The sequence below is a fragment of the Streptomyces sp. NPDC057854 genome (genome assembly GCF_042797055.1).
In the GTDB taxonomy this organism is placed as follows: Bacteria; Actinomycetota; Actinomycetes; order Streptomycetales; family Streptomycetaceae; genus Streptomyces.
This window is the reverse complement of record NZ_JBHVMF010000020.1, coordinates 112,655-163,375: the sequence shown is the minus strand read 5'-3', so window position 1 is coordinate 163,375 and position 50,721 is coordinate 112,655. Positions and strand designations below refer to the sequence as shown.

General features: G+C 74.4%; 35 protein-coding genes, 6 tRNA genes and 1 riboswitch (1 of these 42 running past the window's edge). Of the genes, 14 read left to right on the top strand and 27 right to left on the bottom strand.

Annotation, left to right across the window (positions count from 1 at the left end; all coding sequences use genetic code 11):
• Positions 1–457: 457 nt before the first annotated feature.
• Positions 458–1,024, bottom strand: coding sequence for a MarR family transcriptional regulator (locus ACFVQZ_RS26775; protein WP_030498711.1), 567 nt, complete (start codon positions 1,022–1,024; stop codon positions 458–460).
• A 155-nt stretch (positions 1,025–1,179) separates the two neighbouring features.
• On the opposite strand from ACFVQZ_RS26775, the gene ACFVQZ_RS26770 reads away from it, so the two are divergent.
• Positions 1,180–2,448 (top strand): MFS transporter, encoded by a 1,269-nt coding sequence (locus tag ACFVQZ_RS26770; RefSeq protein WP_383626745.1) that lies wholly within the window; start codon positions 1,180–1,182, stop codon positions 2,446–2,448.
• Here ACFVQZ_RS26770 and ACFVQZ_RS26765 read toward each other — a convergent pair.
• Positions 2,445–4,118, bottom strand: coding sequence for a SpoIIE family protein phosphatase (locus ACFVQZ_RS26765; protein ID WP_383626742.1), 1,674 nt, complete (start codon positions 4,116–4,118; stop codon positions 2,445–2,447). The two genes, ACFVQZ_RS26770 and ACFVQZ_RS26765, sit on opposite strands and share 4 nt — an antisense overlap.
• Positions 4,119–4,224: 106 nt before the next feature.
• Positions 4,225–5,628 carry an NAD(P)/FAD-dependent oxidoreductase gene (locus tag ACFVQZ_RS26760; protein ID WP_383626739.1) on the bottom strand — a complete coding sequence of 468 codons (1,404 nt, stop codon included), beginning with the start codon at positions 5,626–5,628 and terminating at the stop codon, positions 4,225–4,227.
• Positions 5,629–5,970: 342 nt separating this feature from the next.
• On the opposite strand from ACFVQZ_RS26760, the gene ACFVQZ_RS26755 reads away from it, so the two are divergent.
• Together ACFVQZ_RS26755 and ACFVQZ_RS26750 are read left to right on the top strand one after the other, a co-directional pair.
• Positions 5,971–6,780 carry a TetR/AcrR family transcriptional regulator gene (locus tag ACFVQZ_RS26755; RefSeq protein ID WP_383626736.1) on the top strand — a complete coding sequence of 270 codons (810 nt, stop codon included), beginning with the start codon at positions 5,971–5,973 and terminating at the stop codon, positions 6,778–6,780.
• A gap of 201 nt (positions 6,781–6,981) precedes the next feature.
• Positions 6,982–9,021: a sigma-70 family RNA polymerase sigma factor gene (locus tag ACFVQZ_RS26750; RefSeq protein ID WP_383626733.1), complete on the top strand. Its 2,040-nt coding sequence runs from the start codon at positions 6,982–6,984 to the stop codon at positions 9,019–9,021.
• On the opposite strand, the gene ACFVQZ_RS26745 is transcribed toward ACFVQZ_RS26750, so the two are convergent.
• The 3 genes from ACFVQZ_RS26745 to ACFVQZ_RS26735 form a co-directional block, all read right to left on the bottom strand.
• Entirely contained in the window at positions 9,008–12,328 is a 3,321-nt protein-coding gene (locus tag ACFVQZ_RS26745; protein WP_383626730.1) for an ATP-binding protein, read from the bottom strand. The two genes, ACFVQZ_RS26750 and ACFVQZ_RS26745, sit on opposite strands and share 14 nt — an antisense overlap.
• A gap of 72 nt (positions 12,329–12,400) precedes the next feature.
• Positions 12,401–13,003 (bottom strand): Uma2 family endonuclease, encoded by a 603-nt coding sequence (locus tag ACFVQZ_RS26740; RefSeq protein WP_383626752.1) that lies wholly within the window; start codon positions 13,001–13,003, stop codon positions 12,401–12,403.
• 119 nt (positions 13,004–13,122) lie between these two features.
• Positions 13,123–15,306 carry an asparagine synthase-related protein gene (locus tag ACFVQZ_RS26735; protein WP_383626749.1) on the bottom strand — a complete coding sequence of 728 codons (2,184 nt, stop codon included), beginning with the start codon at positions 15,304–15,306 and terminating at the stop codon, positions 13,123–13,125.
• A 710-nt stretch (positions 15,307–16,016) separates the two neighbouring features.
• On the opposite strand from ACFVQZ_RS26735, the gene ACFVQZ_RS26730 reads away from it, so the two are divergent.
• The 4 genes from ACFVQZ_RS26730 to ACFVQZ_RS26715 all read left to right on the top strand — a co-directional run bounded on the left by ACFVQZ_RS26730 (position 16,017) and on the right by ACFVQZ_RS26715 (position 21,113).
• Positions 16,017–17,453, top strand: a complete 1,437-nt coding sequence (locus ACFVQZ_RS26730) for a hypothetical protein (RefSeq protein ID WP_030498488.1) — start codon at positions 16,017–16,019, stop codon at positions 17,451–17,453.
• Positions 17,454–17,529: 76 nt separating this feature from the next.
• Positions 17,530–18,714, top strand: coding sequence for an L-2-hydroxyglutarate oxidase (lhgO, locus tag ACFVQZ_RS26725; RefSeq protein WP_383626728.1), 1,185 nt, complete (start codon positions 17,530–17,532; stop codon positions 18,712–18,714).
• Between the two features lie 120 nt (positions 18,715–18,834).
• Positions 18,835–19,554, top strand: coding sequence for a tRNA (guanosine(46)-N7)-methyltransferase TrmB (gene trmB / locus ACFVQZ_RS26720; protein WP_051788501.1), 720 nt, complete (start codon positions 18,835–18,837; stop codon positions 19,552–19,554).
• A gap of 146 nt (positions 19,555–19,700) precedes the next feature.
• Entirely contained in the window at positions 19,701–21,113 is a 1,413-nt protein-coding gene (locus tag ACFVQZ_RS26715) for a PrsW family intramembrane metalloprotease (RefSeq protein ID WP_383626724.1), read from the top strand.
• Here the strand turns inward: ACFVQZ_RS26715 and ACFVQZ_RS26710 are convergent.
• The 9 genes from ACFVQZ_RS26710 to ACFVQZ_RS26670 all read right to left on the bottom strand — a co-directional run bounded on the left by ACFVQZ_RS26710 (position 21,110) and on the right by ACFVQZ_RS26670 (position 29,721).
• The gene (locus ACFVQZ_RS26710; protein ID WP_383626721.1) at positions 21,110–22,069 is read right to left on the bottom strand and encodes an aldo/keto reductase; all 960 of its coding nucleotides are present in this window, start codon (positions 22,067–22,069) and stop codon (positions 21,110–21,112) included. The genes ACFVQZ_RS26715 and ACFVQZ_RS26710 overlap by 4 nt on opposite strands.
• A gap of 113 nt (positions 22,070–22,182) precedes the next feature.
• Positions 22,183–23,400 carry a M23 family metallopeptidase gene (locus ACFVQZ_RS26705; protein ID WP_383626718.1) on the bottom strand — a complete coding sequence of 406 codons (1,218 nt, stop codon included), beginning with the start codon at positions 23,398–23,400 and terminating at the stop codon, positions 22,183–22,185.
• Between the two features lie 11 nt (positions 23,401–23,411).
• A riboswitch (cyclic di-AMP (ydaO/yuaA leader) is annotated at positions 23,412–23,561 on the bottom strand.
• Positions 23,562–23,793: 232 nt separating this feature from the next.
• Positions 23,794–25,038 carry a PP2C family protein-serine/threonine phosphatase gene (locus tag ACFVQZ_RS26700; RefSeq protein WP_081959714.1) on the bottom strand — a complete coding sequence of 415 codons (1,245 nt, stop codon included), beginning with the start codon at positions 25,036–25,038 and terminating at the stop codon, positions 23,794–23,796.
• A gap of 214 nt (positions 25,039–25,252) precedes the next feature.
• Positions 25,253–26,518, bottom strand: coding sequence for an MFS transporter (locus ACFVQZ_RS26695; RefSeq protein ID WP_383626714.1), 1,266 nt, complete (start codon positions 26,516–26,518; stop codon positions 25,253–25,255).
• Positions 26,515–27,636 (bottom strand): PLP-dependent cysteine synthase family protein, encoded by a 1,122-nt coding sequence (locus ACFVQZ_RS26690; RefSeq protein ID WP_081959712.1) that lies wholly within the window; start codon positions 27,634–27,636, stop codon positions 26,515–26,517. The genes ACFVQZ_RS26695 and ACFVQZ_RS26690 overlap by 4 nt, the downstream gene beginning before the upstream one ends.
• A 76-nt stretch (positions 27,637–27,712) precedes the next feature.
• Positions 27,713–28,144, bottom strand: a complete 432-nt coding sequence (locus tag ACFVQZ_RS26685) for a hypothetical protein (RefSeq protein WP_383626711.1) — start codon at positions 28,142–28,144, stop codon at positions 27,713–27,715.
• Positions 28,145–28,241: 97 nt separating this feature from the next.
• Positions 28,242–28,982 carry a MerR family transcriptional regulator gene (locus ACFVQZ_RS26680; protein WP_383626708.1) on the bottom strand — a complete coding sequence of 247 codons (741 nt, stop codon included), beginning with the start codon at positions 28,980–28,982 and terminating at the stop codon, positions 28,242–28,244.
• Between the two features lie 119 nt (positions 28,983–29,101).
• A tRNA-Met gene (locus tag ACFVQZ_RS26675) sits at positions 29,102–29,175 on the bottom strand.
• 51 nt (positions 29,176–29,226) lie between these two features.
• Positions 29,227–29,721: a rhodanese-like domain-containing protein gene (locus ACFVQZ_RS26670; RefSeq protein ID WP_321193527.1), complete on the bottom strand. Its 495-nt coding sequence runs from the start codon at positions 29,719–29,721 to the stop codon at positions 29,227–29,229.
• Between the two features lie 258 nt (positions 29,722–29,979).
• On the opposite strand from ACFVQZ_RS26670, the gene ACFVQZ_RS26665 reads away from it, so the two are divergent.
• Complete coding sequence (locus ACFVQZ_RS26665) at positions 29,980–30,978, top strand: sigma-70 family RNA polymerase sigma factor (RefSeq protein WP_383626704.1); 999 nt, start codon at positions 29,980–29,982, stop codon at positions 30,976–30,978.
• A 28-nt stretch (positions 30,979–31,006) separates the two neighbouring features.
• Here the strand turns inward: ACFVQZ_RS26665 and ACFVQZ_RS26660 are convergent, their stop codons facing one another.
• The 7 genes from ACFVQZ_RS26660 to ACFVQZ_RS26630 form a co-directional block, all read right to left on the bottom strand.
• On the bottom strand, positions 31,007–31,675 hold the full coding sequence (locus ACFVQZ_RS26660) for a phosphatase PAP2 family protein (protein ID WP_081959710.1): 669 nt from the start codon (positions 31,673–31,675) through the stop codon (positions 31,007–31,009).
• Positions 31,672–33,102 carry a diacylglycerol/lipid kinase family protein gene (locus tag ACFVQZ_RS26655; protein ID WP_383626701.1) on the bottom strand — a complete coding sequence of 477 codons (1,431 nt, stop codon included), beginning with the start codon at positions 33,100–33,102 and terminating at the stop codon, positions 31,672–31,674. Before ACFVQZ_RS26655 ends, ACFVQZ_RS26660 begins: the two co-directional genes overlap by 4 nt.
• A 149-nt stretch (positions 33,103–33,251) precedes the next feature.
• Positions 33,252–33,324, bottom strand: a tRNA-Lys gene (locus ACFVQZ_RS26650).
• A gap of 103 nt (positions 33,325–33,427) precedes the next feature.
• Complete coding sequence (locus ACFVQZ_RS26645; RefSeq protein WP_383626699.1) at positions 33,428–36,595, bottom strand: FG-GAP-like repeat-containing protein; 3,168 nt, start codon at positions 36,593–36,595, stop codon at positions 33,428–33,430.
• Positions 36,596–36,848: 253 nt separating this feature from the next.
• On the bottom strand, positions 36,849–39,125 hold the full coding sequence (locus ACFVQZ_RS26640) for a DEAD/DEAH box helicase (protein WP_030496495.1): 2,277 nt from the start codon (positions 39,123–39,125) through the stop codon (positions 36,849–36,851).
• 199 nt (positions 39,126–39,324) lie between these two features.
• Complete coding sequence (locus ACFVQZ_RS26635; RefSeq protein ID WP_383626696.1) at positions 39,325–39,981, bottom strand: hypothetical protein; 657 nt, start codon at positions 39,979–39,981, stop codon at positions 39,325–39,327.
• Positions 39,982–40,256: 275 nt separating this feature from the next.
• Positions 40,257–40,607, bottom strand: a complete 351-nt coding sequence (locus ACFVQZ_RS26630) for a metallopeptidase family protein (RefSeq protein WP_030496497.1) — start codon at positions 40,605–40,607, stop codon at positions 40,257–40,259.
• A 104-nt stretch (positions 40,608–40,711) separates the two neighbouring features.
• Between ACFVQZ_RS26630 and ACFVQZ_RS26625 the strand changes: the two genes are divergently transcribed.
• The 3 genes from ACFVQZ_RS26625 to ACFVQZ_RS26615 all read left to right on the top strand — a co-directional run bounded on the left by ACFVQZ_RS26625 (position 40,712) and on the right by ACFVQZ_RS26615 (position 40,997).
• Positions 40,712–40,784, top strand: a tRNA-Glu gene (locus ACFVQZ_RS26625).
• 43 nt (positions 40,785–40,827) lie between these two features.
• A tRNA-Asp gene (locus ACFVQZ_RS26620) sits at positions 40,828–40,901 on the top strand.
• 22 nt (positions 40,902–40,923) lie between these two features.
• Positions 40,924–40,997: transfer RNA gene (locus tag ACFVQZ_RS26615), tRNA-Phe, on the top strand.
• Positions 40,998–41,152: 155 nt separating this feature from the next.
• Here ACFVQZ_RS26615 and ACFVQZ_RS26610 read toward each other — a convergent pair.
• From ACFVQZ_RS26610 to ACFVQZ_RS26600, 3 genes are all read right to left on the bottom strand, one after another.
• The gene (locus ACFVQZ_RS26610) at positions 41,153–41,989 is read right to left on the bottom strand and encodes a cytochrome c biogenesis CcdA family protein (RefSeq protein WP_030496498.1); all 837 of its coding nucleotides are present in this window, start codon (positions 41,987–41,989) and stop codon (positions 41,153–41,155) included.
• On the bottom strand, positions 41,986–42,786 hold the full coding sequence (locus ACFVQZ_RS26605; protein WP_383626693.1) for a DsbA family protein: 801 nt from the start codon (positions 42,784–42,786) through the stop codon (positions 41,986–41,988). The genes ACFVQZ_RS26610 and ACFVQZ_RS26605 overlap by 4 nt, the downstream gene beginning before the upstream one ends.
• 61 nt (positions 42,787–42,847) lie before the next feature.
• The gene (locus ACFVQZ_RS26600) at positions 42,848–43,216 is read right to left on the bottom strand and encodes a hypothetical protein (RefSeq protein ID WP_030496500.1); all 369 of its coding nucleotides are present in this window, start codon (positions 43,214–43,216) and stop codon (positions 42,848–42,850) included.
• A 112-nt stretch (positions 43,217–43,328) separates the two neighbouring features.
• On the opposite strand from ACFVQZ_RS26600, the gene hrpA reads away from it, so the two are divergent.
• Positions 43,329–47,318: an ATP-dependent RNA helicase HrpA gene (gene hrpA / locus ACFVQZ_RS26595; protein ID WP_383626690.1), complete on the top strand. Its 3,990-nt coding sequence runs from the start codon at positions 43,329–43,331 to the stop codon at positions 47,316–47,318.
• Between the two features lie 77 nt (positions 47,319–47,395).
• A tRNA-Asp gene (locus tag ACFVQZ_RS26590) sits at positions 47,396–47,469 on the top strand.
• Between the two features lie 457 nt (positions 47,470–47,926).
• Here the strand turns inward: ACFVQZ_RS26590 and bldC are convergent.
• Complete coding sequence (bldC, locus tag ACFVQZ_RS26585) at positions 47,927–48,133, bottom strand: developmental transcriptional regulator BldC (protein ID WP_003949541.1); 207 nt, start codon at positions 48,131–48,133, stop codon at positions 47,927–47,929.
• Between the two features lie 546 nt (positions 48,134–48,679).
• A complete protein-coding gene (locus ACFVQZ_RS26580; RefSeq protein ID WP_030496502.1) occupies positions 48,680–49,534 on the bottom strand; it encodes a hypothetical protein in 855 nt (284 codons plus the stop codon).
• 140 nt (positions 49,535–49,674) lie between these two features.
• Here ACFVQZ_RS26580 and ACFVQZ_RS26575 point away from each other — a divergent pair, with 140 nt between their 5' ends.
• Positions 49,675–50,721, top strand: the 5' portion of a protein-coding gene (locus tag ACFVQZ_RS26575; RefSeq protein ID WP_383626687.1) for a Leu/Phe/Val dehydrogenase. The gene runs 54 nt beyond the window's last position; only the first 1,047 of its 1,101 coding nucleotides appear in the window; the start codon lies at positions 49,675–49,677; its stop codon lies beyond the right edge, outside the window.

Here is a 50,721-nt window from a genome sequence, read left to right as displayed (position 1 = left end):
GCTGTTGAGTTCTCAAGGTGCGGACGCTTCCTTCGTTCCTGTTTCCAGGCCCTCCGGGCGCTTCCTTCGTTTCCGACTCTATCAGATCTTTCCGACCCTATTTCCTCGGTGCTTTCCGGTCCCTTTCGCTTTCGCTCCGGGCCCTTCCGGCGTTTCCGACTCTATCAGATCCTTTCGGCGTCTGATTCCCAGTCAGCGGGGTTTGTCTTCCGGGCTGTTGGGCCGTTCCGACGTCTCAAACCTTAGCGGATCTTCCGGGCGGCTCATAATCGAGCCGTTCGAATTGAATTTCGGCATGCCGAAATTTATCCCGTGAGGGAGACCGTGCTGGAGAGAGGTGCCGCTCTCGCGGCGGGATGGTTGTCGCAGAACCGTTCCGGCTCCGTGACAACTCGGAGAACACTACGCGTCCCGCAGGGGGGTGTCAACCGCCACCCGGGAGGTCTCGCGCGTCTGTTCAGTCGAGGTCGGTGAGCCTGCCGCCGGCGTCCGGCTGGGTCAGCTCCACCCGGCGCAGGAGGCGGATCAGGGCGTCGCCGAGGGCGCCCCGCTCCTCGCTGCCGAGGTCCTGGAGGAGCTTCTCCTCGAAGTCCGTGGCCATGCGCATCGCCTCCAGCCACTTCGTCCGGCCCTCGTCCGTGAGCTCCACGATCACGCGGACGCGGTTGGTCTCGTCGCGGTCGCGGGTCACCAGGCCCTCGCCGGCCATGCGGTCGATGCGGTGGGTCATCGCGGCCGGGGTGAGGCCGAGGCGCTTGGCCAGCTCCCCCGGGCCCAGGCGGTACGGGGCGCCGGAGAGGACCAGGGTCTTGAGCACCTCCCACTCGGCGTTGCTGATGCCGAGGTCGGCGAGCTGGCGGCCGTACGCCACGTTCATCCGGCGGTTCAGCCGGCCGAGGGCGGAGACCACCTTCTCCACCTGGGGGTCCAGGTCGCGGTACTCGCGCTGGTAGGCGGCGATCTGCTCGTCGAGCGTCGGCTCCTGCGGCTCCGGAGAGGCGGGGCGCTCGGGGGTGTCGGACATGAGGGCGAGTATTCCACGCCCGTCGTTGGCGTTGAAGTCCTTCCATGTGTACTGTTAACCATCGAACTTTAGTGTTGAAGTCTTGAGGGTTCAGGCGTACAGCTCTGAACCCACGACCGAAGTGGGTGAGTGTGACCAAGGCGAGGGGCGCGGCGATGCGCCGGATTCAGGCAGGCAGCGCGCTGAGCGCGTTCGGACTCGGCTTCACCGTGCCGTACCTCTATGTGTACGTGGCGCAGGTGCGGGATCTGGGCGCGACGACCGCGGGTGTGGTGCTGGCCGTCTTCGCCATGGCCGCGCTCGTGGTGCTGCCGTTCAGCGGGCGGGCGATCGACCGGCGCGGCCCGGTGCCGGTGCTGCTCGTCGCCTCGGGTCTGGCCGCGGTCGGCGCCGTGGGGATGGGGCTCGCGTCGAGTGTGCCGGCGGCGGTGGGCGCCGCCGCGCTGCTGGGCGCAGGGACGGCGGTGCTCCAGCCGGCGCTCGCGACGATGATCGTGTGGTGCTCCGAGCCGGCCGCGCGGACGCGCGCCTTCGCCCTCCAGTTCTTCCTGCAGAACCTGGGCCTGGGTGTCGGCGGTCTTATCGGCGGCCAGCTGGTCGACGTGAGCCGGCCCGGCAGCTTCCTGCTGCTGTTCTCCATCGAGGCCGTGATGTTCCTGGTGCTGGCCGCGGTGGTCGGCACCGTGCGGACGGCCGGTTCGCCGGCGCTCCAGGGCGCCCGGCCGGCCGAGGGCGGCAAGGGCGGGGTGCGGGCGCTCCTGGGCCACAAGGCGATGGTGCAGCTGTGCGTCCTCGGCTTCGTCCTCTTCTTCGCCTGCTACGGACAGTTCGAGTCGGGTCTGGCGGCGTACGGCACGGAGGCCGCCGGTATCGCGCCGTCGACGCTGGGTCTGGCGCTGGCCGCGAACACGGCGGTGATCGTGGCGGCGCAGTTCCTGGTGCTCAAGTTCGTGGAGCGCCGCAAGCGGACCCGGGTGATCGCGGCCGTGGGTCTGATCTGGGCGGTGGCCTGGCTGATCGCCGGGTACGCGGGGCTGGGCCACGGCAGCCAGGCGATGGCGACGGCCGCGTTCGTCTCCACGTACGCGCTGTTCGGTCTCGGCGAGGCGATGCTGTCGCCGACGGTGGCGCCGCTGGTGGCCGATCTGGCGCCGGAGTCGAGGGTGGGTTCGTACAACTCGGCCTTCGCGCTGGTGAAGCAGCTGGCGCTGGCGGTCGGTCCGGCGGTGGGCGGGCCGATGGGCGCGTCGCTGCACGGGCCGTACATCGTGACCTTCGTGCTGTTCTCGCTGCTGGTCACGGTGCTGGCGGTGCGGCTGGGCAAGCAGCTCACGCCGGTGCAGAACCAGCCGTCGCTGGCGGCGAAGCCGTCCCGCATCGTGGTGCGGCACCAGCCGGAGAAGGAGACCGCCGCCGCTGCCTAGTCGGGCAGCGCGAACTCGCACCAGACCGCTTTGCCGCCGCCGGGAGTGCGGCGGCTTCCCCAGGACGAGGCGATCGTCGCGATGATGGAGATCCCGCGACCCGCCTCGTCCTCTGTTTCCGCCCTGCGGCGGCGCGGCAGGTGGTCGTCGCCGTCGGTGACCTCGATGATCAGGCGGCGGTCGGTGCGGCGCAGCCGCAGCCGCATGGGCGGGGTGCCGTGCTGGAGGCTGTTGGCGACGAGTTCGCTGGTGGCGAGGACGCCGAGGTCGCGGAGTTCGACGGGGAAGCGCCACGAGGAGAGGACTCCGGAGGCGAAGGCACGCGCGCGGGGGGCCGCCTCGACGCCGCCGAGGAGTTCGAGGGCGGCGTTGTGGAACAGCTCGGCGTCGGCGCCCTCGCGGGCCGGGTGCTGGACGACGAGGACGGCGACGTCGTCGTCGTGTTCGGCGGTGACGCCGAGGGCGCGGAGCAGCCGGTCGCAGACCACCTGGGGGGTGCCGCTGGCGCCGGCGAGGGCGCGGGCGAGGGCTTCGACGCCCTCGTCGATGTCCTCGCGGCGGCGCTCGACGAGTCCGTCGGTGTAGAGGACGGCAGTGGAGCCGGGGGGCAGGGCGATGGAGCCGGAGGAGTGCAGCCAGCCGCCGGTGCCGAGCGGGGGTCCGGTGGCGCCGTCCGCGTGGCGGACGGTGCCGTCCTCGTCGCGGACGAGGATCGGGAGGTGGCCGGCGGAGGCGTAGACGAGGCGGCCCTCGTTGGGGTCGTGGACGGCGTAGACGCAGGTGGCGATCTGGCTGGCGTCGATCTCGGCGGCGAGGCCGTCGAGGAGCTGGAGGACCTCGTGCGGCGGCAGGTCCAGGCGGGCGTAGGCGCGGACGGCGGTGCGGAGCTGGCCCATGACGGCGGCGGCGCGGACGCCGCGGCCCATGACGTCGCCGATGACGAGGGCGGTGCGGCCGGCGCCGAGGGTGATGACGTCGTACCAGTCGCCGCCGACGGCGGCGTCGGCGACGCCGGGCTGGTAGGTGGCGGCGATCCGGAGGTCGTCGGGCTGCTCCAGCTCCTGCGGGAGGAGGGAGCGCTGGAGGGTGACGGCGGTCTCGCGGTGGCGGCGCTCGCTGGCGCGGAGCCGTTCGGCGGCGTCGGCGTGGTCGGTGACGTCGGCGGCGTGCACGAGGACGCCGGCGCCGTCGGGGCGCGGGCTGTCGACGGGCAGGCAGGTGACGGTGTACGAGCCGCCGCTCTCGGTGCGGCGGGACTTCACGGTGCGGGGCTTGCCGCTGCGGCGGACCTGGTCGAGGAGCGGCAGCAGGCCGAGTTCCTCGGCCTCGGGGCAGGTGGCGGCGACGGTGGCGCCGGGGGTGCGGGGGCCGAAGGCGGCGGCGTACGCGTCGTTGACGTACGCGATGCGGTGCTCGGGGCCGTACACGAGGGCGACGAGGCCGGGGAGGCGGCCGAGGAGGTCCCGTACGGAGAAGTCCTCCAGGGCGGGGACGTCGGTGTCGACGGCGTCCGGGGCGGTCCCGGCGTCCTCGGCGTCCGGTGCGTCCGCGGTGGGGTGCTCCTGCCGCGGTCCGTACTCACCGCGGGCGGCGGGCACGGAGCCTTCGGTCCCCCGCGCCGCGCGGCGCTGCGTGCCGGGGAGCCGGGCGCTCCAACGGGTGAAGTTCACGGATCTGTATGCCTCGTGGTGTCGGTGCCGTGCGGAGTCACGCTGTGCAGGTGTGAGCCCACCTATGGTCACACGTCCAGTGTGGACGAGTGCACTGACAGTGATGTCAGGAGGACGTCCCGCCGGTTCCCGTGGGGCCGGGGTCGGCGGGCGGGGGCGGGGGTGGTGCCGCGGCGAGTTCGAATTCGGCCCGGGGGTGTTCGAGGGAGCCGAGGGAGACGATCTCGCGTTTGAAGAGCCCGGAGAGGGTCCATTCGGCGAGGACCCGGGCCTTGCGGTTGGCGGTGGGCATCCGGCTGAGGTGGTAGGCGCGGTGCATCAGCCAGGCCGGGTAGCCCTTGAGCTTGCGTCCGTACACGTGCGCGACGCCCTTGTGGAGGCCGAGCGAGGCGACGGAGCCGGCGTACGCGTGCGCGTACTCCTTGAGCGGGCGGCCGTGGAGGGAGGCGGCGAGGTTCTCGGCGAGGACCTTGGCCTGGCGGACGGCGTGCTGGGCGTTGGGGGCGCAGAGGGTGCCGGGTTCCGGCGCGGTGACGTCGGGGACGGCGGCGGCGTCTCCGGCGGCCCACGCGTGGGGGGCGCCGTCGACGGCGAGGTGGGCGGTGCAGCGGATCCGGCCGCGTTCGTCGCGGGGGAGGTCGGTGGCGGCGAGGACGGGGGCGGGTCTGACGCCGGCGGTCCACACGACGGTGCGGGTGGGCAGCCGGGTGCCGTCGCTGAGGACGGCGACCCGGTCCTCGCAGCTGTCGAGCCGGGTCTCCAGGCGCACGTCGACGTTCCGGCCGCGGAGCTCGCGGATCGCGTACCGGCCCATCTCGTCGCCGACCTCCGGGAGGATCCGTCCGGCGGCCTCGACGAGGACCCATCTCAGGTCCTCCGGCTTGACGTTGTGGTAGTAGCGGGTGGCGTACCGGGCCATGTCCTCCAGTTCGGCGAGCGCCTCCACGCCCGCGTACCCGCCGCCGACGAACACGAAGCTGAGGGCGGCGTCGCGGAGCGCCGGGTCGCGGGTGGAGGAGGCGATGTCGAGCTGCTCCAGGACGTGGTTGCGCAGTCCGATGGCCTCCTCGACGGTCTTGAAGCCGATGCCGTGCTCGGCGAGGCCGGGGACGGGGAGGGTGCGGGAGACCGAGCCGGGGGCGAGGACGAGTTCGTCGTAGGTGAGGGCGACCGGGCCGGCGCCCTCCTCGTCGGTGGCGAGGGTGGTGACGATCGCGGTGCGCTCGGCGTGGTCGAGGGAGGCGACCTCGCCGATGAGGAGGCGGCAGCGGTCCAGGACGCGGCGGAGCGGGACGACGACGTGCCGCGGGGACAGCGAGCCGGCGGCGGCCTCGGGCAGGAACGGCTGGTACGTCATGTACGGGTCGGGCGTGACCACCGTGATCTCGGCGGCGCCGCGTCCGAGCTCCGTCCTGAGCTGCCGCTGGAGGCGCAGCGCGGTGTACATGCCGACGTAGCCACCGCCGACCACGAGAATGCGCGCAGGTTCGGTCACCGTCCCATGAGGCATCGCCGTCCGGGGTTTGTCCACAGGCCCGGCGAATTGTGTGACCGGAGGGGTACGGAGGCGCGGGGTGGCGCGCACGGCGCGCCCGGGCGCAACGGCGCAGGTCACGGCGGACGCGGGGGGTGCGTGGCGGGGCGGGAAACGGGCGTCTTCCGCCGCTTGCTCCGATCGGGGGGCGCACCGTACGGAACTCCCCCTTCTGAATTGACCCGGACTCAACTATGTTCGTAGTTCGTCGGGGTGTCGGTTCCGGCGTGCGCGCGGACCGATCGCGCACACCGGCCGGGAGCCCCGTATCAGGGCGGGGAGTCTCCGGGGGGAGACATCATGAGCGGGGGAACGCTTATGCAGATTCAGGATTCTCGGTGGCAGTCCGTGGTCGGCGCGGAGCGGGACGACCGGGGCGCGGCAGCCGTGCCGCCGGCCGGTTCCGGTCCCGCCGCGGGCACCGTCGCGGGGACCGGCACCGTGGTGACCGGTCCGGTGCCGGGCGGGCGCGCGGCGCCGCTGCGGGTGGACGCGCAGCGCAATCTGGAGCACGTGCTGCGGGCCGCGCGCGAGGTGTTCGGCGAGCTCGGTTACGGGGCGCCGATGGAGGACGTGGCCCGGCGGGCGCGCGTCGGGGTGGGCACCGTGTACCGGCGTTTCCCCAGCAAGGACGTGCTGGTGCGGCGGATAGCCGAGGAGGAGACCGCGCGGCTGACCGAGCAGGCGCGGGCCGCGCTGGGGCAGGAGGAGGAGCCGTGGTCGGCGCTCTCCCGGTTCCTGCGGACCTCGGTCGCGTCGGGTGCCGGGCGGCTGCTGCCGCCGCAGGTGCTGCGGGTCGGTGTGGACGAGACGGCGGCGGACGGGGACGGCGAGGCCCGGGTCCCGAGCCAGCGGGGTCTCGGCGAGCAGGCCGACGTACGCGTGGTGGCGCCCCGGGCGGTGCCGGCGGACGAGCGGGACGACGCGGGGGCTTCTGAGCTCCTGGAGGTCGTCGGCCGGCTGGTCGACCGGGCCCGGGAGGCGGGTCAGCTGCGGGCGGACGTGACCGTGGCGGACGTGCTGCTGGTCATCGCGACGGCGGCGCCGGCGCTGCCGGACGCGGCCCAGCAGGCGGCGGCCTCGGCCCGGCTGCTGGACATCCTCCTGGAGGGCCTGCGCTCGCGGTAGCGGATCGGACTCCCGACGGTCCGCCGGGTCTCGGGGCCGGGCGGGCCAAGGAGCATGACACGCACGTGTGAGCGGTGACGCCGGGGTGCGGGAAGTCGCCCCGGACGAGTGGTATACGGGCGCGACGCTTCGGCGTGCCCGCGTCGTGTGGCAGGCTTGGCCAATATTTCGGGTCTGCGCACGCGTACGGGGGCTTCCGCGATGAGCGGTGACGGTCGGGACGATCCGCTGGGCGCCGGCGGCGCCACGGAGGCCGAGGGCCTGCCCGCCCGGCAGGTGCCGAGCCAGGGCGGCCCCGGCGGCGCCCCCGCCGCACCGCACGACCCGGCGGCCGGGGCGAGCGTGCCGCAGCAGCGCGAGGCGCCCTCGGCGGGCGCCGCCCCCGCCCCCGTACCGGAGGCCGCGGAGGACACGGACGACGGGGACGACGCCGACGACGAGGGGCTGCTGCCGCCGCCCCGGGAGCTGCCGGCGTCGGACGCCGACCTGATCGCCCGCATGCGGGACGGCGACGACTCCGCGTACGAGGAGCTGTTCCGCCGCCACTCCGACGCCGTCCGCCGCTACGCCCGCACCTGCTGCCGGGACGCGCACACCGCCGACGACCTCACCGCCGAGGTGTTCGCCCGCACCCTGCAGGCGGTCCGCGGCGGCGCCGGGCCCGAACAGGCCGTCCGCGCCTATCTGATGACCACCGTCCGGCGGGTCGGCGCGAGCTGGGCCAAGACGCAGCGGCGCGAGCACCTCGTCGAGGACTTCGCCGTCTTCGCCGCCGACGCCGCCCGCTCCTCCGAGGTCTCCGACCAGGACACCCTGGACCTCGGCGCCGAGGTCCGCGCCATGCAGGAGGCCGAGCAGTCGCTGGCCATGCAGGCGTTCCGGTCGCTGCCCGAGCGCTGGCAGGCCGTGCTGTGGCACACCACCGTCGAGGAGGAGTCGCCCAGCGAGGTCGCGCCCCTCTTCGGCCTGACCGCCAACGCCACCGCCGTCCTCGCCAGCCGCGCCCGCGAGGGCCTCAAGCAGGCGTACCTCCAGGCCCACGTCAGCCAGGCGCTCACCGCGGGCGGCGACTGCGCCCGGTACGCCGACCGGCTCGGCGCCTACGCGCGCGGCGGGCTGCGGATGCGGGCCGAGCGCGGCTTGCGCAAGCACCTCGACGAGTGCGCCAAGTGCCGGGTCGCCGCCGGCGAACTCGCCCACGTCAACGCCGGGATCCCGGCGCTGCTCCCGGTCGCCGTCATCGGCTGGTTCGCCGCCGGCTACTCCCTCAAGGCCGCCGGGATCGTCGCCGGCGGCGCCGCGGGTGCGGCCGGCGCGGGCGCCGCTGCCGCCGCCACCGGCGGGAGCACGTCCGGCGCCGCCTCCGGCGGGGCCGCCGCCGAAGGGCTCGGCGCGCCCGCGAAGGCCGGCATCGCCGCCGCGGTGGCCGTGGCCGCCGCGGCCGGGCTCGTCTGGGCGATGGCCGGCGATCCGCAACCGGTCGCCGCGCCGCAGCCGACGCCGCCGGCGGCCACCCCCGTGGTGCCCGAGCCCGCGCCGCCGGCGAAGCCGTCGCCCACGCCGAAGCCGCCGCCGCCCCCGGCGCCCGCGCCGGAGCCCACCACCCCGCCGCCGCCGAAGCCCACGCCCACGCCGAAGCCCACCCCGAAGCCGACGCCTCCGCCGACGGTCAAGCCGTCCCCGAAGCCGACGCCCACGCCGACGCCGACCCCCGCGCCGACGACTCCGAGCCCCACGCCGAGCCCGAAGGCCACCCCCACCACCCCGCCGCCGACGACACCGCCCCCGCCGCCGCCCGCGCCGACCGTCTACCCGGTCGACCGGCTGGAGTACGCGGCCTTCGGCGACGGCACGAAGCCCGAGGTCGTCCTGGAGGACGGGTCCTGGATGTGGTCGCGCCAGTCCATGACCATCAGCGACTCCACGTACGCGTACGGCGTCAGCGTGCACGCCCCGTCCTCGCTGCTGATCCGGCTGAACCGGCAGTGCACCGCGTACGACGCGCTCGTCGGCGTCGACGACCTGAGCGCGCCGCTCGGGCCCGGCGGGGTCCGCTTCTCCGTGTACGGCGACGACGAGCGGCTGTGGCGCTCGCCCGTGGTCCGGCCCGGCGACCCGGCGATCCCCGTGCACCTGGACCTCGCGGGCCGCTCCACGCTCCGGCTGGTGGTGGAGGAGCACACGCCGTTCGGGCGGGCCGCCGTCGCCGACTGGGCGGAGTCCCGGATCAGCTGCTCCTGACCGGCGCCGCGGCCCCGGTGTACGGCTCCACCAGCGCGAGGACGTCCGCCGGACCGAGGCCGGCGCCGGCGGCGCGGGCGGCGGCCAGGGCGTCGTCGCCGAGCGCTTCCGCGCAGGCCGCGGCCAGCGCCTCGGCTTCGCGGCGCTCCGGCACCGAGCGCGGGATGTCCCTCCGCCAGCCGCCGACGGCCGCCGCCACGCGCGCGCAGCGGTCCGCGTCGCCGGCCCGGTCCAGCGCGAAGGCGAGCCCTTCGGCGAGGCCGATCACGATGACGTCCGCGCAGCGGCCGTCGAGCGCGGCCCGCAGCGCGGCGGCGGCGGACGCGACGGCCGCCGGTCCCGCGCCCTCCTGTGCCTCGATCCGGGCCACGAACCCCTCGATGGCGAGGACGAAGTGCGGCGGCGGGGAACCGGCCCGGATGTGGGCGCCGGCCGAGCCGATCCAGGCACGCGCGCGTGCGGGGTCGTTCCGGTCGAGGGCGAGGACGGCCCGCATGACGTCGACGAACGCGAGGGCGTCCCGCAGGCGCAGCCGGTCGGACTCCCGCGCGGCCTCGTCGAGCCCCCGCTCGGCGGCCTCCATGTCGCCGTCCCGGTAGGACAGTTCGGCGAGCCGGGCGATGAGGAACGGGGCCTCGGCGTGCGCACCGACCTCGCGGGCGAGCCGGAGGGCTTCCTCGTACGCCTCCCTGGCCTCGGCCCGGCGGCCCCGCATCATGTGGGCCTCGGCGGCGGCCGAGGCGACCTGGGCGGCCATCCAGCGGTCGCCGACCCGGCGGGTGAGGACGCGGAGTTCGGCCAGGTCCTCGTCGACGCCCTCCATGCCGCCGGGCATGTCCACGATCATGTGGGTGCGGAACATCAGGCTGACGCCGAGCTCCCAGTCGCCGCCGTACCGGCGGCAGGTCTCGACGCCGACGTCGAGCAGCGCGCGGATCGTCGCCGGTTCCTCGGTGAGATACGCGCTGAACGGCCACAGCAGGCCGGGGAAGCGGGCGGACTCGGGGCCGGGGTCGGTGCCGAAGGCGTCCCGGACGCGGTGGATCAGCGCGAGCGTCGCCGGGTTCTCCCGGAGGTCGCCGGTGTACATGTGCTCGTCCTCCATCGCGAGGAAGAGCGACAGCAGCCGCAGCCGCATGCGGGGCCAGTACCGGGGGTCGGCGCGGTCGTCCGGGTCCTCCCCGAGGGCGAGGGCGCGCCGGGTCCAGCCCAGGCCCTCCGGGCGGTAGTTGCGCAGCCACCAGAACCAGCCCATGGCGCGGACCAGCCGGATCGCCCCGGCCTCGTCGGCCGCCGTGAGCGTGCGGTGCAGGGCGGCCCGGATGTTGTCGAGGTCCCGTTCGAGACGGTCGATCCAGGGCAGCTGCTCGCCGGACCGGAGCCGGGGTTCGGCGTCCTCGGCCAGGGCCGTGAAGTGCGCGGTGTGGGCGGCGCCGGCGGCGGCGAGCAGGCCGGGGGTCTCGGCGGCGCGTTCGGCGGCGTACTCGTGGATGGTCTCCAGGAGGCGGTAGCGCATCGCGCCGTCGTCGGTGGGGGCGGCGACGACGAGCGACTTGTCGACGAGCGCCCCGAGGGTGGTGAGCGTGTCGCCGCCGGCCTCCCGCGCGGGCGCATCGACGGCCTCCGCCGCCGCGAGGTCCCAGCCGCCGGCGAAGACGGAGACCCGGCGGAGCAGGGTCCGCTCGGCCGGGTCGAGGAGGTCCCAGGACCAGTCGACGACCGCGCGGAGGGTCTGCTGGCGGGGCAGCAGGGTGCGGGCGCCGGAGCTGAGGAGCCGGAAGCGGTCGTCGAGCCGGTCCGCGATCTGGCGCGGGGTGAGCAGCCGGAGCCGGGCGGCGGCCAGTTCGATGGCGAGCGGCAGGCCGTCGAGGCGGCGGCAGATCTCCGCGACGGCGTCGGCGGTGTCCCGCGCGTGGTCCTCGTCGAAGGCGGGGCGGACGGCGCGGGCGCGCTCGGTGAAGAGGCGGTGCGCGGGGCCGGGCGGCAGCGGCTCGACCGGGCGGACGGTCTCGCCGGGGACGCCGAGGGGTTCGCGGCTGGTGGCGAGGATCCGCAGGCCGGGGCAGTGCGCGAGGAGCGTCTCGGCGAGGGCCGCGGCGGCGCCGATGACGTGCTCGCAGTTGTCGAGGACGAGGAGGAGGCCGGGGCGGCCGGCCAGGTGCTCCACCAGGTGGGCGGTGGGGTCGTCCTGGAGGGCGGTGCCGTCGCGGCTGATCAGGTTGATCTCGCGGAGGCGGAGCGCGGAGAGGACGGCGCCGGGGACCGCGCCCGGGTCGTCGAGCGGGGCGAGCTCCGCGATCCACGCGCGCGGCCCGGCGACCTGCCGGGCGGCCTCCTCCGCGAGCCGCGTCTTCCCGGACCCGCCGGGCCCGGTCAGCGTGACGAGCCGGGCCCGCGCGAGGTCGCTCCGGAGCGCGGCGAGCTCGGGCTCGCGGCCGACGAAGGAGGTGAGGCGGGGGCGGATGTTGCCGGCTTCGTCGGGGGCGGGGGCCTGCGTGGGGGTGGGCGTGGAGGTGGGGTGCGGGGTCGGACTCGGGGCTGGGGCCGGGGCCGGGGTCGGGGTCGGGCTCGGGGTGTGGTGGGGGTACGCGGGCGGGGTGAGGAGTTCGCGGTGCAGGGACGTCAGTTCGGGGCCCGGGTCGGTGCCGAGGGCGTCCGCGAGGTCGCGGCGGGCCGTCTCGTACGCGGCGAGCGCGTCGGCGTGCCGACCCTCGGCGCGCAGGGCCCGGATGAGCTGGGCGCGGAAGCCCTCGTCGTACGGGTGCGCGGCGGTCAGCTCGGTGAGTTCGGGGACGAGGCCGTCGACGGCGCCGCGCCGCAGGTCGGCCTCGACGCGGCGGCGCAGGGCGGCGAGGCGCTGGGCCTCGGGGCGGACGCCGGCCGGTCCGGGCAGGTCGGCGAGGGCGGGGCCGCGGAAGAGCCCCAGGGCGTCCCGGAGGAGGGCGGCGGCCGTCTCGGGGTCGCCGGCGTCGAGGAGGGCGGCGGCTTCGGCGGCGCGGCGCTCGAAGACGTACAGGTCGATGTCGTCGGGTGCGACGGCCAGCCGGTACCCGGGGCCGGGCGTCGCCTCGACGGCCGCGCGGCCGAGGACGCGGCGGAGGCGTCCGACGAGGGCCTGGAGGGCGGCGGGCGCGTCGAGCGGCGGTTCGTCCCCGTACACGTCGTCCACCAGCTCTCCGACCGGGACGGCCCGTCCGCCGCGGAGCGCGAGCGCGGCGAGCAGGGCGCGCAGCCGGGCGCCGCCGAGGGGCAGGGGGGTGCCGTCGGGGCCGAGGGCCTCGGTGGTGCCGAGGAGGAGATACCGCACCGGCCCATTCTGGCCGCCGGGGGCCAAGGGCGCCTCGGGGTTTCCCCGGCCTGTGGACAGCGGCGCCGGGGGTCAGAACGCGGCGGTGTCCAGGGTGAAGCCGAGGGGGGCGGGGAGCGGGACCTCGGCCCCCAGCTTGTGGACGGACGTGTGGGCGTAGTCGTCGCCGACGGGCTCGGAGCAGACGACGGCCTCGCCGGCCTCGCGGTCGATCATCAGGTAGAGGGGGATTCCGGCACGGGCGTAGGCGCGGATCTTCAGGACGCGGTCGCGGCTCGCGGTGGACGGAGAGGCGACCTCGGCGACCAGAAGCACGGCATCGGGCGCGTGCCACTCCTGTTCGTTGTCGAAGGAGTCGCGAGGGGCGATCACCAGGTCCGGAATGACGCGGACGATGCCGTTGGCCCCGGGGAGATAAAGACCGATGCCCGTGGAGTTACGCAGATCCTTGTCCGTCCGACGGGCGACGACCTGCTCGACCAGCTCGGTCACGATCTTCTCGTGCTTGCCCTTAGCCGGAGGTACCACGTAAATCTCCCCTTCGATCAGCTCCACGCGCCAGCCCTTGGGGGCCACGGCACTGAACAGCTCGAAGGTCTCCTCGGCGGTCGCGGCTTCGCGGTCGTCGTGTTCCTCGGTCACGCTGTCTTCCGGAGCTGGAACCGGCAGCGGCATGGCCATGCTGGACCTCCTTCGCTCGGTGCGACGTTCTCAGCTTAGGACGGTCGCCGGAGCCGGGCCGGGCACCCTTCACTCGAACGAGTGTGCTGTGACGTTTCGCCCCAGCGCCGCCGTCACCGCGCCGGCAGCGACCGGGACGCCGGGATCAGCGGGCCCTGCACCGCGCGGGGCGCGCGCGGGGTCGCCGTGTCGGTCCAGCAGGAGCCCCGGCGGGCGAGGAGGCGGCGGAGCCAGAGCTCGGTGGAGACGAGGTCGGCGAGGCCGTCCAGGGGGATCCGGGCGCCGTCCGCCGCCGCCCGCAGCGCCTCGCGGACCGTGCCCGCCTCCACGAGGCCCGCGTCGGCGAGGAGCGGCGCCTCGAACAGGGCGAGCAGCTGCGGGAGCGCGGCGCGCAGGCCCGCGCGGGCGGTGCCGGCCGGGACCGCCGGGTAGGGCGCGCCCCAGCCGGCCGGCAGGTCGCGGATGCCGGTGTCGGCGAGGACCGTGCGCAGGACGCCGGCCCGCGCGTCGGGCTGGACCCGCAGCGCCTCGGGGAGCTCCCGGCAGGCGCGGACGACCTGGTTGTCGAGGAAGGGGGCGTGCAGCCGCTGGCCCCGGATCTCGGCGGCCTGTTCGAGGACCCGGTGGTCGGCCGCGGCCCGGGCGAGCGCCGCACGCGCGCGTGCCTCGCCGGGGCGCTGGACGGCCGGCGGCAGGGTGGCCGCCCGGTTGAGGCGTACGGACACCTCGGCCAGCGCCTCGCCCGTGAGCCAGCGGGCCGCCGGGCCGGGCCGGGACCAGGCGAGGGCGGACAGCGAGGCCGCGAGCGGGCCGTGCCCGTCGGCGGGCTGCCGGTTGGCGTCGAGGACGTGCCGGGCGGCGGTCTCCAGGCCGGTCCGGTAGGGCGTACGGGCGAGCCTGCGAGCCGCGCGGTAGACGGTGACCGGCACCAGGAAGGAGCCGGCGGACGGGCCGGTGGCCTTGGCGAGGGCGGTCACCGGGCGCACCAGGGAGCGGCGCCTGCGGTCCATCAGGAGGTCGGCGAGGCGGGCCGGGTGGGCGTCCAGGACCTGCCGGGCGCCGAGCCCGGTGAAGTGGTCGGCGCTGCCTCCGGCGAGGCGCCTGCGGTGCCGTTCGGCGGTGACCAGCGCGGGCCCGGGCTCGTCGGTGAGCGGCCCGTCCAGGGCGGCGTACGGGAGGGCGTCCTCGCCCGCCGTGACGACCACGTGCCGCAGCCGGGGGTCGGCGGCCAGCTCCCGGGCGCGCTCCAGTTCGGCGGTCCGGCCGGGGCCCGGGCGGGTCGCCAGGTCGTTGAAGGTGACGGCGAGCAGCCGCTCCCCCGCGCCCGCGTGCCCGTGCAGGGTGCCGGGCACGCCGGGCAGTCCGGCGGCGAGCAGGGCGAGGGTGGCGGAGGCGCTGCCGCCGGACAGGTCGGCGCCGATGCCGGGCGCGGGCCCGGCGCCACGGGCCGCCCGCCGGTCGGCGGGCCCCATGCCGGGGACCGGCCCGGGGTCCGGCGGCGGGGCCTCGGGCGCGTGCCGGGGGGCGGTGAGCCGGGCGCGTACGGACTCCACGAGGGCGTCCCGGACCGCCTCGACGGCCTGCCGGGGATCGGCCTGCGGGGCGGCGACGGCGAGCGAGGCCACCGTCTCGTACCCGGCGATCTCCCGGGAGCCCTCGCGCAGGATCAGCGCGTGGCCGGGCGGGACGCGGCGGACGCCCTCGTACGGGGTGGAGTCGCGCAGGGCCTCCGGGGACTCGGGGCAGGCGAGCAGCGCGGCGAGGTGGCCGATGTCGAGCTGGGCCTCGATGAGGTCGGCGAGCGGGAGGGCGGCGGTGGCGTAGGCGGTGCCGCCCTCCCAGGGGGTGTGGAAGACCGGGCGGGCGCCGGCCAGGTCGCCGGTGACGGTGACGCGGCGGCCGGCCTTGACGACGGCGGTGTAGCTGCCGGGCCAGGCGGTGAGGTGGCGGAGGGCGCCGCCGCGCGCGGTGACGAGGCCGCGGCGGAGTTCGTCGTCGCTCGCGGCGCAGCAGCCGAGGACGGCGAGCCGGGTGCCGTCGTCGAGGGAGACCACCCGCACCTCGTCGGGGCGCCAGTCGCCGACCGCCCAGAGCGGGTCGGGGTCGCCCCACAGGAGCTGTGCGCCCACCGGCTGCACCGTGCGCCCCCCGACGTGCCCGCCGCGCTCGGCGAACGGCGTTGCCTGGTGCGGGACTTCGGAGCTGTACGCGTGCGCGCCGTGCGCCGCTCCGGGGCGTGCGCCGGCGGTCGTGGCGTATCCCGCGGCGACACTGCTCCAGCCCACCAGCCATCGCATCGGCGCCTCCACGTCCGTTTCGGTGGGGGCCATGCTGCCATGACAACGGCGCACGGGGCGGGGTCCGGGTGCACGCGCGCGAAAGGCGAATGCGCCCCTGGCATGGGCGGGTTGGCCGGCCGGGGGGCGCGCGGTGGCGCGGAGGTGACGGGCAGAGTGCCGGTGGGGTGAGCACGGGGTGAGGGCCCGGTGTGCGGCGCCGCGGCGGGGAGTCCGCGGAAAGAGGCCGATTCTGGCCCCTGTGCGGAGGTTTGACCGCGCGGCGGGCGCCGAAAGGATCACGGAGACGGGCACCGGCCGGAGATCGCCGGCAGCCGTCCGGGTCCGGTCGGGCGGCAGTCCGGGAGGCGACCCGCCCCCCGGCGCCGTCCGCCGCCCGCGGGGAATGGAGCGGCGGTGTCCCCCGGCCCATCGGCGCGGGACCAGGCACCCGGCAGGGCGCCGCTCCCGGCCGGACGGGCCGACCCACGCAGCACTCATGGAAGCCGTCGCGGCCCGGAGCGGCGAGAGCGCACGGCCGGGCGCACGGCCACACGGCCGGAGCACGGACCGGCCGGAGGGGCCTTCCGGTCGGCTGGTCACACAACAATCTCGCCATACGGAACTCCGCCCCTTAACGGTGGGGATGCGGCGAACTACGCTGTGTTTACGAATGCCGCCCGCCTATGCCCGGCGTCGCGGCGGCCGTCTGGATGTCGAGGGGTGGCGTCATGTCCAGGGAGCAACGCGGGCCGAACGAGAAGCTCGGCGCCGTTCTCGCCCTCGCGGGAATCAGCAACGCCGGCCTCGCCCGGCGCGTCAACGACCTCGGCGCGCAGCGCGGTCTGACGCTGCGTTACGACAAGACCTCGGTGGCCCGCTGGGTCTCCAAGGGGATGGTGCCGCAGGGCGCCGCGCCGCACCTGATCGCCGCCGCGATCGGCCAGAAGCTGGGCCGGCCCGTGCCGCTGCACGAGATCGGGCTCGCGGACGCCGACCCGGCGCCGGAGGTGGGCCTCGCCTTCCCCCGGGACGTCGGCGAGGCGGTCCGCGCCGCCACCGACCTCTACCGGCTGGACCTCGCCGGGCGGCGGGCCGGCGGCGGGATCTGGCAGTCGCTGGCCGGCTCGTTCTCCGTCAGCGCCTACGCGACCCCCACGTCCCGGTGGCTGATCACCCCCGCCGACCCGTCGGTGGAGCGGGAGGCGGGGCGGCCGGGCGGCGCCGGGCCGGCCGGGGCCGCGGAGCACGCGCGCGTGGGGCACAGTGACGTCGCCAAGCTGCGCGAGGCCGCCGAGGACGCGCGCAAGTGGGACTCCAAGTACGGCGGCGGGGACTGGCGCTCGTCGATGGTGCCGGAGTGCCTGCGGGTGGACGCGGCGCCGCTGCTGCTCGGCTCGTACTCCGACGAGGTCGGCCGGGCGCTCTTCGGGGCGACCGCCGAGCTGACCCGGCTCGCCGGCTGGATGGCCTTCGACACCGGGCAGCAGGAGGCCGCCCAGCGGTACTACATCCAGGCGCTGCGGCTCGCCCGGGCCGCCGCCGACGTGCCGCTCGGCGGGTACGTCCTCGCGTCGATGTCCCTCCAGGCCATCTACCGGGGCTTCGCCGACGAGGGCGTCGACCTGGCGCAGGCGGCGCTGGAACGGAACCGGGGGCTCGCCACCGCCCGCACCATGTCGTTCTTCCGGCTCGTCGAGGCCCGCGCGCACGCCAAGGCCGGCGACGGGCCCGCCGCGGCGGCGGCCCTGAAGTCCGCCGAGGGGTGGCTGGAGCGGTCCCGGGAGGGCGACGCCGACCCGACGTGGCTCGGCTTCTACTCGTACGACCGCTTCTGCGCGGACGCCGCCGAGTGCTACCGGGACCTGCGGATGCCGCGCGAGGTGCGGCGCTTCACCGAGCAGGCGCTGTCCCGGCCGACGGAGGAGTTCGTCCGCTCGCACGGGCTGCGGCTCGTCGTCTCGGCCGTCGCCGAGCTGGAGTCCGGCAACCTCGACGCGGCCTGCGCGGCCGGCACGCGCGCGGTGGAGGTGGCCGGCCGGATCTCCTCGGCGCGGACCACCGAGTACGTACGGGACCTGCTGCACCGCCTGGAGCCGTACGGGCACGAGCCGCGGGTCAGGGAACTGCGCGAGCGGGCCCGGCCCCTGCTCGTGGCACCGGCGTGACGCGCGTCCCACGACGTGGGCGTTTAGCGGGAATGTCAGTGGGCCAGTGCACTATCAGGGGTGGGAGGTGGCGCTGGTGTTTGACTGTGACGTGCTGGTGATCGGCGGCGGGATCGTCGGTCTGTCGACGGCGTACGCCCTCCAGCGCGCCGCGCCCGGCACCCGCGTCGCCGTCCTGGAGAAGGAGGACGGGCCCGCGCGCCACCAGACCGGGCGCAACAGCGGCGTCATCCACAGCGGCCTGTACTACCGGCCCGGCTCCCTCAAGGCGCGGTTCGCCGTCGAGGGCGCCGCCGAAATGGTCAAGTTCTGCGCGGAGTGGGACATTCCGCACGAGGTGACCGGCAAGCTCGTCGTCGCCACCGAGCGCGAGGAGCTGCCGCGGCTGCACGCCCTGGTCCAGCGCGGCCGGGAGAACGGCATTCCGGTGCGCGAGCTCGGCCCGTCGCAGATCACGGAGTACGAGCCCCGGGTGCGGGGCCTCGCCGCGATCCACGTCGGCACCACCGGCATCGTCGACTACCCGGCGGTCGCCCGGCGGCTCGCCGAGTCCTCCGGCGCGGAGATCCTGTACGGCGCCGAGGTCACCGCGATCGACCGGCGCCCGTGGGGCGTCGCCGTCCGCACCGCCGACCAGCGGATCCTGCGCGGCAAGGTCCTCGTCAACTGCGCGGGGCTGCACTGCGACCGGATCGCACGGCTCGCCGGCGACGACCCCGGCATGCGGATCGTGCCCTTCCGCGGCGAGTACTACGAGCTGGCCGACCCCTCCCTCGTCCGCGGCCTCGTCTACCCCGTGCCCGACCCCGCGTTCCCGTTCCTCGGCGTCCACCTCACGCGCGGCATCGACGGCGGCGTCCACATCGGGCCGAACGCGGTGCCGGCGCTGGCGCGCGAGGGCTACGACTGGGGCGTCGTCCGCCCCGGCGAGCTCGGCGGCACCCTCGCCTGGCCCGGCTCCTGGGCCATCGCCCGCCGCCACTGGAAGTACGGCGCGGGCGAGCTGCGCCGCTCCCTGTCGAAGCGGGCCTTCACCGAGGCGGTGCGGCGGCTGCTGCCCGGCGTCGACGAGTCCGACCTGCGGCCGGCGGCGGCGGGGGTGCGGGCACAGGCGGTGCTGCGGGACGGGACGCTGGTGGACGACTTCCTCATCCGGGAGGGCGCGCGGACGGTCCACGTCCTCAACGCGCCGTCCCCCGCGGCGACCGCGTCCCTCCCCATCGGCCGCCACATCGCCGGGCGCGCCCTGGCCCACCTCTGACCGGCCCCCCGGCCCCGCCCGGCGCGGCCCGCGACGGAACGCGCGGGCCCGTACCATGGGCGCATTGTGTCTGAGCAGCATGAGAAGCGTAGTGACGGCGGCGTTCGGCGCGGCAGCCGGATGTTCGCGCCCGGGGAAGGGCCTTCGCCCGACCCCGCCGGCGCGCACTTCGAGCGGCGGATCCGGAGTTTCCAGCCGCGGCGGAGCCGGGTGACGGCCGGGCAGGCCGAGGCGATGCTGAAGCGGTGGCCGGACTGGGGCCTGGACATCGACGGCAAGCGGGTCCTGGACCTGCGGGAGCTGTTCGGCGGGCTGCCGGTCGTCCTGGAGATCGGCTTCGGGATGGGCGAGGCGACCGCGCAGATGGCCGCCGCCGACCCCGGCACCGGCATCCTCGCCGTCGACGTGCACACCCCCGGCCAGGGCAACCTCCTCGGCCTCGCCGACCGCAACGGCCTGACGAACATCCGCGTCGCCAACGGCGACGCGATCATCCTGCTGCGCGAGATGCTCGACCCGGCCGCCCTGGACGGCTGCCGCGTCTACTTCCCGGACCCATGGCCGAAGAAGCGGCACCACAAGCGGCGCCTGATCCAGCCCGAGTTCCTGACGCTGCTCGCGACGCGGCTGAAGCCGGGCGGGGTGCTGCACTGCGCCACGGACTGGGAGCCGTACGCGGAGCAGATGCTGGAGGTGCTGACCGCGCACCCCGACTTCGAGAACACCGTGCCCGCCGGCGGCTACGCGCCCCGCCCCGACTTCCGGCCGCTGACCCGCTTCGAGGGCCAGGGCCTGGACAAGGGGCACGTCGTGCACGACCTGCTCTTCCGCCGGAAGTAACGGCCCGGCGGCACGTCACGGCACGTCACGGCACGTCGGCACGTAACGGCCCGGCGAGTCACGACCCGGCAAGCAGCGGCCCGGCGAGCAACGGCCCGGCCGGGAAGCCCGTCGCTCCTGTCGGTGGCGGTCGCTAGGGTCGAGGCGTGTCCCGACCCCTGCCGCCGTCCCCGCCGCCCGAGCCCTCCTCGCCGCCCGAGCCCTCCTCGCCGCCGGCGCCCGCCTTCCTGCCCGCGCAGGCCGGGGCTCCCGCGGTCGAGAGCCACGTCCCCGTCCGTGACGGGGACGAGCCGTCGTTCGCCGTGGCCGCCGACCGGCGGCAGTGGCGGTACCGGCCCCGGCGCGCGTTCTGGCGGAGCCGGATCGTGCGGGCCGTCGCCGTCATCACGCTGCTCGCGCTGTGCGCGCTGGTGATCCTGGCGCTGGTGCGGGAGCAGACCGGCACGGAGGGGTTCCTCGTCGGGCTGGGCCTCGCGGTGCTGCCCGTACCACTGCTGATGGCGGCGTTCCGCTGGCTCGACCGGGTCGAGCCGGCTCCGTGGAAGAACCTGCTGTTCGCGTTCGCGTGGGGCGCGTTCGCCGCCGCCCTGGTCGCGATCCTCGCGAACTCGTTCGCGGTCCGCTGGATCGCCACCGCGACCGCCGACCCGCGCTCGGCGGACGACCTGGGCGCGACGGTGATCGCGCCGGTGGTGGAGGAGTCCGCGAAGGCCGCCGCGGTCCTGCTGCTGTTCCTGTTCCGGCGGCGGGACTTCCGGAGTCTGGTGGACGGGGTGGTGATCGCCGGTTTCACGGCGACCGGCTTCGCGTTCACCGAGAACATCCTCTACCTCGGCAACGCCTTCGGCGAGGACCAGGACCTCGGGGACGGCGGGATCGGCGCCGTCACCGCCGGCACCTTCTTCGTCCGGGTCGTGATGTCGCCGTTCGCGCACCCGCTCTTCACGGTGCTGACCGGCATCGGCTTCGGTCTTGCCGCGCTCGCGCCGCGCGGGAAGCGGCTGCGCCGGGTGCTGCTGCCGCTCGCGGGGCTGCTGCTGGCGATGGGCGTCCACGCGCTGTGGAACGGTTCGGCGACCTTCGGCGGCCCGCTCGCCTTCTACGCCGTGTACGCGATGTTCATGGTCCCGGCCTTCGGGCTGCTGACCTGGCTGGCGGTGTGGAGCCGGCAGAAGGAGCTGCGGACCATCGCGGCGGTGCTGCCGGCGTACGCGGCGGCCGGCTGGCTGTCGCCGGAGGAGCCGCTGGCGCTCTCCTCGATGCGGGCCCGCCGCACGGCGCGCGAGGTGGCGTCCCGTACGTACGGGAAGGCGGGGGCGCGGACGGTCGGCGAGTACGAGTCGTTCGCGACCACGCTGGCGTTCCTGCGCGAGCGGGCCCGCCGGGGCACGGTCCCGGTGCCGGACTTCGCCGCCCGCGAGCAGGAGCTGCTGCACCACCTGTGGGAGCGCCGGGCGACGGCGTCCCCGGCGCTGTCGTACGCGGCCCGGGCCACCGGACGGGTGTGGGTGCCGCCGCAGTACCTCGACTACGGCGGCTACAACCCGTACAAGGGCTAGTCCACCGGCGTCTCGGAGGCGGTCGTGAGCCGGGCCAGTTCGGCGTCGGTCAGCGTCAGGCCGGCGGCGGCGACGAGCGCCGGCACCTGCTCGACCGTACGGGCCGAGGCGATCGGCGCGGTGACGGTGGGGCGGGAGGCGAGCCAGGCGAGGGCGACGGTGGCGGGCTCGGCGCCGTGGGCCTCGGCGACCTCGTCGAGCGCGGCGAGCACGGCCTGTCCGCGCGCGGTCTCGGCGAACGCGCCGGCCCGCGGGGCGCGGACGCTGTCGACGGACCGGCCGGGCCGGTACTTGCCGGTGAGGAAGCCGGAGGCGAGGCCGTAGTACGGGACGGCGGCGAGGCCCGCTTCGGCGGCGGTGTCGAGGAGCGGGCCCTCGTACTTCTCGCGCGCCACGAGGTTGTACTCGGGCTGCAGCGCCACGTACCGGGTGAGCCCTTCGGCCTCGGCGAAGTCGAGGGAGGCCCGCAGCCGCTCGGGCGAGATGTTGGAGGCGGCGACGGCCCGCACCTTGCCCTCCTTCACGAGCTGGTCGAGGGCGGTGACGATCTCCTCGACGGGGACCGTCTCGTCGTCGAAGTGCGTGTAGTACAGGTCGATGTAGTCGGTGCCGAGGCGGCGCAGGGAGGCTTCCGCGGCGGCCTTGACGGTGGGGGCGGAGAGGCCGTTGAGCGGGGCGAGGGCGCCGACCTTGGTGGCGACGACGACGTCGGAGCGGTTGCCCCGGGCGGCCAGCCAGCGGCCGATGACGGTCTCGGACTCGCCGCCCTCGTTGCCGTCGACCCACGCGGAGTAGACGTCGGCGGTGTCGACGAAGTTGCCGCCGGCGGCGGCGTAGGCGTCGAGGACGGCGAACGACGTCTTCTCGTCGGCGCTCCAGCCGAAGACGTTGCCGCCGAGGGCGAGCGGGAAGACGTGCAGGCCGGAGGTGCCCAGCGGGCGCAGAGTCGAGTCCATGGGGAGATCAACTCCGTGCGCCGCCGGGCGTATTCCGGTCGGGGAGCCTGAACCCCGGCCGGAAGGCTCGTACGGACGGACCGGCGGCCGGACCGTCGCGTCGGACCGTGGGGTCAGACCGTCAGGCCCTTGGAGCGCAGCCACTCGGCCGGGTCGATGCCCGCGCCGTCCGGGGTGTGGACCTCCATGTGGAGGTGGGGTCCGGTGACGTTGCCGGTGGCGCCGACGCGGCCGATGGTCTCGCCCGTGGTGACGGTCTGGCCGGCGGCGACGGTCATGGAGGAGAGGTGGCAGTACCAGACCTCGGTGCCGTCCTCCAGCTGCAGGACGATCCGGTAGCCGTACGAACCGGACCAGCCCGCGGACGTGATGGTGCCGCCGTGCACGGCCTTGAGCGGGGTGCCGGTGGGGGCCGCGAAGTCGAGGCCGGTGTGGTAGCCGGAGGACCACATCGAGCCGGACTGCATGTAGGTGGAGGTGAGGGTGTACGAGGAGAGCGGCATCGCGTAGCTGGCGGCCAGCTGGGCGAGGCGCTCGGCCTCCGCCTTCTCGGCGGCGATCCGCTCCGCCTCGGCCTTCTCCTCGGCGAGGCGCTTCTCCTCGGCGGCCTTCTCCGCGGCGATCCGCTCGGCCTCGGCCTTGGCGGCGGCTTCCGCCTGGACCTTGGCGTCCGCGGCGGCCTTCTCGGCGGCGGCCTTCTCGGCGGCCAGCTTCTCGGCGTCGACCGCGGCCTGCTGCTGCTGTTCGGCCTGCTGGAGGATGCGGGCGCGCAGGGCCTCGCCGGCGTCGGCGGCGGAGGCGGTGCGCTCGGCGGGGGCGGCCGTGGCGGTGCCGGCGGCGGCGGTGCCGGCCGGGGCGGTGTACGTGACGGAGGTGAGCGGCTTCGCCGCGGCGGCGCCCGCCGCGACGGGCGCGGAGCCCTGCGCGTCGGCGGTCTCCTCGTCGCCGCCGGGCAGCAGGGCGCCGACGCCGGGCAGGTCGTGGGCGTCCGGGAGGCCCAGGTCGGGAAGGTCCGGGAGGGAGATCGCGACCGGCGGCTTCTCCTGCGCGGTGGCGAGGCCGCCCGCGCCGACGGCGGCGATGACGCCGACGCCGAGGACGGTGGAGGAGCGGGCGAAGTTGGAGCGCTGCTTCACGACCCGGTGCCGGCCGCCGGCGCGGCTCTCGGCGCGCAGGGAGCCCTCGGTCGGGTTCCACTCCCCGGGGGAGGGGGTGAAGGAGGCGGTGTCGTACGCGCCCGGCGCGGCGCCGGCCGGGTCGTCCGCTCCGACGGCACCCGGGCCGCCGAAGGGCTCGAAGGGGGCACCGGGTACGGGGGTGTTGGACGCCACGGAGGCGCGCTCCTTTCCTTCCTTCTCGCCTACCGGGTTAGCTGACGGGTTCGGAGCAGGAAGGTCTCCTACGGGCGTGTTCGCACGGGGGGTGCGAGGGGCCCGATTCACCCCAAGGGATGGTTCCCCGGTTCCCTTTCGGGATTCGGCACGTGCGCACGGAGCCGCCTCTTGCGACGGCTGGGACGACCGCGCTGCGTTATCGAACGTTAATAGACACGACGGTCCGATTCCAAGCCGTTCCCCTTGATCATTCACGGAAATGGCAGGGATTCGCCCGAGTTGACCCCGCTTCAGTGCCGGTCCGTCAAACCTCTGAAATCTGACGGTGTGTCAATTGTTATCGCTGAGGCACCTCCTGACCACGCACGGTGAACGCCCGGCCGGATCGCGTCAACCTCCCGGCCCGGGCGGCACCACCGGCATGGTCCGCCGCCGCTCCGGCGCCCCGGCCGCCGGCCGGCTCACCGCCAGCAGCGCCATGTCGTCGGTCGTCCCCCCGCCGGTGTGCCGCCGCACGTCGTCCACGAGCGCGTCGAGCAGCTCCTCCGGCCCCGGGAAAACCGCGCCCGCCAGCCGGGCCGCCGGATCGTAGAAGACGCCGCCCGCGTCCCGCGCCTCCGAGAGGCCGTCGGTGTAGAAGAGCAGCGTCGCGCCCGCCGGGTACGCCCGCTCGTCGGCCCGGTCCGGCCACACCGACAGCTCGCCCATCCCGAGCGGCAGCGCCGCCTCGGCCGGCGCGACCGTCTCCAGGCGCCCGTCCCCGTACAGCAGCAGCGGCGGCGGGTGCCCCCGGTTCACCAGCCGGACCCGCCCGCCCGCGCGCGGGACCTCCGCCAGCACCGCCGTCGTGAACCCCTCGAAGGCGTCGAGCCCCTCGCGCCGCGTCCCCTCCCGGTCGAGGGCCCGGTCGAGCCGCCGCGCCACCCCCTCCAGCGTCGCCTCCTGCTCCGCCGCCTCCCGGAACGCGCCGATCACCACGGCGACCGCCTCCACCGCGTCCATCCCCTTGCCCCGCACGTCCCCGACCACCAGCCGCACCCCGTGCGGCGTGTCCTGCACCGCGAACAGGTCGCCGCCGATGAACGCGTCCGCCTGCGCCGCCTCGTACCGCGCCGCGCACTGCAGCCCGCCGATCCGCTCCGCCGGCATCGGCAGCACCGCCCGCTGCGCGGCCTCCGCGATGACCCGCGCCGACGCCAGCCGCTCGCCGCTGCGCCGCACCACCAGGTTGATCACCAGCGCCAGCGCGGACACCGTCACCACGGTCAGCGTCTCCGTCAGCGAGGGCACGTCGGTGAGCGTGTCGTTGTACGCGTGCAGCCCGACCGACGCCAGGATCGCCGCCAGCCCGGTCAGCAGCGTGGTGAGCCGGGAGAAGAACGGGGCGGCGATCAGCGGCGCGGCGGAGAACATCGGCGCCGCCGTGTACGCGGGCGGCGTCGCCAGGTCGAACACCACCCCGCCCGCGATGATCAGCGGCGGCAGCGCCCGCAGGACCCGCCGGGTCGCGCCGAACGGCGCGGACTGCCGCACCTCGCTCCCGTACGGTCCCCGGGTCGCGCCGGACCGGACGGGACCGCGGCCGGGCGGATCGCCCCGCCGCCCGCCGCCCGCCGCTCCCCGAGGGTGCGTCACCTTGAGTACTCCTGACCGGTCGCCGGCCCGCCGCCGCGCACCCTCCCAGGGTCCCCGCGCCGCGCCCGCCCGGCGACCGGCAGGCGTCCGACCGGCGTACGCGGCCCGCTCCACGCGCGCGTGGAGACCGGGTCCCACCCACGCGCGCGTGCATGCCGCGTCCCGCCCACGCGCGCGCGTGGGAACCGCGTACGGGCGGAAGCCCGGCCGTCCGCTACGACGTCGAGCCGTCCACCCGCAGCCGTCCGCCCCGCCCCAGGACCGCGACCGCCGCCGCACAGCCCAGGCCGACGCCGCAGAGCGCCAGCCACGGCGCGGCCGTCCAGCCCGTGACGTCGAGGAGCACACCCGTACCGAGGTTCCCGAGCGTGATCCCGATCCCGCAGACCGTGTTGTAGAGCCCGTAGTGGGTGGCCACCCAGCGGCCCCGGGAGAGCGCGACGACGGTGTCCATCTCGTACGGGTAGAGCACCGCGTTCGCCACCGCGAGGACCGCCGCGCACAGCAGCAGCGCCGCCGCGCCCCGCCCGAGCGTGGCGGGCAGCAGGAACGCGCCGCCCATCAGGGCCAGCCCGGCGACGAGGCTCCGCTCGCGGCCGAGCCGGGCCGCGCACCAGGCGGTGATCCGCAGCTGTCCGGCGAGCGCGACGAGCGCGGAGACGACGAACAGCGCGGTCGTCACGCCCGTGCCGCCCGCCGCGAGCGGCAGCGCCAGGTAGACCTGGAAGGACAGCACGTACGAACCGGTCATGGCGAGCGAGAAAAGCCAGAACACCCGGTTGCCGAGGACCGTGCGGAACTGCCCCCGGACCCCGGCCGCCCCGGCCGCCTCGCCGTCCTTCCGCTCCGGCCGGCCGCCGCCCGCCGCCACCGGCAGGTGCCGCAGCTGCACCAGCGTCAGCCCCAGGAAGAGCACGGCCGCGACCACGCACGTCAGCCGGAACGAGACCCCGGTGAGCGCCACCCCGACCAGCGGGCCGAGCAGGATGCCCGCCTGGTAGTAGGCGTTGAACAGGGCGAACGCCTCCACCCTGCGCTCCTCCCCCGCCTCCGCCGCCAGGCACGCCCGCACCGCCGGGTTGAACAGCGCGCCCGCGAGGCCGGTGGCGAGCGAGGCGGCGACGAGGACGGGCAGCGACTGCGCGAAGGCGAGCGCGCCGAAGCCGGCGGTCCGCAGCGCGCACCCGGCCACGATGAGCGGCTTGAAGCCGAACCGGTCGGCGAGCGCCCCGCCGACCAGGAACATGCCCTGCTGGGAGAGGTTCCGGACGCCGAGGACGAGCCCGACGGTCCAGGCCGCCATACCGAGCCCGTCGGCCAGGTGGGCGGCCAGATAGGGCATCAGCATGTAGAAGCCGAGGTTGATGGTGAGCTGGTTGAGGAAGAGGAGCCGGACGGTCGGGTCGAAGGTGCGGCTCCGCTTCCAGAGGCCGCCGCGGGGCGCGGCGACGGCGGTGCCGGGGTCGCTCGTGGTGCTCAACGCGCCGCCCCCGCCCGCCGGTCCAGGACCCGCCGGGTCCACGCCTCGATCCCGTCCGGCCCCTCGTACGGCGCCGGTTCGTCCCGTACGGGTCCGTCGAGGAGCCCGTGGGCGGCGCAGTACGCGTCGTTGAAGACGGTGTCGAAGTAGCGCTGGGGGCCGTCGGGGAAAACGGCCGCGATCCGGGTGCCGCGCGGGCGCGTGCGGGCCAGCCACCCGGCCACCAGGGCGACCGCGCCGACGCTCCAGCCGCCGGTCGCGTACTGGCGGGCGGCGAGCCGGCGGGCGGAGCGGACCGCCTCCGCCGGGGCCACCCAGTGGACCTCGTCGAAGGCCGCGTGGTCGACGTTGGCCGGGTGGATGGACGAGCCCAGGCCGCGCATCAGGCGCTCGCCGGCGGGCAGCCCGAAGACGGTGGAGCGGATCGAGTCGACGCCGACGAGCTCCAGGGCCGGGCTGCTGGTGGCGCGCAGCGCGCGGGCGATGCCGGCCGAGTGGCCGCCGGTGCCGACCGCGCAGACGAGGACGTCGATCCGGTCGAGCTGCGCGGACAGCTCGGCGGCGAGCCCGGCGTAGGCGGCGGGGTTGTCGGGGTTCCCGTACTGGTCGGGCCACCAGGCGCCGTCGAGCCGGGCCAGCAGCTCGGCGACCCGGTCCATGCGGGCCTGCTGCCAGCCGCCGGCCGGGTGCGGCTCGGTGACGACGTGCACGGTGGCGCCGTGGGCGGTCAGCATCCGCTCGACGATCGGCTCCAGGCCGGGGTCGGTGACGACGTGCACCGGATGCCCGTGGAGCACCCCGGCGAGGGCGAGCCCGAGGCCGAGGGTGCCGGAGGTCGACTCGACGATCGGCGCGCCGGGCCGCAGGTCGCCGCGGCGGCGGGCCTCCTCGACCATGTGGAGCGCCGGCCGGTCCTTGATCCCGCCGGCGTTGAAGCCTTCGAGCTTGGCCCAGTACCCGTCGTCGGTCCACAGCACGGGGGTGTTGCCGACGGTGGGATGGGGGCGGGCGGGGGCGTACACGGGGGCGGGGGCCGGTGCGGGAGCGGGCGGGAGCGCGTACAGGGGTGTGGGCTGGGGTGCGTGCAGCGGTGTGTGCTGGGGTGCGGCAGCGTGCATGGCGGGATGTCCGTCCTCGGAGTGGGTGGTGCGCGCGCCGGAGAGGCGCCTGACGGGCGGGGCGGGTCAGGCGCGTTCAGTTCCGGTCCACTCCGAGGGCGATGAGCAGCTGCCCGGGCGCGGGGTGGGGCCCCGCGCGGGTGCGCGCGTGCCGCGGCTCCGCCGCCGCCGGCAGCGGGGTGGCGGCGTCGGCCGTGACGGCCGCGCCGGGCGTCGGCGGGTCGAGCTGCGGCGCCGTGGCGGTCTGCGCGGTGAGCGGCAGTTCGGCCGCGTGCCCCTCGCCGCCCTGCCCGCAGCCGTGGGGGAGCGGCCCGTGCACGGGCCCGGCCACGGCGACGGCAGCGCCGCCGGCCGGGTGCCCGGCCGCGGCGGACTCCGCGTGGGCGGGGACGCCGTGGCAGAGCCCCGCGAAGAGCGCGACGAGCGCGAGGAGCAGCAGGAGGACGGGCGCCCGTCCTCCTGCTGCTCCTCGCCCGATCGCCGACCGATTCTCATGCATGGCGTTCATGACGTTACGTTCCGCGTTCACCCATGGGCAAAGGGACGGGCGGACGGCGGCACGGTTTCGGCCAGCGTTTACTTCGGGCGCGTCCGCGCCCGCCGGCTCACAGGTTCCGCTCGGCCCACACGGTCAGCGCGTCGCGCACCAGGATCGCGGTGCCCTCGCCGTGCTGGTCGTAGTTCTTGGTGAACCGGGGGTCGTCCACGTACATCTGGCCGAGCCCGATCAGGTACTCCTTCGTCGGGCTGGTGGTGCCGGAGAGCCAGTCGTACTGCCTTCGGGCCAGGGCCTGCACCTCGTCGCTGTCCGGCGCGAGGCCGGCCGCGGCCGCCGCGCCGAAGTCGCGGGCGATGCCGGCCTGCGTCTCCATGAACTCCTTCTTCTCGGCCTCGCTCAGCGAACGCCACCAGCGGTCGCCGCGCTCGTACGCGTCGCGGCCCCACCGTTCGGTGACCTCGGCCTCGTACACCGTGTGGTCGAAGCCGTCGAAGACTTCCTCGGCCATGAGCTGTTCTCCTCTCTCGGTCTTGTGGAGAGTGGTCCGCACGGCCTCGATCTGCCGCCCGATGCGCTCGCGCTCCTGCTGGAGGAGGGCCAGATGCGTGCGCAGGGCCGCCGAGGTGTCCCGCTGGCCTTCGAGGACCTCGGCGATCGCGGGCAGCGAGAGCCCGAGCTCGCGCAGCAGCAGAATCCGCTGCAGCCGCACGAGCGCCGCCTGGTCGTAGTACCGGTAACCGTTCGCGCCGACCCGGCTCGGCTCCAGCAGCCCCAGCTCGCCGTAGTGGCGGAGCGTACGGCTGGTGGTGCCGGCCTTCCTGGCGATCTCCTGGATCGACCACTCCATGTCCGGAACGGTAGAACTTGACGTTACGTAAAGGTCAAGCCCGGCATCCGATTGTCGGTGGTCGGGAACGCCGAAGGCCCGGATCGTCGGGAGACGATCCGGGCCTTCAGGCTACTGAGTAGCGGGGACAGGATTTGAACCTGCGACCTCTGGGTTATGAGCCCAGCGAGCTACCGAGCTGCTCCACCCCGCGTCGGTGAATATGACCTTACGGCATGGGCGGCGAAAACCGAAATCCGTTTCCTCAGCAGCCGCAGTCCTCGGCGTCGACGGGCGCGGTCAGCGGGTCGGCCACGCGCTGCGCCGGGCCCTCCCAGGTCTCGTACGGGAAGCCCTCCCGCACCCAGTACTCGAAGCCGCCGAGCATCTCCTTCACCTGGAAGCCCAGCTCGGCGAGGGCGAGCGCCGCACGGGTGGCGCCGTTGCAGCCGGGGCCCCAGCAGTACGTGACGACCGGGACGGCCTTGTCGAGCAGCTGCTCCGCCTGCTCGGGGATGAGGGCGGTGGGGAGATGGACGGCGCCGGGGACGTGCCCCTGGTCCCAGGAGGCGGTCGAGCGGGAGTCGATCACCACGAAACCGGGGTCGGTGCCGTCGGCCGCGGCGGTGGCCAGCACGGAGGCCACGTCGGAGACGTCCGCGTGGAAGGCGAGGCTGGCGGAGAAGTAGGCGGCCGCGGCGGCGGGCGAGGCCGGCGGGGTGCGGAGGACGGGGTTGACCGGGGTGGCTGTCGTCGTCATGGTGAGAAATCTACGGATGATGATCATCGCACTGAAGGGGCGATCCACGGCGGACAACGGCTCTGGCCGGGGAAACCCGGGTGGTGTCCGCGGTACGGCGTGGATCTCACGGGGTGAGACCGGCGGCGCGCCGCCGGGGCCGGGCAGGGACGCGTACGGACGCGGGCACGCGCGCGTACGGGTGCCGTTCCGCTGTCACATCCACGGGTTCTGATCCGTCATGGAGGCATGACGGGACGCGAAGGGGGAGATCGACGGATGGACGCGAGCACGGCGGAAGGCACCAGAGGCAGCGGCGCCGGTACGGGCGGCGGGGACGGTACGGGCGGCGGTGCCGGCGGCGGGGACTCGGACGCGGACGCGCTGGCGCGCCGCTTCGACGCCGACCGCGGGCACCTGCGGGCCGTCGCCTACCGCATGCTCGGCTCGCTCAGCGAGGCCGAGGACGCGGTGCAGGAGACCTGGTTCAAGCTCAGCCGCACCGACGTCAGCGGCGTCGCCAACCTCACCGGCTGGCTCACCACCGTCATCGGCCGGGTCTGCCTGGACATGCTGCGCTCGCGCGGCTCCCGCCGCGAGGACCCGCTCGACCACTTCGTCCCCGACCCGATCGTGCACGTGCCCGGCGCCGGCGACCCGGAGCACGCCGCCGAGCTGACCGAGTCCGTCGGCCTCGCGCTGCTCGTCGTCCTGGAGACCCTCGCCCCGGCCGAACGGCTCGCGTTCGTGCTCCACGACATGTTCGCCGTCGCCTTCGACGAGATCGCGCCGATCGTGGACCGCACGCCGGCCGCCACCCGGCAGCTCGCCAGCCGGGCCCGCCGCCGCGTCCAGGACGCCGCCCCCGGCCCCGGCCCGGACGCGCGCCGCCAGCGCGAGATCGCCGACGCCTTCCTCGCCGCCTCGCAGGGCGGCGACTTCGAGGGGCTGCTCGCCGTCCTCGACCCGGACGCGGTGCTGCGCGCCGACGGCGGCAAGCTCCTCGCCGGCGCGTCCAAGCTGGTCCGCGGCGCCGAGGCGATCACCCGGCAGGCCCTCATGTACGCGACCTTCCGCAAGGCGTCGCTGCCGCTCGTCGTCAACGGGCAGCCGGCCGTGCTGTCGGTCGTCGACGGCAAGCCGTCCGCGCTCATGGCCTTCACCGTCGTCGGCGACCGCATCGTCGAGCTGCACGTCCTCGCCGACCCGGAGCGCATCGCCGCCCTGGACATCCCGGAGGAGGCCCTGGCCCGCGCCGTGTACCCGGACGGGGACTGACCGGCGTACGCGCGCCCGTGACGTAGCGTCAGGCCCCGGCGGCCGGGTTGGCCGGCTGCCGGAGCGCCCGGGTGAGGGAGGCTCCGATCGCCAGCGACGCGGCGCCGCTGGCCAGGCCCAGGACGGCGCCGGCGGCGACGTCGCCGGGGTAGTGGACCCCGGTGTGGACGCGGGAGTAGCCGACCGCCGACGCCAGCAGGCCCAGCGGCACGGCCGCCGGCGGCAGGACGACGCCGGCGGCGGTGGCGAAGGCCACCGCCGAGGCGGTGTGCCCGGACGGGAACGATGCCGACTCCGGCATCGCGACATGCCGCCCGACCACCACCCGGGCCGCCTCCCGGTCGGGGCGCGGCCGGCGGACCAGCCGCTTGCCGAGCAGGTTGGCGGTGGCCGAGGCGAGCGCGATCGCGCCGACGCCGACCGCCGCCGCGCGCCGCGGCCGGCCCGGCAGCAGGGCGAGCCCGGCGGCCACCGCGAACGAGATCTTCGAGTGGTCGGCGGCCTTCGACAGCCGGCGCAGCCCCACGTCCAGGGCGGGCGTCGGCGTGGCGGCCACCGCCGCGTACAGGGCGCCGTCCACCGCCCGCAGGTCGTGGAGGACGGCCCGGGCCGCGCAGGCGGCGGCCCGCGGCCGGTCCTTCAGCCGCACCCGCCCGGCCGTGCCGCCGCCGCTGCTCTCGTCGCTCATGTCACTCATGCGCCGCTCCTGTAGGGGTCTTCGGACGGTTCCGGCCGGTGCGCGGGACCGGGGCCGTACTGCTCGGGAAAGGCGAGCCGGATGATCCGCCGCCAGTCCAACGGAGGGGGCGGCGGAACCACTCCCGGCCGGGCCCGCGGCACCAGCACCCGCAGGGCGCGCGGGCGGAGTTCGCAGACGACCGGCGTGGGCAGGACCAGCGCCTCCCCGTCCACCGCCACCGCGACGGTCCCCTCCGCCTTCGGCGCGCCGGCGGCGGTGACCGTGCCGTGGACCACGACGCGCCGCGCGGTCAGCACCGCGAGCGCGGACGACTGGGTGCCCCGGACGACCAGGTCGGCGGCGTGCGCCGGGCCGTCCACCTGGATGCCGATCACCCCGAGCCGGCCGCCGTCCAGCCGGGGGCGGTGCCCGCTCGCCGCGCTGAACAGATCCGGGGCCGCGTACGGGTTGTTGCTCACCAGGATCGCCTGCCGGCCCGTCAGCCGGGTGGTGTCGGCGGTCGCGTCGAGCCGGTCGCCCTGGCCGCCCCGCAGCAGGTCGGGCAGGGCGTCGAACGCGGTCTCCGCCTTGGCGTCGCGGTACTCCGGCCGCTGCACCACGTCCGCGTACACCCCGAACGACACCGTGTTGACGAACGGGCGCCCGGCGACCGTGCCGAGGTCGACGCGCAGCTCCTCGCCGTCGGTGAGCGCGTCCAGACCCGCCGCCGGGTCGTCGCGGTCGAGACCGAGGTCCATCGCGAAGTGGTTCCGGGTCCCGGCCGACACCACCAGGAACGGCAGGTCGTGCTCGGCGGCCACCGCCGCGACCAGCGCCTGCGTGCCGTCACCGCCCGCCACCCCGAGCAGGTCCGCGCCGTCCGCGACCGCCTTCCGGGCGAGCGCCGTCACGTCCGCCTGCGCCGCCGGGTCGAGCAGCAGCACCCGCGCCCCCAGCCGCTCCGCCTTCGCCACCAGCCCGAACCGCTCCACCTTCCCGCCGCCGGACCGCGGATTCATGATGAGCACCGGCTGCCGGGGCCGTACGGCGGGAACCGCCGGCGCCGGCGCGTCCACCGCCTCCCCCGGCCGCCGCAGCGCCTCCCGCGCACACCCCAGCGCCGCCGCCCACAACGCGAGCGCGGCCAGCGCGAACAACCACAGCCCGCCCACCACGTACAGCACGAGGACACCGACCGGCGCGCCGATCGCCAGCACCCCGCCGGCCACCCGCAACGCCCCCCGGTGCGCCGCGACCCACCACAGCCCGACGGCCCCCGCCGCCAGCCCCAGCAGCCCGCTCACCAGCACCGGAAACCCGCCGCTGCCCACCGCGAGCAGCAGCACGCACACCGCCCCCGCCGCCGAACCCAGCGCCCACCGCGCCAGATCCCGCGCGACACCCGCCGTCTGACCCTCGTCCCACCGCCGCACGGCCCCGTCCACAACCCCACCTCCGCCAACCAGCCTCCCCCACCCTCCCCCACCCCACCCCCCAAAAGCACCCGTCCGACGGAACCCACCCGCGGAACCGGCACCCTGGGACGACGAAGCGCCCCGCCGGGTGGGGACCGGGCGGGGCGCTTCGAATGCGGTAGGCCGTGTGGGACTCGAACCCACAACCAATGGATTAAAAGTCCACTGCTCTGCCAATTGAGCTAACGGCCCGTGTGCGAGTACTCCGAGCAGCATAGCCCGACGGGCACCCGGAACCGATCGGGTATCGGTCGGTCGCCGTGCCGCGCCCCCGGGTGGGGGCGCGGCGGGCGGGTCAGAAGAGGGTGCGGAAGGTGTTCCAGCCGGAACCCACGAGTTCGCGGGGCAGGTAGCGGTCGCCGGTGCGGCCTCGGCCGTGGCTGTAGTAGGCGTAGAGGCGGCCGGACGTGTCGCGGGCGACGAGGTCGCCGTCACCGTCGCCGTCGAGGTCGCCGGTGCCCTGGAGGGCGGAGTAGATCTGCCAGCCGCCGCCGATCCGGACGCGCGCGGTGACGCCGCCGGTCGAGGTGCCGTAGTACGCCCAGAGGGCGCCGGCGCCGTCGACGGCGACGAGGTCGCCGCGGCCGTCGCCGTCGAGGTCGCCGGCTCCGGTGATCTTCTTGTACAGCTTCCAGTTGGTGCCGACGCGGACGCGGGCCTTCAGGCGGTGGTCGGCGGTGCCGGCGTAGAAGTACATGTCGCCGGTGGTGGTCTGGCGGGCGATAAGGTCGGCGTACCCGTCGGCGTTCACGTCGCCGGGCGAGGTCAGCACGTCGTACTGGCTCCAGCCGGAGCCGATCGTCGTGTACGGCGAGGAGGCCGTGACGACCTTGCCGCAGCCGGGCCGGTAGGCGCGCAGGTCGCCGCCGACGCGGCCGAGGACGTCGGCGCAGCCGTCGGCGTTCACGTCGCCGAAGGGCACGAGGAGGGTGCCGGACGGGAAGGCGGAGCCGGAGCCGGGGGTGCGGGCGGCGAACGTGCCGTAGCCGTTGCCCCGGTAGAGGGAGACGGCGCCGGCCGCGTCCACGGCGAGCAGTTCGCCGAGGGCGTCGTGCCCGGCGAGGTCGCGGTACGCGGGCCTGCTGCCGGTGACCGGGAACCGGCCGGAGGCGACCAGGTCGCGGCCCTTGCCGTCGGCGGTGGTGGCGCGCAGCTCCCAGGCGTACGGCCCGTTGGGCGCGGGCAGGCCCGCCGCGTTCCGGCCGTCCCACGTGACGTCGATCCGGCCGCGGGTCTCGCCGGCGCGGACGGTGCGGACGGCCTTCCAGCTGTACGCGTCCCGGACGGTGAACTCGTAGGACGCGGCCGGCTTGGACAGCGTCCAGGACGCCTTCCAGGTGCCCGGCATCCGCAGGCTCGCCGGGACGGAGGCGGAGGCGGCCGTCAGGTCGGAGGTGGGGAGGTCGGTCCACACCGCGTGGACGCGCTGGTCGGCGCCGCGGTAGGCGACGGCGCCGCCGAAGCGGTCGACGGTCCAGGCGACGCGGCGCAGGCCGTGGACCGGCTCGGCCTGGGTCAGGATGTACGGGGTGCCGGCCTTCCCGGTGTGGAAGGGGGTGACCCGCAGGTACGGCGGGTTGTGCTGGTCCACGAAGTAGCCGTCACCGAGCAGGCCGCCATGGAAGGAGCCCGTCAGGGCGATGTGGACGGGCGCCGACGGGTTCTTCAGGTCGAGGACGCCCTGCTTGGTGTAGCCGGCGCACGCCCAGTACAACCAGCGGCCCGCCGTCTGGAGTTCGGTCGGCGCGCAGGCGGTGCCGGTGGTGAGCGTGCCGAGGGTCTTGCCGGTGGCGAGGTCCTTGCGGGCGATCTGGCCCGCGGTGGCCGTACCGGTGTAGAGGGTGTCGCCCCAGAGTGCGGCGGCGACCTGCTTCTGACGGGAAACGATCTTCTGCCCGTCCATGTCCAGGACGAGGGTCTCGCCGACCTTGACAGGTTCGCCGTTCACGTGAAGGCCGGTCTGGAAGACCGCCCACCGGCCGAACGTGTCGGCGATCTCGCCGTCCTGGCTCCCGCCCGGCTGGCCGACCGGCACCCGAGTGGTCTGCCCAGTGGTACGGCGGGAGACGACTGTGCGGGTGGCGTCCGTGATCCGAGGGGCGGCGACCGTTCGGCCGTCGCCACTGTCGAAGACAGGCGTTTCGAGCCACTGCGCGCCGGCCTCCGAGCCTGACTGCACGGGTGCGCTCTGGCCGGTGTGAAGCGGGCCGACGGGCAGCGAGCGCGTCTTGAAGTCAGGCGACTTCGAACCGTCCCGCTCCAGCGTGGTCAGCCGGCCCATGCCCAGCGCCAGAGCCACCACCTCGGTCGGCACGGGCGCGACCGTGCGCAGCTTTTCCAGGACCGGGGCGCCGCCGCCCTTGCCGGGGACGGCCTTGAGGACGGCCCAGTCGGTGGCGGACGTGCCGCCGGTGACGGCTGCGGTACCGGAGCCGTCACCCAGCTGGGTGATCCGCTCCTCGGCTCCCGCGAGCAGCGTCTGCTGCTCGCCGGTGGGGCTGAGGGCGACCAGGCGCCGGGTGAGATCCGTGCTTGTGGTGACGACCTCGGCCGTGGGGCTGGGCTCCGCCGTGGTCAGCAGCCAGTCGCCGACGAGACCGATCCGGACGGCACTCAGCCCGGCCGGCAGCGGGTAGCTGATCTCCGGCCCGGTGAGGTCGGCGCGGTGCCGGATGTGGACGGTCCGATCCGGATCCACCCACGCGATCCGCTCGGTGGTGACGGTCACGCCCGCGTCGAGCGTGATGTCCGCCGCGGTGGGCTCCTTCAGCACCTGCATCCGCCCGGTCGTCAGGTCGACGAGCCCGAGGTGGTCCCCCTCCACGCCCGTCTCTCTCAGGCCGAACCTCAGGACGGCCAGCCCCTGGGTGCCTGCGACCAGTCGCGCCATGTGGAGGTCTGCCCCAGCCGGCCAGCCGGTCACAGGAACGGACGCGCCGTTCGGCGAGGCCGCGCTCCGGATGAAGAACCCGACGGTGGAACCCAGCGAAGTGCCGGGCTCGTACTGCTGGAAGAGCATCCGGTCGCCCACGAGCCCGCGATACGAGGTGTCCTTGGGGACGGACAAGTCCGTCGTCGTGCCGGTCTCCAGGTCGAGGATGGCTGAGCTACCGAAGTCCTGGTCCACCCAGAGGTAGCGGCCGCCGGTCCCGAACTCTCCGAAGGCGCCATTGCCCTGGCCGGATCCCAGGGACCTGCTGGTGCCGGTAGCGAAATCCGTCCACTCCACCACCTTCCGCGCCCCCCGGTGCGCGTACCCGCCCGCGCCGACGGCGACGACCGTCTCCGCGCGGGGTGCGGTGCGCCAGGTGGGGTCGAGGTCGAGCTGGTCGATGCCGGGTACGGGCGCCCCGGGCGCGGCGACCGCGCTGGGCACGAGGCCCGCGCCGGTGGCGGCGGCCAGGACGGCGGCGAGCAGGGCGGCGCGGGTGCGGGTCCGCCGCGCGGGTGCGGTACGAGACAAGAAGGCCCCTCCCCGGGGGGTGACGCGTCGGGTGATCCATCGCGGGTGACGGTCGGCAGGTCGGACGCACGCGCGCGCGTGCGTCTTCCGTGCCCGTGTACGAGACGGGTTCGCCGCCCCGATGGTTGTACGGCGGACGCGATGTTGTGCGCCGGACGCGATGGTTGTACGCCGGACGCGACGAACCCCCGTGACAGCGGGTGTCACGGGGGTTCGTCGTACGCGCGTCAGGTCACGTCACGCGGCCTGCGGGTCAGCCGTTGCGCTTCCAGCGGGGCTTGTCGTCGCGGCGGCCGCCGCCGAAGGAGGAGCCGGACGGGCGGTGGTCGTCGCGGCGGAAGCCACCGGACGGGCGGTCGTCGCGGCGGAAGCCGCCCGAGGGGCGGTCGTCGCGGCGGTCGCGGTTGAACGGGCGGTCGTTGTCGCGGCGGAAGCCACCGGACGGACGGTCGTCGCGGCGGAAGCCACCCGACGGACGGTCGTTGTCACGGCGGAAGCCACCGGAGGGACGGTCGTCGCGGCGGAAGCCGCCCGACGGGCGGTCGTTGTCACGGCGCTCGAAGGAACGGCCACCCCGGTCGTCGCGGTCGCGGAACGACGGACGGTCGTTGTCACGGCGCTCGAACGAACGGCCACCGCGGTCGTCACGGTCGCGGTCGCGGAACGACGGGCGGTCGTTGTCGCGGCGGAAGCCACCGGACGGACGGTCGTCGCGGCGGAAGCCACCCGACGGACGGTCGTTGTCACGGCGGAAGCCGCCACGGTCGCCACCCCGGTCGTCACGGTCGCGGTCACGGAACGACGGACGGTCGTTGTCCCGGCGGAAGCCACCGGACGGACGGTCGTCGCGGTCGCGGCGGAAGCCGCCACGGTCGCCACCGCGGTCACGGCGCTCGTAGTTGCCGCGCTCGTCACGGGCCGGGCGCTCCTCGCGGCGCTGCTCCTCGCGGGCGGCGCGCTCGGCCTCGGCAGCGGCGGCGGCGACCTCGGCCTCGGCGGCCTCGGCGACGGCGGCGACCGCGGTCTCCGGGTCCTCGCCGCGCTCGCGGGCGGCCTGGGCGACGAGGCGGTCGGCCTCCTCGCGGAGCTCGACGGCGCGGCGCTGCAGGCGCTCCAGCTGGCGGGTCAGGTCGACGACCTCGCGCTCGGCCTGCTTGGCCGAGTTGTTGGCGGAGTCGGCCTGGACCTCGGTCAGCGACCGGGCGCCGGTGATCTCGGCGACCTCGGGGTCGAAGGCGCCGGCGCCGCCGACGATGTGGCGCGAGGCGTCGACGCCCGCGTCCTCCATGAGGCGGAAGATCTGGCGGCGCTGGTGCGGCAGCGCCAGCGAGACCACGACGCCGGAGCGGCCGGCGCGGGCGGTGCGGCCCGAGCGGTGCAGGTAGTCCTTGTGGTCGCCGGCCGGGTCCACGTTGAGGACCAGGTCGATGCCGTCGACGTGGATGCCGCGGGCGGCGACGTCGGTGGCGACGAGGACGTTGACGTAACCGTCCTTGAAGTCGGCGAGCGTGCGGGTGCGGGCGCCCTGGGTCATGCCGCCGTGCAGCGCGTCGGCCTTCACGCCGGACTCGCGCAGCTGCTCGGCGACGCGGTCGGCGCCGAGCTGGGTGCGGACGAAGATGATCGTCCGGCCCTTGCGGGCGGCGATGGCGGCGGTGACCGGGGCCTTGTCCTTCGGCTTCACGACGAGGACGTGGTGGGTCATGGTGGTGACGGCGCCGGCGGACGGGTCGACCTCGTGGGTGACCGGGTTCACCAGGTAGCGCTTGACCAGGCTGTCGATCTCGTTCTCCAGCGTGGCGGAGAAGAGGAGGCGCTGGCCGCCGGTCGGGATCTGGTCGAGGAGCTCGGTGACCTCGGGCAGGAAGCCCAGGTCGGCCATCTGGTCGGCCTCGTCGAGGACCGCGATCTGGACCTGCTCCAGGGAGCAGGCGCCGCGGTTGATGATGTCGCGGAGGCGGCCCGGGGTGGCGACGAGGATGTCGACGCCGCGCTCCAGGGCGTAGATCTGGTTGCCCATCGACGTACCGCCGCAGACGACCTTCATACGGAGGCCGAGCACGTCGCCGTAGGGCTGGAGGGCGTCCGCGACCTGCATCGCGAGCTCACGGGTCGGGGTGAGGATGACGCCGCGGGGCTTCTTCTTCTCGGTCTCGCCGCCGGCCAGGGTGGCGAGCAGCGGGAGGCCGAAGGAGAGGGTCTTTCCGGAGCCGGTGCGACCGCGGCCCAGGATGTCCTTGCCGGCCAGGGCGTCCGGGATGGTCGCGGCCTGGATCGGGAAGGGGGTGGTGACACCGTTCTGCGCGAGCTTGCGGACGACGCCCTCGGGCAGGCCCAGGTCGCCGAAGGTGATCTCGGGGGTCTGGTCGTCCTCGTCGGCGGCGTCGGCCGCCTCGTCGGTGAGGTCGAGGTCGTCGGTGAGCTCGTCGGTCAGCTCGTCGGTGATCTCTGCGTCGTCCGCCAGCTCGACGATCTCGGTGATCTCGTCGTTCTCGGGCATGACGGCGTGGTCAGAATGAGAAATGGACATGCGAAATGCGAAACCTTCCGGAGTCTCGGCACGCGCCCGTCAACTCCGTGTTTCGCACAAGACCGCCTCTATGCGGTCAGCCACGGCAAGGGAGAGTACGCGCCAGTCACGGCGCTCTTCGGTCGTGGCGCCGGGCAAATGGGATCAAACGATCTACCACCATACGCACTCCCCCCCGCTCAAGGCAAACCGACGCCCGTCACACCGGGCTCACCTGCGGTGATGCCGTCGGCTCGGTCGGCGTTCCGGCGGCCCGCACCTCGCCCATCTGGGTGACGGGTCCCTCGGTCGGCGGGTCGGTCGGGTTCGAGGTCGGCTCGGGCGTGGGCTCCGGCGTCGGCTCCGGGGTGGGCTCGGGCGTCGGGGTGGGCTCCGGGGTCGGCTCCGGCGTAGGCGTGTGCCCGCCGCCGCCCGGCGCGCCTCCGGCCTCCCCGCCGGTCCCGCCCGCGGTGCCGCCGTCCCCGCCGCCACCGCCCGCGCTCCCGCCGGCGGCCCCGCCCGCGTCCCCGCCGCCGCCCGCGCTCCCGGCCGCACCGCCCGCCCCGGTGCCGCCGCCGGCCGTGCCGCCGGCCTCGTGGGGCGTCCTGGGCGGCACCACCCCGCCGGGCGCGACCGGACCGGGGGTCTTCGCACCGGCGCTGGGCGTGGCGGAGGCGGAGGGCGCACCGCTCGGCACCGGCGACTTCCCGCCACCGCCCTTCGCGTCGGGCGCGCCGGGCCGGTCGCCCTGCCCGCCGCCGTACGCGTCCCCGCCGCCGTCCGGGGCCCCGGGGCCGCCCTCCGGCTCGGCCGACGCGCCCGGCTTCCCCCCGGTCGCGCCGGGCGCCGGCCGCGCGCTGTCGTCGCTGACACTCATACAGCCGCTCAGACCGGCGCACGCGGCGACCGCGAGGGCGGCTGCGGCCCATCGAACGCGGGTGGGGACATGGCGCACGGAGGCACCTCCAGGACACAGAAGGCGGGGGAAGGAACGCGTCCCCCTGCCCAACTCCCCAGGCGCCCCACGGGACACGGCGCGACGGCCCCTTGTTCGACCGCGATCTCCCGCCGGATCCGGCCACCGGAGCGGGCGGGCCCGCGACCGCGGCCGGCACCGGGACCGGGACCGGGACCGGGACCGGGAGGAACGGATCAGCCGTAGCCCAGCGCGTGCAGCCGCTCGTCGTCGATCCCGAAATGGTGGGCGATCTCGTGGACCACGGTGATCTCCGTCTCGGCCACCACGTCCTCGCGGGACTCGCACATCCGCAGCGTCGGCCCCCGGTAGATCGTGATCCGGTCGGGCAGCACGCCCGCGTACCACTCGCCACGTTCGGTGAGCGGCGTCCCCTCGTAGAGCCCGAGCAGCTCGGGGTCGTCCGGAGAGGGTTCGTCCTCCACGAACACCGCGACGTTGTCCATCAGCCGCGTCAGCTCCGGCGGGATCCGGTCCAGGGCCTCGGCGACAAGCTCCTCGAACTCCTCGCGCGTCATCTCCAGCACGGGCCCATTGTCCCCTCCGCGGAAACCGTTTTGGCGATACCGCCCGGCATCCCATATGCTTCTCACGTCCCCGAGGCGCCGCAAAGCGCCCAGGTGAGCCTCTAGCCCTCATCGTCTAGTGGCCCAGGACGCCGCCCTTTCAAGGCGGTAGCACGGGTTCGAATCCCGTTGGGGGCACGCATGACCGTGTGCGACACTAGTGTCCGCACACACCACGCTAGGTCCTGTGGAGCAGTTGGTTAGCTCGCCACCCTGTCAAGGTGGAGGTCGCGGGTTCAAGTCCCGTCAGGATCGCCGAGGTCAGAGATGACCTCGTGGCTGGGTAGCTCAGTTGGTACGAGCGATCGCCTGAAAAGCGATAGGTCGCCGGTTCGACCCCGGCCCCAGCCACAGAAGGAAGGCCCCGTTCGAGAGAACGGGGCCTTCTTCGTCGTACGCGACACCCGCCGTCCGTTCGTCGTACGCGACGCCCCGGCCGTCCGTTCGTCGTACGCCGCACCAACCGCCCGTACGGGGGAAGGGCCCGCGCCCCTCCCCCGTACCGCTCAGACCTCCTCGCGCCGCCGGCCCGTCCGGCGGCCCCGCAGCGCGAGCGCCGCCGCCACGACCGCCACCACCGCGACCAGCAGGGCCCAGTCCGGCACCGCGCGGCCCAGCGCGGCGACCCGCTCCTCCACCGCGAAGGAGTCGTCGACGGAGAGCAGCCCCGGCAGGGCGGTCGTCCCGTCGAAGACGAGGAACAGCGTGCCGAGGACGACGAAGAACAGGCCCGAGACCAGCGACGTCGAGTGGACCTCGAAGCGGCCGACCCGCAGCGGGCGCCCGCGCAGCCAGCGCCGCCGGCCCAGGTCGTACCGCTCCCAGAGCAGCGCCAGCACGAACAGCGGGACCGCCATCCCGAGCGCGTACGCGGCGAGCAGCAGCCCTCCGTACGCCGGGCTGCCGCTCAGCGCCGCCACCGTCAGGACGCTGCCGAGGATCGGGCCCGCGCAGAAGCCGGCGAGGCCGTAGACCAGGCCGAGGGCGTAGACGGAGAGCGCCGACGTGGGCCGGATGCGGCCGCTCGCCTCGGCGATCCGGCGGGAGGTGAAGCCCCGGCCGAGGAGCTGGAGGACGCCGAGCCCGATGATCAGCCAGCCGCCGGCGGTGACCAGCAGGTCCCGGTGGCCGTAGAAGAACCGGCCGGCGAGGGATCCGGCCGCGCCCAGCGGCACGAGGGTGGTCGCCAGGCCCGCGTAGAGGATGCCGGTCCGGGCGACGAGCTTCGCGCGGGTGTCGATCGAGTACGCGAAGAAGGCGGGCAGCAGCAGGGCGCTGCACGGGCTGAGGAGGGCGAGCAGCCCGCCGAGGAACGCGGCGAAGTAGCCGATCCCGGAGGTCACTGCCCGGCCTTCCCCGGCGCGGACCCCTCCGGGGAGGGCTGCTCCGGGGAGGGCTTCTCCGCCGGGGACTTCTCCGGTGCGGCCTGCGCCGCCGCCTCGATGGCCTCCGTGAACGTCTCCAGGGGCTGGGCGCCGGCGATCGGCCGCCCGTTGACCAGGAAGGACGGGGTGGAGGTGGCGCCGAGCCGGTAGCCCTCCTCCTGGTCCTTCCGGACGGCCTCGCGGGCCGCGGCGCTCTCGCTGTCCTTCGCGAACCGGGCCGCGTCGGGCACGCCGGCCTCCCGCGCGAGGGCGGCGAGCCGCTCCTTGCCGAAGCCCTTCTCCTTGGCGTCCTCGGCGTAGGCGGCCTTGTGGAACTGCCAGAACCGGCCCTGCTGGCCGGCCGCCCAGGAGGCGCGGGCGACGGCCTCCGACTCCTCGCCGAAGATCGGGAAGTTCCGCCACTCGATGCGCAGGGTGCCCTTCTCGACGTACTTCTCGATCAGCGCGGGCTCGGTGTCGCGGGCGAACTTGCCGCAGTAGCCGCACTGGAAGTCGGCGTACTCGACGAGGACCACGGGGGCGTCGGCGCGGCCGAGGGCGAGCTTGTCGGCGGGGTCGCGGCGGGCGTACGCCGCCAGCCCGTCGTAGACGCCGGCGGACGGGTCGGCGGAGACCTCGGCGACCGCCGAGGAGCCGGAGGCGCCGGGGGACGAGGGCTTGGTGGCGGTGTACGAGACGACGCCGAGCAGCACGGCGGCGGTGGCCACCCCGGCGACGACGGCGACGGGCTTGGCCTTGGACGGGGACGTGGACATGCGGAAGCGCTCCTGGAGGGAAGAGAGGAAGGGACGGACGGACGCGGTCGCGGCCGTCCGGCTACACCCTCAGGACCGACAGCTCCACGGGGGTCGGCACGCGCGCGGGCGGCTCCCGGCCCGGCGCCGGCGGCGGGGCGGCCGGAGCCGGCTGCCGGACCACGGGCGCCGCCCGGTCGGCGGCCAGGACGGGCAGCAGTTCGGCGAAGCCCTGCGCCCTCGGCGGTACGACGGGGCCCTCGTCGCCCGGGTCGGCCGGAGAGCCCGGACCGCAGCCCGGTACGGCGGCGCCCGCGGCCACCGGGACCGCGTCGGGGACCGCCGGGTGAGCCGTACCGCCGCCGGACGCGGACGCCCCGCACAGCAGCAGGCCGAGCACCAGGCCCAGCAGCGCGGCGAACGCCGCCGGCGCGGGGGTGGTGCGGAACATGCGAAACCTCTCCGGTCCGGGCCAGATGCCCGGAATACTACGCACCGGGGCGCGGGCCCCTTCGTAAATCGGTTCGCCGCTTCTCGGCCGCAGGTGCGATCCTGGATTCCGTATGTCTACTTCCTTCGCCGCCCTCCAGTCCGTCCTGGCCGAGGTCTCGCTGCGGGACTCCCACCGGCTCGGCCGCCGTCTCGAAGGCGCCCGCCGCATCCGCAAGCCCGAGGCCCGCGCCGCCGTCCTGGACGAGATCGCCGCAGAGGCGGCCAAGGCCAAGGAGCGCGTCGACCGGCGCGCCGCCCGCGTGCCCGCCGTCACCTATCCCGAGCAGCTGCCGGTCTCGCAGAAGAAGGACGAGATCCTGGAGGCGATACGCGACCACCAGGTCGTGATCGTCGCCGGTGAGACCGGCTCCGGCAAGACCACGCAGATCCCGAAGATCTGCCTGGAGCTGGGCCGCGGCGTCCGGGGCATGATCGGGCACACCCAGCCCCGCCGGATCGCCGCCCGCACGGTCGCCGAGCGCGTGGCCGAGGAGCTGAAGACCCCGCTGGGCGAGGCCGTCGGCTGGAAGGTCCGGTTCACCGACCAGGTGAACCCCGACGCGACCTTCGTGAAGCTGATGACGGACGGCATCCTGCTCGCCGAGATCCAGACGGACCGCGAGCTGCGCGCGTACGACACGATCATCATCGACGAGGCCCACGAGCGGTCCCTCAACATCGACTTCCTGCTCGGCTACCTGGCCCAGCTGCTGCCGAAGCGCCCCGACCTCAAGGTCGTGATCACCTCCGCGACGATCGACCCGGAGCGCTTCTCCCGCCACTTCGGCGACGCCCCGATCGTGGAGGTCTCCGGCCGCACGTATCCGGTGGAGGTCCGCTACCGGCCGCTCCTCGAAGAGGACTCCGACGACGCCGACCGGGATCAGATCACCGCCATCTGCGACGCCGTCGACGAGCTCCAGAAGGAGGGGCCGGGCGACATCCTGGTCTTCCTCTCCGGCGAGCGGGAGATCCGCGACACCGCGGACGCCCTCACCAAGAAGAAGCTCTTCAACACGGAGATCCTGCCGCTGTACGCGCGGCTCTCGCACGCCGAGCAGCACCGGGTCTTCCAGGCGCACTCCGGCCGCCGGATCGTCCTCGCGACGAACGTCGCCGAGACCTCGCTGACCGTTCCCGGCATCAAGTACGTGATCGACCCGGGCACCGCCCGCATCTCGCGCTACTCGCACCGGACCAAGGTGCAGCGCCTCCCGATCGAGGCGATCTCGCAGGCCAGCGCCAACCAGCGGAAGGGCCGCTGCGGCCGTACCTCGGACGGCATCTGCATCCGCCTGTACTCCGAGGACGACTTCCTCACCCGACCCGAGTTCACCGACGCGGAGATCCTGCGGACGAACCTGGCCTCCGTCATCCTCCAGATGACCGCGGCCGGCCTCGGCGACATCGAGAAGTTCCCCTTCATCGACCCGCCGGACCACCGCAACATCCGGGACGGCGTCCAGCTCCTCCAGGAGCTCGGCGCGCTCGACCCCGCCCAGAAGGACCCGCGTAAGCGCCTCACCGAGCAGGGCCGGAAGCTCTCCCAGCTCCCCGTCGACCCGCGGCTCGCCCGCATGGTGCTGGAGGCCGACAAGAACGGCTGCGTCCGCGAGGTCATGGTGATCGCGGCGGCCCTGTCCATCCAGGACCCGCGCGAGCGCCCCTCCGACAAGCAGGCGCAGGCCGACCAGCAGCACGCCCGCTTCAAGGACGAGACCAGCGACTTCCTCGCCCTCCTCAACCTGTGGCGGTACGTCCGCGAGCAGCAGAAGGAGCGCGGCTCGTCGTCCTTCCGCCGCATGTGCAAGCAGGAGTACCTGAACTTCCTGCGCATCCGCGAGTGGCAGGACATCTACTCCCAGCTGCGGACGGTCGCCAAGCAGATGGGGATCCACCTCAACGAGGAGGACGCCCCGGAGCAGTCGATCCATGTGTCCCTGCTCTCCGGCCTCCTCAGCCACATCGGCCTCAAGGACGTGAAGGAGTCCAAGGAGAACCGGGACGCGAAGGACGGCCGGCGTGAGGGCACCCGGAACGAGTACCTGGGCGCCCGGAACGCCAAGTTCGCGATCTTCCCCGGCTCCGCGCTCTTCAAGAAGCCGCCGCGGATGGTGATGTCCGCCGAGCTGGTGGAGACCTCCCGGCTGTGGGCGCGGGTGAACGCGCGGATCGAGCCCGAGTGGGTCGAGCCGCTCGCCCAGCACCTGGTGAAGAAGACGTACAGCGAGCCGCACTGGGAGAAGGACCAGGCGGCCGTGATGGCGTACGAGAAGGTGACGCTGTACGGCGTCCCGATCGTCGCCGACCGCAAGGTGAACTACGGCCGGATCGACCCCGAGGTCTCCCGCGAGCTGTTCATCCGCAACGCGCTCGTGGAGGGCGACTGGCGCACCCACCACAAGTTCTTCGCCGACAACCGCAAGCTGCTCACCGAGGTCGAGGAGCTGGAGCACCGGGCGCGGCGCCGGGACATCCTCGTCGACGACGAGACGCTCTTCGACTTCTACGACAAGCGGGTCCCCGAACACGTCGTGTCCGGCGCCCACTTCGACTCGTGGTGGAAGCACAAGCGGCGCGAGGAGCCGGAGTTCCTCGACTTCGAGCGCGAGATGCTCATCAACGAGAAGGCCGGGGCCGTCACCAAGGACGACTACCCGGACTCGTGGCGGCAGGGCGCGCTCAAGTTCCGCGTGACGTACCAGTTCGAGCCGGGCGCGGACGCCGACGGCGTCACCGTGCACATCCCGCTCCAGGTGCTGAACCAGGTCACCGACGAGGGCTTCGACTGGCAGATCCCGGGCCTGCGCGAGGAGGTCGTCACCGAGCTGATCCGCTCGCTGCCGAAGCCGATCCGCCGCCACTACGTGCCGGCGCCGAACTACGCCGGACGCTTCCTGGACACCGTGGTGCCCGTCCAGGAGCCGCTGACGACGGCGCTGGCGCGCGAGCTCCAGCGGATGGTCGGCGTCCCGCTCACGGCCGAGGACTTCGACTGGGGGAAGCTCCCCGACCACCTCAAGATCACCTTCCGGATCGTCGACGAGCGGCGCCGGAAGCTCGCCGAGGACAAGGACCTGGAGGCGCTGCGGCTGAAGCTGCGCCCCAAGGCCCGTCAGGCGCTCTCCAAGGCCGCCCAGGCGGCCACGGCGGGCCCGGACGGCTCCGGTCCCTCCCTGGAGCGCTCGGGGCTGAAGGACTGGACGATCGGCACCCTCGTGCGGGTCTTCGAGACGAAGCGGGGCGGGCAGCCGGTGAAGGCGTACCCGGCGCTGGTCGACGAGGGCGACACCGTCGCGGTCCGGCTCTTCGACTCGGAGGCCGAGCAGGAGCGGGCGATGTGGCGGGGCACCCGCCGGCTGATCATGCTGAACGTCCCGGTGAGCCCGGCGAAGTTCGCGGCCGACCGGCTGACCAACCAGCAGAAGCTGGCCCTGTCGGCGAACCCGCACGGCTCGGTGCAGGCCCTCTTCGAGGACTGCGCCACCGCCGCCGCCGACCGGCTGATCGCGCAGCACGGCGGCCCGGTGTGGGACGAGGCGTCCTTCCGGACCCTGTACGACAAGGTCCGCGCCGACCTGGTGGAGCTGACCGTCCGCACGGTGGGCCAGGTCCAGCAGGTGCTGGCGGCCTGGCAGGCGTGCGAGCGGCGGCTGAAGGCCACCACGAGCCCGGCGCTGCTGCCGAACCTCCAGGACGTGCGGAAGCAGCTGGACTGGCTCATGCCGGCCGGTTTCGTGACCCGTACGGGCCTGAAGCGGCTGCCGGACCTGATGCGCTACCTGGTGGCGGTGGACCGGCGGCTCCAGCAGATGCCGACCGGGGTCCAGCGGGACACCACCCGGATGGAGAAGGTCCACGAGATGCTCGACGAGTACGCGTGGCTCCTGGAGCAGCTGCCGAAGGGGCGGCCGGTGCCGGCCGAGGTCACGGACATCCGCTGGATGATCGAGGAGCTGCGGGTGAGCTACTTCGCGCACGCGCTGGGCACCGCGCATCCGGTGTCGGACAAGCGGATCGTGAAGGCGATCGACGCGGCCGTGCCCGCACCGGCGCGGTAGCGGACTGGGTGTGAGTTCGACCGGACCGCTGACCTGCTGTACAGTTCTTCTCGCAGCCACGCACGAACGGTTGCGAGGGTCCTGTGGAGCAGTTGGTTAGCTCGCCACCCTGTCAAGGTGGAGGTCGCGGGTTCAAGTCCCGTCAGGATCGCGTTGGAAGAAGGCCCGCATCGTCTCGATGCGGGCCTTCTTCGTCGTGCGCACAGGACGCTCTTCCGCCGCCGGCCGATGCGTGGACTCCACTCGAACGGGGGACGAAAGTCCCGCCTGCCGGTGACCATCGGCGACTGGGGTGCCGCCTCCGGGGGTGGCAGGCTGGTCGGTGACAAGGCTTTGACGGTGTGACGGGAGTCACGGAAACCCCTTCCGCAACCCCCTCGTTTATGCCGCTCCTACAACACCTCCATTTAATACGTGCAATTGCACCCGTGTTCGAGGTGTGGGAGCGGGCCCAAAAAGAAGATCGCGCTGGACCCGGCGGAGTCCAGCGCGATCGGTGACGGTGGCCTGTTGGGGCAGGTCCGTCGGCAGAGCTGAGGGGTGGGCGACCGGGTTGGGGGACCCGGACAGGCCCGGTGTTACGGGGTGTTGCGCGTCTCGCGGGTGCCTCAGGCCTCGCTGCGCTGCTGCGGGATGCCCGCCAGCAGGGCGCGGACCTCGGCCTCGCGGTACCGGCGGTGCCCACCCAGGGTGCGGATGGACGTGAGCTTGCCGGCCTTGGCCCAGCGGGTCACCGTCTTCGGGTCCACGCGGAACATCGTGGCGACCTCGGCAGGGGTCAGCAGCGGCTCGGCATCAGGGGTGCGAGCGGTCATGAGCGGCCTCCTCGGGAGAACCGAACCTTCTCGGTTCTTTCCTCTAAATTCTGCACCTTGACCCGCCTTGCCCGAAATGGCAGAAGCGGGTCGAGTCGGTTATAGGACGAACGGCTTGTCCTCGGCACTACAACTACACCATCCGTCCAGCCGCGTCGGCCAAACCGATGGAATTGCCCTCGCAGGTGTTCATCAGCGGCGGAAGTCGACTGACCATGCCATAACGGACAGTCACGCCACTGTGACGATCAGTCACAGAGCGATCAGGAGTCCTCAGACCCCCCATAGAGTGCAATGCTGAGCTTTCCGCCCGAACTTGGGCGGAAGGAACCCTCCCCGGACTCCTTGTCCTATTTTGGCACGAGGGTAGGTGATCGACGCAAGGGTACGTTTAGTGCTGTCCGTCACGCTTGAGCCAAAGGCCCGGTTCAGGACCAACGTCCCGCCGGATCCGGCCAGATCGATCCGGCCAGCCACCATGAAGATCATTTACCCCCACGGGACATGTCTTGTCCATGCACACCTGACGAAGATGCCCGGCCTATGTCAATTCGCGTGCCGCAGGTCCCTGACGGCCCGCCAGCGCTCCGCCAGCCGCGCGTACACCTCCGCCGCCGCCACGTCGTCCCCCGCCCGCAGCGCCGCCAGCCCCTCCGCCACGTCCGCCGCCGACCGGTCCGCCGCCAGCCGCTCCTCCGCCACCGCGTGCACCAGACCGCCGTAGTCCAGCTCCACCAGCGCCCGCGGATGGAACTCCTCCAGCCACCGGCCCACGTCCACCAGCCCCTGCGCCAGCGGCCCCTCGTCCACCGAGTCCCGCAGCGCGCGCAGCGCCCGCGCGAGCCTCCGCCGCGCCTGCGCCATCGTCGTCCGGTAGCGCAGCACCGGCGCCCGCCCCGCCGCCCGGTCCCCCGCCTCGTACGACCGCTCCTCGTCGCCGAAGAGCGCGAACCAGCGCAGCGGCACCTGCCACACCGCCGTCCTGATCCACGGCCGCGCGTCCGGGTTCCGCTCCAGCCAGCGCTCGTGATCCGCCTCCACCTGCGCCCGCACCACCGGCGGCAGCATCGCGTCCAGCACCGGCGCCGGCAGCCCGCTCTCCGCCACCAGGTCCCGCAGCGCCAGCCAGCTCCGCAGCCGGGTCCGCCACGGGCAGACCACCACCACCCCGTCCAGGTGCGCCACGAACGCCTCGCCGCTCTCGTGCACCGGCACCGGGACCGGCGGCACCGGCACCAGGTCCGCCAGCGAGCGCCGCAGCTCGTCCTGGGCACCCGGGGTGCCCGGCCGGCGGGCGTACCGCGACCAGTGGGTCCGCTCCGGCTCGGGGAACGCGGCCAGCGGCTCGTACACCCGCAGATAAGAGGCGTACGGGACGAGCAACGTGGAGTCGACCGACATGCCGCGAATCCTTCCACGCGGGTACTCCCCGAGGGGGTGATCCGGCCCACTCCGCCCTTCCTACGCCCAGGTAGGACTTAATCTCATGGCGCAATGGGTCCTCCCCCACCCGCAGGGGGGACCTCCCCGCCGCTTCTTCCTTGGGAGTCACCACCGTGACCGCAACTGACGGCGTCCTGCACACCCTGTTCCACTCGGAGCAGGGCGGCCACGAGCAAGTCGTGCTCTGCCAGGACCGCGCCACCGGCCTCAAGGCCGTCATCGCCCTGCACAACACCGCCCTCGGCCCCGCCCTCGGCGGCACCCGCTTCTACCCGTACGCCACCGAGACCGAGGCCGTCGCCGACGCCCTCAACCTGGCGCGCGGCATGTCGTACAAGAACGCCATGGCCGGGCTCGACCACGGCGGCGGCAAGGCCGTGATCATCGGTGACCCCGAGCTGATCAAGACCGAGGAGCTGCTGCTCGCCTACGGCCGCTTCGTCGCCTCCCTCGGCGGGCGCTACGTGACCGCCTGCGACGTCGGCACCTACGTCGCCGACATGGACGTCGTGGCCCGGACGAACAAGTGGACCACCGGCCGCTCCCCGGAGAACGGCGGCGCCGGCGACTCCTCCGTCCTCACCGCCTTCGGCGTCTTCCAGGGCATGCGCGCCTCCGCCCAGCACCTGTGGGGCGACCCGACGCTGCGCGGCCGGAAGGTCGGCGTCGCCGGCGTCGGCAAGGTCGGCCACTACCTCGTCGAGCACCTCCTGGAGGACGGCGCCGAGGTCGTCATCACCGACGTCCGCGAGGAGTCGGTGCGCCGGATCACCGACAAGCACCCGCAGGTCCAGGTGGTCGCCGACACCGAGGCGCTGATCCGCGTCGAGGGCCTCGACATCTACGCCCCCTGCGCGCTCGGCGGCGCCCTGAACGACACCACGGTCCCGTTCCTCACCGCGAAGGTCGTGTGCGGCGCGGCGAACAACCAGCTCGCGCACCCGGGCGTCGAGAAGGACCTGGAGGCCCGCGGCATCCTCTACGCCCCGGACTACGTGGTGAACGCCGGTGGCGTGATCCAGGTCGCCGACGAGCTCCACGGCTTCGACTTCGACCGCTGCAAGGCGAAGGCCACGAAGATCTTCGACACCACCCTGGAGATCTTCGCACGTGCGAAGGCCGACGGCATTCCGCCGGCCGCCGCC

Coding starts and splice junctions, on each gene's coding strand:
- ACFVQZ_RS26740 (WP_383626752.1), bottom strand. CDS start 13,003: ATGCCGCTGCCGGTTCCAGCTCCGGAAGACAGCGTGACCGAGGAACAC.
- ACFVQZ_RS26760 (WP_383626739.1), bottom strand. CDS start 5,628: ATGCCTCATGGGACGGTGACCGAACCTGCGCGCATTCTCGTGGTCGGC.
- ACFVQZ_RS26605 (WP_383626693.1), bottom strand. CDS start 42,786: ATGTCCACGTCCCCGTCCAAGGCCAAGCCCGTCGCCGTCGTCGCCGGG.
- ACFVQZ_RS26750 (WP_383626733.1), top strand. CDS start 6,982: ATGAGCGGTGACGGTCGGGACGATCCGCTGGGCGCCGGCGGCGCCACG.
- ACFVQZ_RS26580 (WP_030496502.1), bottom strand. CDS start 49,534: ATGTCGGTCGACTCCACGTTGCTCGTCCCGTACGCCTCTTATCTGCGG.
- ACFVQZ_RS26670 (WP_321193527.1), bottom strand. CDS start 29,721: ATGACGACGACAGCCACCCCGGTCAACCCCGTCCTCCGCACCCCGCCG.
- ACFVQZ_RS26665 (WP_383626704.1), top strand. CDS start 29,980: ATGGACGCGAGCACGGCGGAAGGCACCAGAGGCAGCGGCGCCGGTACG.
- ACFVQZ_RS26680 (WP_383626708.1), bottom strand. CDS start 28,982: ATGGAGTGGTCGATCCAGGAGATCGCCAGGAAGGCCGGCACCACCAGC.
- ACFVQZ_RS26685 (WP_383626711.1), bottom strand. CDS start 28,144: ATGAACGCCATGCATGAGAATCGGTCGGCGATCGGGCGAGGAGCAGCA.
- ACFVQZ_RS26735 (WP_383626749.1), bottom strand. CDS start 15,306: ATGCGATGGCTGGTGGGCTGGAGCAGTGTCGCCGCGGGATACGCCACG.
- hrpA (WP_383626690.1), top strand. CDS start 43,329: ATGTCTACTTCCTTCGCCGCCCTCCAGTCCGTCCTGGCCGAGGTCTCG.
- ACFVQZ_RS26600 (WP_030496500.1), bottom strand. CDS start 43,216: ATGTTCCGCACCACCCCCGCGCCGGCGGCGTTCGCCGCGCTGCTGGGC.
- ACFVQZ_RS26730 (WP_030498488.1), top strand. CDS start 16,017: ATGTCCAGGGAGCAACGCGGGCCGAACGAGAAGCTCGGCGCCGTTCTC.
- ACFVQZ_RS26770 (WP_383626745.1), top strand. CDS start 1,180: ATGCGCCGGATTCAGGCAGGCAGCGCGCTGAGCGCGTTCGGACTCGGC.
- trmB (WP_051788501.1), top strand. CDS start 18,835: ATGTTCGCGCCCGGGGAAGGGCCTTCGCCCGACCCCGCCGGCGCGCAC.
- ACFVQZ_RS26755 (WP_383626736.1), top strand. CDS start 5,971: ATGCAGATTCAGGATTCTCGGTGGCAGTCCGTGGTCGGCGCGGAGCGG.
- ACFVQZ_RS26660 (WP_081959710.1), bottom strand. CDS start 31,675: ATGAGTGACATGAGCGACGAGAGCAGCGGCGGCGGCACGGCCGGGCGG.
- bldC (WP_003949541.1), bottom strand. CDS start 48,133: ATGACCGCTCGCACCCCTGATGCCGAGCCGCTGCTGACCCCTGCCGAG.
- ACFVQZ_RS26775 (WP_030498711.1), bottom strand. CDS start 1,024: ATGTCCGACACCCCCGAGCGCCCCGCCTCTCCGGAGCCGCAGGAGCCG.
- ACFVQZ_RS26640 (WP_030496495.1), bottom strand. CDS start 39,125: ATGTCCATTTCTCATTCTGACCACGCCGTCATGCCCGAGAACGACGAG.
- ACFVQZ_RS26710 (WP_383626721.1), bottom strand. CDS start 22,069: ATGGACTCGACTCTGCGCCCGCTGGGCACCTCCGGCCTGCACGTCTTC.
- ACFVQZ_RS26635 (WP_383626696.1), bottom strand. CDS start 39,981: ATGAGTGTCAGCGACGACAGCGCGCGGCCGGCGCCCGGCGCGACCGGG.
- ACFVQZ_RS26690 (WP_081959712.1), bottom strand. CDS start 27,636: ATGCACGCTGCCGCACCCCAGCACACACCGCTGCACGCACCCCAGCCC.